This is a genomic window from Burkholderia cepacia, from assembly GCF_001039005.1.
Lineage (GTDB): Bacteria > Pseudomonadota > Gammaproteobacteria > Burkholderiales > Burkholderiaceae > Burkholderia > Burkholderia theae.
The window spans coordinates 227150-281142 of sequence record NZ_LDWR01000055.1 but is presented as its reverse complement, the minus strand read 5'-3'; the positions used below and the strand labels follow the sequence as shown (position 1 = coordinate 281142).

The following is a 53993-nucleotide window of genomic DNA, read 5'->3' as shown; positions in this document are numbered from 1 at the left end:
CAGCAGCGCCGCGCGCGCGGCGTCGCGGCCGATGTCGACATCGAACGCCTGACGACGCAGGTCGAGACCACGCGCGCGTCGCTGATCCCGCTCGACGCGCAGGTGACGGAATCGCTCGACCGGCTCGCGATCCTGACGGGCCGCGCGCCGGGTGCGCTCGACGCCGCGCTGTCGGCATCGGACGCCCCGCTGCCGACGTTGCCCGGCAGTGTCGCGATCGGCGATCCGGCCGCGCTGCTGAAGCAGCGCCCCGACATTCGCGCGGCCGAACGCCGGCTCGCGTCGAGCAATGCGCAGATCGGCGAGCATGTCGCCGACTATTTCCCGAAGGTGACGCTGCTCGGCGATCTCGGCTTCAGCGCGACGGACCCCGGCCATCTGTTCCGCAAGCAGAACTTCACCTGGGTCGGCGCGCCGTACCTGCAATGGAACATTCTCGACTTCGGCCGCACACGCGGCGCGGTACGCGCGGCCGAAGCGTCGCGCGATGAAGCGGAAGCGAACTATCAGAAGGCGGTGCTCGGTGCATTACAGGATGCCAACACGTCATTGCAGCGCTACGGGCACCAGCGCGAGCACGTCGTGGCACTCACCAAGGTGCAGACGTCGGCCGTGCATGCCCGGTCGCTGATGGACGAGCGCTATCGCGCGGGCGTCGCATCGATGATCGACCTGCTCGATACGCAACGCGAGGCGCTGTCCGCGCAGCAGAACGTGATCGCCGGGCAAGCCGAACTGATCAAGGACTACGTGTCGCTGCAGAAGAGCCTCGGGCTCGGGTGGCAGACGAACGCGGGTTGACGGTGCCGGCGCGATACATGCACGATTGCGGTGTCTCGCGCAGCGCAACAACTCATTGCGTGCGCAACAATCCTCGTTCGTTTCCTCCGCAACGAACGGGCCCGCGCCGCATCGACGCCGCGGCTATCGAAAACATATCGAATATCAATTAGCCAATCGTCTGACGATCTCTTTTAATTCAGTCGGCTTCCCCACCACCGACCGGATTCAAGGAGTTCCATCGTCATGTCCTCATCCTCCCATCGCGTGCCGAGACGCGCAGTCGCCGCGATCTGCGTTGCGCTCTCCGCTTCTTCGTACGCCGCCGAACTTACCCGCGACACCGGCGCGCCCGTCGGCGACAACCAGAATTCGCAGACGGCCGGCCCTGCCGGCCCCGTGCTGCTGCAGGACTCCGCGCTCATCGAGAAACTGCAGCGCTTCGATCGCGAGCGCATTCCGGAACGCGTCGTGCATGCGCGCGGCACCGGCGCATTCGGCGAGTTCGTGCCGAGCGCCGACATCTCCGACCTGACGAAAGCGAAGGTCTTCACACCGGGCACCCGCACGCCGGTGTTCGTGCGCTTCTCCACCGTGATGGGCTACCGCGGTTCGCCCGAGCAGGCACGCGATCCGCGCGGCTTCACGGTGAAGTTCTATACGCAGCAGGGCAACTGGGACATGGTCGGCATCAACTGGCCGGTGTTCTTCATTCGCGACGGCATCAAGTTCCCCGACTTCGTTCACGCGAACAAGCCGAGCGCCGTGACCGGCGTGCAGGATCCGAACCTCGCGTTCGACTTCTTCGCGAACACGCCCGAAGCGACCCACATGCTGACGATGCTTTACACGGATGCGGGCATGCCCGATTCGTATCGTCACATGGACGGCTTCGCGGTGCATGCGTTCAAGTTCGTCAATGCGCAAGGCGACGTGCACTACGTGAAGTTCCACTGGAAGAGCCAGCAAGGCGTGCACGGCCTGCGTCCGCAAGACATCGCCGCGTCGATCGGACGCGACTGGAACATGATGACGAACGACCTGTACGGCGCGCTGAAGCAAGGCGACTACCCGAAATGGGATCTGTACGTGCAAGTGCTCACGCCGAAGGACCTGAACCGCTTCGACTTCGATGCGCTCGACGACACGAAGGTCTGGACCGGCGTACCGGAACGCAAGATCGGCACGATGACGCTGAATCGCGTGCCCGACAACTACTTCCAGTCGACCGAGGAATCGGCGTTCGCGCCGTCGCGGCTGGTGCCGGGCATCGAACCGTCCGAAGACCGGATGTTGCAGGATCGCCTGTTCGCGTACGCCGACACGCAGATGTACCGGCTCGGTGCGAACTACATGGACCTGCCGATCAACCGCCCTGCCGTGCCGGTGGTCAACAACAACCAGGACGGCACGATGAATGCCGGCGACCGCAAGGGCGAGGTGAACTACGAGCCGTCGACGCTGCGCGAGCTCACGCAGGATCCGCAGTACAAGTCCGTGCGCATGGCGCTAGGCGGAACGACGCAGCAGGAAGCGATCCACAAGAAGCTGCTGTTCCGCCAGGCCGGCGAGTACTACCGTGGCCTGTCGCAGCAGGACAGGGACGACCTCGTCACCGCGCTGTCCGGCGATCTCGGCAAGGTGACGAACGCGCACAACCAGTACGCGATGCTGTCGTACTTCTATAAGGCCGACGCCGACTACGGCACGCGCCTCGCGCAGGCCGTCCACGCAAACGTTCAGCAGGTGCAGTCGCTCGCGGCGAAGCTGACCGAGAACTGATCCCGCGGTGCTGTCTCGGTCGACGTGCGCGGTTGCGCCGCGCACGTCGGCCTTATCTCTTCTTCAGGACCTCCCCATGCGATCAGAACGCTTCACGCACGCAATCCGCGCGACCGCAACGGCGCTCGCGCTGGCCGCGATCGCCGGCTGCGCGCACCTTCCCGATCGACCGGTGTACGGCAAGGCCGATCCGGCCGCGCTGCGCCGCTACGACGGCGACTGGTTCGACGCCGCGCGCGTCGGACGCGTCGACATCCTGCGCGCGTTGCGCGACGCCGGTTATCCGGTCGACGCCACCGACAGCCACGGTTATACGGCCGTGATACTCGCGTCCTACGACGGCCAGCCCGCCGCGCTCGACTACCTGCTGTCGGCCGGCGCCGACGCGTGCGGCGGCGATCGCCACGGCAACACGGCGCTGATGGGCGCCCTCTTCAAGAATGAACCCGACATCGCGCGGCGCCTGCTCGACACGCGTTGCCCGATCGATCAGACGAACGGCGCCGGCGAAACCGCGCTGGGGTTCGCGACGCTCTTCAATCGCTTTGAACTGATTCCGCTGCTCGTCGCGCATGGCGCGAATCCGAACCATGTCGATCGGCGCGGCCAGTCGCTGCTGCGGCTCGCGCTGACGCACGACAACGCGGAAGCCGCGGATGCGCTGCGGCACGCCGGCGCCGGGCAGTAACGCGGTTACGCGGTGCCGGCAGGCAGATCGGCCTGCCACTCGATGGCCTCGTTCCGGACCATGCAGCGCCAATCGGACCGGCCGCCTATTCGCGCCCGCGATCGACATCGCGGAGGCTCTTGTGTCCGGAAAAGCCCACGACTTGAAGCGCACATATCTCGTAAAATACGGACCGATGAAGCACGATGATCGCCCATGTCACAGTCGACATCGAGGCCAGCCCGCCGAAGCCAGTGTCGATTCATGGCGTAGTGTCGGCACGCCAATTCACCTCACCCTCACACAGGTTGCAACTTGAAGTCGCATCACCCTTCGCTCCGCCTCCGCCTGTCGACGCTCGTCGCAGCCTTCGCATCGTGTATCGCCATGTCGACGGGTCATGCCGCCGTCAGCCCGTCGCCCAACGTCCGCGCCGCATCGTGGATCGTCGTCGACGGCGAGTCGGGCCAGACGCTCGTCGAACATGACGCCGACGCCGAACGCCAGCCCGCCTCGCTCACCAAGCTGATGACGGCCTATCTCGTGCTCGATGCGCTCAAGCACGGCACCGTGCGATGGGACGAGAAGCTGACCGTCGAGGCGGCCGACATCGGTTCGGTCGGTAACGACGAGGCCAGGATGTATCTCGTGCCCGGCCAGCATGTCCCGGTGAAGGAACTCATCCTGGGTCTCATCGCGGCGTCCGCGAACGACGCGGCACTGGTACTCGCGAAGCGCATCGGCGGCTCGCCCGAAGGGTTCGAGCAGAAGATGAACGCGATGGCGCACCAGCTCGGGATGAACCACACGCACTACACGACGCCATCCGGCATCACGACGCAGGGGAACACCACGACGGCGCGCGACCTGTCGGTGCTGGCGTTGCGCCTGACGAACGATTTTCCGGAGTACTACACTTTCTCGTCCGAGCAGAATTTCTCGTATGGCGCATTCCGCAAGCGCAACAAGAACTGGCTGCTCGGGAAGGATCCTTCCGTCGACGGGATGAAGACCGGTCACACGCAAGCGGCCGGCTACTGCATCGTGGCCACCGCGAAGCGCCGGCAAGCATCGCCGCCGATGACGCGACGCGTATTCGCGGTCGTGCTCGGGGCGCCCACGGCGAACGACCGGATCGCCGGCGCCGGCAGCCTGCTGAACTACGGATTCTCGGCGTACAACGACCAGCCTGCCGCCGGCAGTTCCGGGGCGCACGTGGTTACGCAAAGGGTGCAATAAAGCGTTCGCGCGCCGCCCGTGAATATCTGCGCACTCAGAAAAACTCGTCGAGCAGCCGATAGAACGCGATCCGGTCGGGATCGGGGTGTTCGATCCCGTACCGCGTGAAGAAACGCGTGACCCATTCGCTGCCCAGATCCGCTTCGATATCGCGCGCCGCCAGCGCCAGATCCTGATAACGATCGGCCACCCCCAGGCGTCCGCAGTCGATGAAGCCGGAGAAGCGGCCGTTGTCGGCCATGAGGTTGGGCAGGCACGCGTCGCCGTGTGTGACGACCCTGTCCTCGGTCGACGGCCGGTGCGCGAGAAGCCTCGCGAACAGTGCGTCGAGCGGCACGCCCGTATTCGTGCCGTCGAGGTTGTCCTCGTCGACGAGCCCCGCATGCATCCGCGCGCGGGCCCGCTCGATGCGATGCGCGGCGCCGTGATCGAACGGGCACGTGGCCGGATCGAGCCGATGCAGCGCACGCAGCGCGTCGGCCATGATCGCCACCTTCTCGGCCGGCGCGAGCTGCGCCATGTCGAGGTTTTCACCGCGCACGGCACTCAGCAGCATCCACTCGCGCCCCGCCGCCGACACCACGTCGAGCACCTGCGCGCCCGGCAGGCCTGAGGTATCCAGCCAGCGCAGCCGCGCCGCCTCGTCGTTCAATTCACCCAGCGGCCCGGCCGGCTCGGTCTTGACGAACCGCCGCGATCCGTCGCGCGCATCGAGCCGGAACACCGCGGCATCCGATTGGCCATCCGTCTGCCGCGTCCATCGGCAGCCTGCCAGCATGGGCTTCCAGGCCGCCGGCACGTCGTTCCAGAACTTATCGTCGTCGCTCACGTCGGGCTCGATTCTCGTTGACCGGGTCGCATGCGGGAGGTCGGCGACACCGCGCGAATGTTACAGCGCCGCACCCGGCGACGCCCGCTGACACCGTCTTTTCGACACCTTTCGCCCCCTCCATCGAATCTCCATCTTTCCGCATCAAAGACGCCAACTATTCGACGCACACTCCGACCCGTCAAAGCAGGCAGTGGGCTGCCTGCGATTCCTGGAGTCGCTATGAAGAATCAGAAACGATGCTGCTACGGCGCCGTGTGCGCGCTGGTGGCGGCCATGCTGGCGGGTTGCGGGCCCGCCGAACAGCAGGCTGCCGCACCGGCCACCCCGGTTGCGGCGATGACGCTGGCAGCCGTGCGCCTCGACGTGAGCGAAGACCTGCCGGGCCGCGTCGCGGCCGTGCGGGTCGCCGAGATCCGGCCGCAGGTCAGCGGCATCGTGCAGCGCCGGCTGTTCGAGCAAGGCACCGAAGTGCGCGCGGGCCAGCCGCTGTTCCAGATCAATCCGGCACCGTTCAAGGCCGACATGGATACGGCCGCCGCGTCGCTGCAGCGCGCGCAGGCCGCACTCGAACGCGCGAAAGTGCAGACGGCGCGCTTCAAGCCGCTCGTCGAAGCCGATGCGATCAGCCGCCAGGTGTACGACGACGCCGTGTCGCAACGCGACCAGGCCGCCGCCGACGTCGCGCAGGCCCGCGCGACGCTCGCGCGCCGCCAGCTCGACCTGAAATTCGCGACCGTGGAAGCGCCGATCGCCGGCCGTATCGACCAGGCGCTCGTGACCGAAGGTGCGCTGGTGTCGAGCACCGACAGCCAGCCGATGGCGCGCATCCAGCAGATCGACCAGGTCTACGTGGACGTGCGTCAGCCGGCCGGCGCGCTCGAATCGCTGCGCGGCGCGCTCGCGTCGCAGCCGGACGCCTCGGGCAACGGCCTGCCGGTCGACGTATTGCGCGGCGACGACACGCGTTACGACGTGAAGGGCCGCATGCTGTTCTCGGGCGTCAACGTCGACCCGGGCACCGGCGACGTGCTGGTGCGCGTGCTGGTCGACAACCCGAAGCGCCAGCTGCTGCCGGGCATGTACGTGCGAGCCCGCATTCCGCGCGCGCACTACGCGAACGCGCTGACAGTGCCGCAGCAGGCCGTCGTGCGCGCTGGCGGCAAACCGCAGGTCTGGGTGCTCGACGCGAAGGGCACCGCGCATCTGAAGGCTGTCGAAATCGGCGAACTGACGAACCGCAGCTATCGCATCAAGTCCGGCCTGCTGGCCGGGCAGAAGATCGTCGTCGAAGGCATGGAACGCCTGACCGACGGCGCACCGACCGCCGCGACCGACTGGAAATCGCCTGACGCGGCCACAACCGCGGCAGCGCGCTGAATCAGGGAGCGCATTCCATCATGGCTCAATTCTTTATCCGCCGCCCGGTGTTCGCGTGGGTGATCGCCCTCTTCATCATCCTGATGGGGCTGATCGCGATCCCGCAACTGCCGATCGCACGCTATCCGTCGGTCGCGCCGCCGAGCGTCACGATTACCGCAAACTACCCCGGTTCCACGCCGCAGACGATGAACGACGGTGTGCTGAGCCTCATCGAACGCGAACTGTCCGGCGTCAAGAACCTGCTTTACTTCGAATCGTCGGCCGACACGTCCGGCAGCGCGCAGATCACCGTGACCTTCAAGCCCGGCACCGATCCGGCGATGGCGCAGGTCGACGTGCAGAACAAGCTCAAGACAATCGAGCCGCGTCTGCCGTCGGTCGTGCGGCAGAACGGCGTGATCGTGGAATCCGCGTCGTCCGGCTTCCTGATGCTCGTCGGCCTGCGTTCCGACAACGGCCGCTTCGACGAAGGCGCGCTCAGCGATTACATGGCGCGCAGCGTGGCCGAGGAACTGCGCCGGATCGACGGCGTGGGCCGCGTGCAGCTGTTCGGCTCCGAACGCGCGATGCGCGTCTGGGTGAATCCGCAGAAGCTGATCAACTACGGCCTGTCGATGAGCGACCTGACGACCGCGATCGGCCAGCAGAACGTACAGATCGCCCCGGGCAGCCTCGGCGCGTCGCCCGCGCTGCCGGGCCAGCGCGTGAGCGTGCCGCTCACCGTCCAGGGCCAGCTCACGACACCGGAAGAATTCGCGGCAGTCGTACTGCGTGCGAACGCGGACGGCTCCAGGGTCGTGCTCGGCGACGTCGCCCGGATCGAGCTCGGCTCACAGGGTTACGGCTTCGTGAACCGCGAGAACGGCAAGCCGGCCACCCTCGCCGGCGTGCTGCTCTCGCCGGGCGCGAATGCGGTGAAGACCGCCGATGCCGTGCGTACGCGGATGGCCGAGCTGAGCAAGGCGATGCCGTCGGGCATGACCTACTCGATTCCGTTCGATACGTCGCCGTTCGTGAAGATCTCGATCGAGAAAGTGCTGAACACGCTGATCGAGGCGATGGTGCTCGTGTTCCTCGTGATGTACTTGTTCCTGCAGAACGTACGCTACACGCTTATTCCGGCCATCGTCGCACCCGTCGCGATGCTCGGTACGTTCACGATCATGGCGATGACAGGCTTCTCGATCAACGTGCTGACGATGTTCGGCATGGTGCTCGCCATCGGCATCATCGTCGACGACGCGATCGTCGTCGTAGAGAACGTCGAGCGCCTGATGGCGGAGGAAGGATTGTCGCCGAAGGAAGCGACGTCGAAGGCGATGAAGGAAATCACGGGCGCCATCGTCGGCATCACGCTCGTCCTGACCGCCGTGTTCATCCCGATGGCCATGTCGAGCGGCTCGGTCGGCGTGATCTACAAGCAGTTCACGCTGTCGATGGCCGTGTCGATCCTGTTCTCGGCGCTGCTCGCGCTGACGCTCACGCCGGCCCTGTGCGCGACGATGCTCAAGCCGGTCGAACGGGGCCATCACGAGAAGCGCGGCTTCTTCGGCTGGTTCAACCGCCGCTTCGACCGCCTGACGAAATGGTACGAGACGCGCGTCGGCCGTCTGCTCGGCCGCACGGGTCGCGTGATGCTGCTGTTCGTCGCGATCGCGGGCGCGCTGGTGTTCGGCTTCAAGAACCTGCCGTCGTCGTTCCTGCCCGACGAGGACCAGGGCTACTTCATGACCAGCTTCCTGCTGCCTGCGGACGCAACCACCGAGCGTACGCATGACGTAGTCAAGAAGCTGGAGAGGCATCTTGCTTCGCGCGCGGCGATCCAGTCGAACATCTCCGTGATGGGCTACGGCTTCTCCGGCCAGGGCTCGAACGCCGCGCTGAGCTGGGCGGTGCTCAAGGACTGGAAGAACCGCGGCGGCTCGTCGACGCTCGAGGAAAGCATGCTCGCCCAGCGGGCGATGGCCGGTGTGACCGAAGGCGCGGTGATGAGCCTGCTGCCGCCGGCGATCGACGAAATGGGCAACAGCTCGGGCTTCACGATGCGCCTCGAAGACCGCGCCAACCAGGGCGAGGCCGCGCTCAAGGCGGCTGAAGCGAAGCTGCTCGGACTGGCCGCGCAAAGCAGGATCGTGACGGGCGTGTATCCGGACAGCCTGCCGGCCGGCACGAGCGTGCGCCTGGAGATCGACCGTGCGAAGGCGCAAGCGCTCGGCGTGTCGTTCACGACGCTCAGCGACACGCTATCGACCGCGATGGGCTCAACCTACGTGAATGACTTTCCGAACGCGGGCCGCATGCAGCAGGTGATCATCCAGGCCGATGCGCCGGCGCGCATGCAAATCGACAACGTAATGAAGCTCTACGTGCGCAACGCGGCCGGCGGCATGGTCCCGCTGTCCGAAATGGTTCGCCCGGTCTGGACCGAGACGCCGCTGCAGATGGTGCGCTTCCAGGGCTACCCGTCCGCGCGTATTTCGGGCGGCGCCGCACCCGGCCAGTCGAGCGGCGCGGCCATGGCCGAGATGGAGCGTCTCGCCGCGCAATTGCCGCCCGGTTTCGCGGTCGAATGGACCGGGCAGTCACTGCAGGAACGCCAGTCGGCGTCGGAGGCGCCGATGCTGATGGTGCTGTCGATGATCGTCGTGTTCCTGGTGCTGGCCGCACTGTACGAGAGCTGGTCGATTCCGCTGTCGGTGATGCTGGTGGTGCCGCTCGGCCTGATCGGTGCGGTCGGCGCGGTGCTGCTGCGCGGCTTGCCGAACGACGTGTTCTTCAAGGTCGGGATGATCACCGTGATCGGCCTGTCCGCAAAGAACGCGATCCTGATCGTCGAATTCGCGAAGCAGTTGCGCGAGGAAGGCAAGGGGTTGATCGAAGCCGCCGTGCAAGCGTCGAAGCTGCGCCTGCGCCCGATCCTGATGACCTCGCTCGCGTTCGGCCTCGGCGTCGTACCGCTGATGATCGCGACCGGCGCGAGCGCCGAGACGCAGCACGCGATCGGTACCGGCGTGTTCGGCGGCATGGTGACCGCCACCGTGCTGGCCGTTTTCTTCGTCCCTGTTTTCTTTGTGTTCGTGATGAGTATCCAGGAGCGTATCTCCGCATGGCGGGCATCCCGCAAGCAGCCCGCTACCCCGAATCGCGAACAAGAAGGTTGATGCCATGCGATTGCTTATTCTTCCCCTCATCCTGGCCCTGTCGGCCTGCTCGCTCGCGCCAACGCTGGTCAAGCCGGCCATGCCGGTGCCGACGGCCTACACGGCCGCCGCGGCGGCCGACCTCAAAGCCAACGCAGCCGATCTCGGCTGGCGCACGATGTTCGGCGACCGCCGCCTCCAGCGCCTGATCGAGATCGCGCTTGACCACAATCGCGACCTGCGCGTGGCGGCGCTGAATGTCGAGGCCGCCGAAGCGCAGTACGGCATCCAGCGCGCGGCGCGCCTGCCGTCCATCGGCGCCGGCGCGAACTTCACGCGCCAGCGCACGGCGGCCGACCCGCAGTCGAACCCGCCGCTGTTCGAAACGACGCAGAACCAGTACGGCGTGAACGTCGGCATCAGCGCGTTCGAGATCGACCTGTTCGGCCGCGTGAAGTCGCAGTCGGATGCGGCGTTCGCGCGCTATCTCGCGACCGATCACGGCCGCCGCGCGGTGCAGATCTCGCTCGTCGGCGCGGTGGCTGACGCGTATTTCGCCGAGCGCCTCGCGCAGGAGCAGCGCCAGTTGTCCGAGCGCACGCTCGGCGACTGGCAGCAATCGCTCGATCTCGCGCGGCGCCTGAAGGAAGCGCATCAGGCGAGCGGCGTCGACATCGCGCAGGCCGAAGGCCAGGTCGCGAGCGCCACCGCCGATCTGGAAGCGCGCACGCGCGCCGTCGAGCAAGCGCGCAACGCGCTGCGCCTGCTGCTCGGCACCGAGCCGTCGAAGGATCTGCCTGAAGCGCTGCCGCTCCAGCAGCAACCGGTGATGACGCAACTGCCGGCCGGCCTGCCGTCCGAGCTGCTGTTCCGTCGGCCGGATATCCAGCAGGCCGAACAGAATCTCGTGGCCGCCAACGCGGATATCGGTGCCGCGCGCGCCGCATTCTTTCCGCGCCTGTCGCTGACGTCGTCGATCGGTTTCCTCAGCCCGGCGATGGGCAGCCTGTTCGCGGGCGGCCAGAACGTGTGGAGCTTCGCGCCGCAGGTCACGGTGCCGATCTTCCAGGGCGGCCGGCTGCGTGCCGAGCTGCGTCTCGCCGAAGTGCGCAAGTCCAGCGCGGTGGCCGAATACGAGCGCTCGATCCAGGCCGCGTTCCGCGAAGTGGCCGACGGCCTGGCCGGGCGCGAAACCTTCGGCCGCCAGATCGAAGCGCAGACGCGCGTGGTCGGCTCGGCCGAGCGCCGCACCGACCTGTCGAACCTGCGCTATCGCGCGGGCATCGAGGGGCGTCTGGAGTTGCTGGATTCGCAGCGGCAGCTCTATGCGGCCCGGCAGGCGTTGCTCGACCTGCGTCGCAGCGAACTCGGCAATGCCGTCGCGCTGTACAAGGCGCTCGGCGGCGGCCTGACGGAAAAGGACGTCGCGCCGTCGACGAGCGTGGTGCGGAACTGAACGACCGGCGCTGTGCCCTCCCTCGCGGCACCGGGCAGGCACAGCGCGATTCAACCCGGCAACGGGCTGCTCCGATGGTTCGACATCGCACGGCAAACCCCATGACGAATTCCCTGATACTGATTGCAGAAGACGAGCCCGACATTTCGGACATCCTCGACGCGTATCTGACGCACGACGGTTTTCGCACCTACCGCGTAGCCGACGGGCAAGCGGTGCTCGACGTGCAGCCGCACCTGAAGCCCGACCTGATCCTGCTCGACGTGAAGATGCCGCACAAGAGCGGCTGGGACGTGCTCGCCGAGCTTCGGCGGCGCTGCAATACGCCCGTCGTCGTGATCACCGCATTCGACCGCGACCTCGACCGGCTGCAGGCACTGCATGCCGGCGCGGACGACTACATCGTCAAGCCGTTCAACCCGGCCGAGGTCGTCGCGCGGCTGCGCGCGATCCTGCGCCGGTCGGCCACGCCGCCGACCGCGCGCATGCTTCGTGTCGGCACTCTGGAAATCGACACCGAAAGTTATCTGACGCGCGTTCGAACGGAGTCCACCGAGGTACCGATCGCGCTGACGCTGACGGAATTCCGGCTGCTCGCGCATATGGCGCGAGCGCCGAGCCGCGTCTTCACGCGCGGCGAACTGCTCGATGCGTGCATGGCCGACGTGAGTGCGCTGGAGCGCACGGTCGACAGCCACATCAGCCGGCTGCGCAGGAAACTTGAACAAGCCGGCGCGCCGGGCATGCCCGAAGTGATGCGCGGCGTCGGCTACCGGCTGCGGGGCACGCAGTGACTCCGCCGGCGAGGCCGGGCCGGCAAATCGGACAGGCGATCGGCCTGAGCACGATCGTCGTGCTGCTGATCGGCTGCACCGTTGCATGCTGCATTGGCGCATTGCGCGAGCCGGACACGTTGCCGCACGACGCAACGGCCGACGCGATGCTCGGTAATGCGTCGACCTACCTGGCGCTCGCGACGGTGTTGTTCGTCGGCCTGCTGGCGACCGCATTCGATCTGTTCAGGCTGATGCGCCGCACGCTCGGGTCGCTCGACTCGGTTGCGGAAAGCGCCGGCCGCATCGTCGCCGGCGATTCATCGGCGCGCGCGATTTCCCGCGACGGCTGCTCGACCGGCATGTCGCGATTCATCGAGGACTTCAACACAATGGCCGTTCAACTGAAACACACGACTTCGTTCAATGCGACCGCCGCTTCCGCCGTCGACGACAGCGAAAAACACGCCCCGCTCGCGGCACTCGAAACCCGGCTGGAAGAGATCAAGGATCTCGCCGCCGATGCCGATGCCGATGCCGATGCCGCGTCGCGCGAAGCGCTGCTTCACCGTATCGACGGGCTGTTCCGGTTCGTCGACGACCTTCGGCTTGCCGAACAACCGGACACGCCGGCCATTCGAACACTTCCTCGATAACGATCGGCCGATTACGGAACGAATCGGAAGTGATCGGTGAATCACCTCCGGCATTACCTTCTTTACCGGTTTCGAAAATTACAAAACGCCATCAATATTTTCAAAAATATTTCGCTTTATTCGATTTAATTTTGTTTCATATAATCAAAAAAAGTTTGACACTCTGCTTTCGTTCTTGATACCGTCAGATGCAAGCAATCTAACGAATTGCCAACCACGCAAACGATTCCGCTCCACGTTTTTTTCGCTTCCGCCGCACCGAAGTGCTCGCCGCCGGCTGTGTCGTTCTCGCGCCGGCGCATGCAATATCCCGATGCATCTCACTGGACGGCTGCCATCCGGCAGCGGGCCGAAGGATCGAATCAAATGAGCAGGACAACGAAGCTGTTGCTCTAGCAATCCCGTCCGCGCCTCGTCCGGCGCGGCTGCCCCGCAGCGCGGCGCAGCGCTCCCGTTACCGCGATTTCCGTATTTCGCCCCCGGAGAAAAACCATCTTTCCGGATCGGGCGAAAGGCCCTGTCGCGTCCGTGCCATCCGCACGCGTGCGACAGAAAGCGGCGGTGCATGACCCGCACCGCTGTCGACCGTTGTTGTTGTGCCGTTCGATGTTCAACCGGAGGGGTAATTCAAATGAATCAGGTTGCAGACAAGAAACAAAAGCACATTCGCATCGTCAAGCTCGCATGCGCCGCCGCGGCCGCCTCGTTCGGCATGGCGGCCGCCCACGCCGCACCGGCGGCCGGCTGGACGGAAACGCGCACCAAGGGATTCCTGCCGCTCGTGCAGCAGAGCGAAAGCGGTGCGGCCGGCGCGCCTGCCGCGAGCACCGCTGCCGCTGCCGCCGCGGCCATCGAAATGGCGCCCGGCGAATCGGTGGACATCGTGCTCGGGCTGAACCTGCGCAACGAAGCGCAACTCGACCAGTACCTGCACGACCTGCATACGCCCGGCTCGCCGCACTACCGGCAGTTCCTCACGCCGGCGCAGTTCGCGGCGCAATATGCGCCGACCGACGCGCAGGTCGCGTCCGTCGTCGCGCACCTGCGCAAGCAAGGCTTCGTGAATATCGTGGTCGCGCCGAACCGCCTGCTGGTCTCCGCATCCGGCACCGCGGCGACCATCAAGTCGGCGTTCCGCACGACGCTCAAGCGCTTCACGCGCAACGGCCGCAGCGTCTATGCGAATACCGATGCCGCGCAAGTGCCGAACGCGATCGGCGGCATCGTGGGCGCGGTGCTCGGCCTGCAGAACGTCGAGCTGATGCATACCGGCGCGGCCGGCACGCCGCAGGGCAACACCAGCAACCTGACGATCCCGGCCGGCGCGTCGGCGGTGCCGCACAACCCGACCGAATTCTCGTCGATCTACGGCGGCGACGGCACGCCGAACGCGTCGCAAACCACCGTCGGCATCATCTCCGAAGGCGACCTCTCGCAGACCGTGAGCGACCTCAACACGTTCGCCGCGAACAACAGCCTCGGCACGATCAGCAGCACCATCGTGCAGACCGGCCCGGCGGGCAGTTCGTACACCGACACGTCCGGCACCGTCGAATGGAATCTCGACAGCCAGTCGATCGTCGGCGCGGCCGGCGGCAGCGTGAAGCAGGTCGTGTTCTACGCCGCGCCGTCGATGACGCTCACGGCGATCACGGCCGCATACAACAAGGCCGTGACCGACAACGTCGCGAAGGTGATCAACGTGTCGCTCGGCGTGTGCGAATCGTCCGCGAACAGCACCGGCTCGCAGGCCACCGACGACACCATCTTCAAGCAGGCGGTCGCGCAGGGGCAGACCTTCTCCGTCTCCGCCGGCGACCACGGCGCATACGAATGCGCGAGCGGCACGCCGTCGCGCTCGACCTACACGGTGAGCGAACCGGCCACGTCGCCGTACGTGATCGCGGTGGGCGGCACGACGCTGTTCACCAATACGTCGACCAACGCGTACAACAGCGAGATCGTCTGGAACGATCCGAGCTGGCAACCGGGCACCGTGTGGTCGACGGGCGGCGGGTACAGCAAGTACGAGGCCGCGCCGTCGTGGCAATCGTCGAGCCTCACCGGGTCGACCAAGCGCGCGCTGCCGGACGTCGGCTTCGACGCCGACCTGCGCACCGGCGCGATCCTGGTGGTGAACGGCCAGACGTCCGATACGCTGTGGGGTTCGGGCTACCTGAACAACGAAGGCGGCACGAGCCTCGCCGCGCCGATCTTCACGGGCATCTGGGCACGGCTGCAGTCGGCGAACAACAATGCGCTCGGGTTCCCGGCATCGAGCATCTACAAGTACTTCCCGGCCAACGCGGCGCTGCTGCACGACGTCACGTCCGGCAACAACGGCAGCGGCACCTACGGCTACAAGGCGAAGGCCGGCTGGGACGCGACGACGGGCTTCGGCAGCGTGAACATCTCGAAGCTGAACGCCTTCATCCAGAGCACGTCGGATTTCGCGCGCTGATGGACCGCTGACCGCTCCGGTTCCGGGCGTGCGCCGTTTCGCGCGCCCGGAACCGCATACCACCGCGTAACAAGAACCCGCGACGGCTGCAAAGCCGTCGCGGGTTTTCTGCATTCCACGCAATCTCGCGGAGCATCATCCGGCGGGACGATACGCTCGCCGACCTTGCAATCGTTGCGCAAGCAACTTTCATATCGCTTACCCGGCCGGCGCCCACCCGCTTACGGACTGCAAGGTACACACACTGTTACACAACCCGCTGACAACTTCCGTGCGTGTCGCGCGTTTAACTGAATATATCGATTCGTCGCGGGACAGCCGCCATGCGGACACGGTCGCGGCACAGTGCTGATGCCGATCGCGCGGCCCGCGTGCCCGACAACGCCGCACCACACCGAACCAACACCATGAAAACCGCACGTGCACACTACCGCCCCGTCAGAACGCTGATCGCGTCGTCGATCATCGTGTCGCTGCTCGGCCTGTCGGCCTGCAACAAGAACAGCGACAGCAACGCCGCCGTACCGGCCAGCGACGCGAGCGCGGCCTCCGCGGCGCTGCCCGCGTCGACGCCGGTCGCGTACACGTCGCCGACGGCCGATCAGCTCTATCAGATGGTCGCGCCGATCGCGCTGTTCCCCGACAAGCTCGTCGCACTGATGCTGGCGGGTGCAACGTATCCGGACCAGGTGACGGCCGCCAATACCTGGGTGACGCAGAATCCGTCGTTGAAGGGGCCGGCGCTCGCGACCGCCGCCGATACGCAGCCGTGGGACCCGTCCGTCAAGGCGTTGACCGCGTTCCCCGCGGTGCTCGCGCAGATGGCGTCGAACCCGGCCTGGACCACGTCGCTCGGCCAGGCGTACTACAACGATCCGACCGACGTGATGAACGCGATACAGGTGATGCGCCAGCGCGCGCAGACGTCCGGGCATCTCCGCTCCGGCGGCCAGATGCGGGTCACGCAAGTCGCGCAGGCCGCGCCGGCCGGTTATACGCCGGCCACCGACGCGCCCGTGGTCTACGCCGGGCCGGCAATCGTGCCGCCGCCCGAGCAGGCGATCGAGATCGAGTCCGCGCAGCCCGACGTCGTCTACGTTCCGTCGTACAACCCGACCGTCGTCTACGGCGAGCCGGTTTCGGCCTACCCCGGTTATGCGTATCGGCCGCCCGCATACAGCACCGGCGAAATCGTCGCGGCCGGCGTGATCACCTTCGGCGTCGGCATCGCCGTCGGCGCCGCGATCTTCGGGCACCACGACTGGGGCTGGCATGCATGGGGCATGAACTGGGGCGCGCCGCATCCGGACGGCCCGCGCTGGAACGGCGGCTGGCAGCGCCCGGCCGTGGTGTACAACCACACCACGTACGTGACGAAGTCGACCACCGTGATCAACAACATCACCAACATCCGCAATACGCGCATCACGAACAACTACGGCGGCAACGTCACCAACAACACGACGATCGAACGCAATACGATGCAGCCGGGTGCGGAGCCGATGCGCGGGCAGGCGATGGAGCAACGCCCGGGTCCCGCACCGATGACGATGCCGCACTTCGCCGCGAACGATGCGCGCCCCGGCGCCCGGCCGGCACCGGAAGACTTTGCGCAGCATCGCGCGAACGAGCCGCATGCCAACGCACCGGCGCAGCACCCGCCCGGCGCGATGCACGACGAGCGACAGCAGGCGATGCAGCAGGAACGCGCCGCTCAGGAAAATCGCGCGGCCGTGCAGCAGCAGCAACTTCAGCAACAGCAGCGCAATGAAGCACAGCAGCAACGCGAAGAGACGCAACAGCACGACGCGGCACGGCAGGAGCAGCAGCAACGAGAGGAAATGCAGCAACGCAACGCGGCGCAGCAACAACAGCGCGAAGCAATGCAGCAACGTAACGAGGCCGAGCAGCAACAGCACAAGGAGGCGCAGCCACGCAACGAAGCGCAACCGCAGGAACACGCGGCCGCGCAGCCGCGGCAACCGGCGCCCGAGCACGCGCCCGCTCCGCATCCGCACCCTGCGGAATCGCATCCGCCACAGCACGAGTCACGCGAACACCGCCCGGAGTGACAACGCCACACCACGGCAGCGCGACACGGATCACGCCGCCGTGCGAAGACGGCGCGGCCTATCGCGATGCGCGCCTTTTGTAACGCGCGCGAAGCGCGCCGCCTGCTTCGTCAACGCTTCCCCGGCCTTGCCGCGCCATTCAATCTGCCCAGTTGCGGACGTAGTCCGGCACGGGCACGTTGGCGTCGGCATGAATCGGCGTGCCGCGCGTCGTCTTCAGCGGCAGGATCCCCGCCCAGACAGCGAGCGCCAGATCTTCTTCCTTGTCGGACGGCATCGAGTCGCTGACTTTCACGGCCGCTTCCGCAAGAGAAATCCGCAGCACGCTGGTCGAGTTGATCTCCTTCGCATTGCCCGGCCGCGCTTCATGCCTGCGGCCCGCGGCGATCTTGTCCATGAAGGCATCCAGCGCCGCGAGCTTCTCAGCACTGCCCTCCACCACGTCGAACTGCCCGTAGATCACCGCGGATCGATAATTCATCGAATGACTGAAGGCCGACTTGGCCAACACCAGCCCGTCCAGCAACGTGATCGCGACGGAGGCCTGTGCACCCGCCGACAGCGCCTTGATCATCCTGCTGCCGTTGGACCCGTGGATATAGAGGTCGTCGCCCCGTCTCCAGTGCGCGGTCGGGATGCAATGCGTGTCCTCGCCGGCGTTGAACGCGATGTGGCAGACGTACGCGTCGTCCACGATGCGGTAGAGCATCGCGCGATCGCGATTCGCCAGTTCGGGCAGGCGGCGAATGGTGGTACGGGATGTGGGGGAGAGGACGGTCTGGTCGTTCATGTTTCGTTTTCCTGTTTGCGCGCCCTTGCGCGCATCGATCTGCCCGCATTCCGGCAAGTCGCGGGTATCCGCTCGAACATATCTTTGCACTGCGAATTGAATGAATCCGGAATCGAATCGGATTCGTGCGGTATTCACGCCTGATCGACCACTCGATCGACCCATCGACAGCCGCTCGCCAAATCGATCAAAATACGCGCGTGCCGCAAGCCGAAACAATCGTCGGAAATACCCGCGTACCGGCCTGCATCGCGAGAACGTGAACAATACGATGTGCGTCGAATCTTCAAAAGAACCAGCTCAAGGATAATTTTTAGAACCAGCCCATGGATTTCGCGCTGCTCATCTCATCGCTTTCCCGACAGGACGGCACGACAACGCACAGCCAGCAGGAAGCCCTCTACCGGAGCCTGCGCAACATGCTGCTGGACGGGCACATTCCGCCCGGCACGCGGCTCGTGTCGACGCGCGTGCTCGCGGCGGAGCTGGGCATCGCGCGCAATTCCGCGGTCTATGCATACGAGCGCCTTGCCGAGGAAGGCTTCGTGGCGGCCACACGCAACGGCACGATCACGCTATGGGACGGTTGCGGCCGTCCGAGCGCCGCGCACGAAAACGGCCCGGCCCCGGTTCGCCTGTCCGAGCGTGTGCACGGGCTCGAAAACGCCCACCCCGAACCCGAACGCATGCTGCCGTTCGTCCCCGGCCTCCCTTCGCTCGACGAATTCCCCGTTGCGCAGTGGCGCCGTTGCATCGAGCGCGCGTGGAAAGTCATCAAGCCTGCCCAGCTCGCGTATGGCCCGGTCGAAGGGCTGCCCGAATTGCGGCGCGCCGTGGCCGCGTACATCCGGGTCTCGCGCGGTGTGCGCTGCGAAACCGGGCAAGTTTTCATCACCGACGGCACGCAAAGCAGCCTCGAATTGTGCGCGCGCATGCTGGCGAATCCCGGCGAATTCGGCTGGCTCGAGAACCCCTGCTATAACGGCGCCCGGACCGCATTCCAGTCGACCGGCCTGAATATCGTGCCGATCGACGTCGATCACGAAGGGATGGCGCCGACCGACGAACAGTGGCGCACGCAACCGCCCCGGCTGATCTATACGACGCCCTCGCATCAATACCCGCTCGGCGCGCTGATGAGCCCCCGGCGACGAGCGGCGCTCGTCGAGCACGCGCGTGCGTGCGGCGCGTGGATCATCGAGGACGATTACGACAGCGAGTTCCGCCACGGCGGGCAGCCGCTGCCCGCGATCCAGGGCCTGCATGCCGACGCGCCGGTCTGCTATCTCGGCACGTTCAGCAAGACGATGTTTCCCGCCCTTCGGCTCGGCTTCATGGTGGTGCCGCCGGTCCTGGTCGACCGCTTCACGAGCACGCTGCGCGAACTCGTCCATCGCGGCCATTCGGCCGATCAACTCGCGATGGCCGAATTCATCGATACCGGCCTCTTTGCGCGGCACCTGCGCAAGATGAGGGCGCTCTACGCGGAACGGCGGAGCAGCCTCGAAGCGGCACTCGCCCGCCACCTCGGCACCACACTGAGCGTTCGGGACAGCCCGGGCGGCATGCATCTTTCGGCGGATCTCGCGCTTGCGCTGCACGATACCGAAATCGCCCGCGCCGCGTCCGCGCAGGGTTTGCAGCTTCAGCCGCTGAGCAGCTATCGCGTCGGCGACGGCCGCCGCTACAACGGCTTCGTGCTCGGGTATTCCGGGCTGAACGATACAACGATCGAAACGGCGACGATGCAGTTCGCGGCCGTCATCGAGCAGCTCGCACGCAAGCGGCGCTGAGCGTCGCGCGACACGTCGTCGCTCACAATTGCGATTCGATCGGAAACAGCCCGAGAAACCACACCTCCATCCGGCGCGCCGTCGACACTTCCGGTTCGTGGTCAAGCTCGGTGACCTTCCCGTCCGAATCGGTCTGAATCCACTTAAGCCGCCCTTGCCCAGCCGGATCGGTGCGCGGCTCGACACGCCAAGCGATCCGGTCGAGTCGCGATTCCAGATCGTTCGCCACCTGCGACGCAATCGCCGGGCTCTCGCAGAAAACGCCGATCTCGGTATTGAGGTTCAGCGAGCGCGGGTCGAAATTCATCGACCCGATGAAAATGCGCTTGTGGTCGAACACGTAGGTCTTCGCATGCAGCGACGCACGCGACGACCCGATGATGACGTCCTTCGAAATGCTCTTGTCGCCCGATGGCCGCCGCTCGTAAAGCCGCACGCCGGCCGCCACGAGATCGCTTCGATAGCGCCGGTAGCCGGCATGCACGGCCGCCACGTCGGTCGACGCGAGTGAATTGGTGAGTACCGTCACGCGCACGCCGCGCGCCGAATACGCGCGCAGCCGCTCGACGAAGTCCTTGCCCGGCACGAAATACGGCGACACGATCAGCAGGTCATGTTCGGGCTGCAATACGATGGCGCGCAACTGCGGCAACAGGTGCCCGTCGCTGTCCTTCGGCGAATGCGCGATCTTCGACGGATCGTCGTACAGCACCGTCGCGTGCCCCCACGACAGCTCCGTGCCCTGCCCGTGAACGATCCGGTCGAGCCGTTGCCTGGCCTCGAGCACGTACGGGTTGTCCTCCATCGCCCTCAGGTAGTCGCGCAACCGTTCGCGTTCGCGATCCAGCCCGCCCGGCGCCGCTTCGTGCCCGACCAGTGCGTCGATCGGATACGCGTACGGGGAATTCCAGAACGTGTCGAATTCCGTCGAGATGACGCTCACGGCCGGACCGTGGACGACGACATCGATGTCACCGAACTCCAGCATCGACGATGCGCCGAAGTATTCGTCGCCGATATTGCGGCCGCCGACGATCGCCGCCTGGTTGTCCGCGATCATCGCCTTGTTGTGCATGCGCCGGTTGACGCGCGAGAACTCGAACACCGTGCCGATCCTCTTGAACCGGCGTGTGGCAACCGGATTGAACAGCCGGATCTCGATGTTCGGGTGCGAACTGATCTCGAGCAGCTTGCGGTCGTCCGCGTTCGTGCCGAGATCGTCGAGCAGCACGCGCACGCGAACGCCGCGATCGGCCGCGCGAATGATCGCGTCGGCCAGTTCATGCCCGGTCAGGTCGTCGTGCCAGATGTAGTACTGAAGGTCCAGCGACCGGTCCGCACGGTCGGCAAGCAGCACGCGCGCATCCAGCGCGTCGACCGGATCGGCCAGCACATGAAACGCGTCCTGCCCCGGATGCATGCTGGCCTGCTGCTGGAACGCGGCGCCCAGCCGCGTGTTTTCCGTGTCGGTGAACGCATGCGTCGGTACGCGATCGGCCTGCGGCGGAAGGCTGGCGCACGCAACGAGCACCAGCGACGAAAGAATCGCACCCCACGAACGCAGCATGGTCATGTTTGACGCCCCCCACTCCCGGGCGAAGGTTGTTTGTTCTGGCCGCCGGATGAATCACGGGGCCGGCCGGTTATCCGCCGCGCTCGGCTGATGTCCGGTAGTCGCGCGTATCGGTCGCGCTACAGCATACTTCGATTGCCGACGGCGCGGCACCCCCTCCGTGTTTTCCCGATCCGGACGTGCGTTCAAGCAAAGAAAAACCCGCGACGCATGAAACCGTCGCGGGTTTTCGGCATGCCGCGACACGACACGGCATAGCTTCCGTTTCTCGCACGAAAGTCGCGCACATTCATTGCCACGCGTGCAGCAGCCGACTACCCGGCAGCGGCGAAACCTCGGACGACTTCACGAAGCAGTCCAGCCGTGCCCAAGCCTCGAGATAGCGATACGCCGGCACACCACCGACCAAGGTGTCCAACCGAAGCAGCAGCCGTTCGATGAAGGTCAGGTACTCGTCCGACACGAACCAGCTTTGCCCTTGCGCCGCGGCCTCGATGCTTTTCTGCAGGATTGCCTCGACATCCAGCAGGAACGCAAGATCGTCGGCCTGGACGGGGCTTCCAGCATGAAATACGTCATGTAGAGCGCACGCATCAACGCGACCATCGTGTCATGCGTGCCGTTTCCCGATCGCATCGCGGCGAGTGCCAGATGGTATTCGATCGATATGTTGCGAGCGAGCGCCGCCGGCAACGGAAGCAGTGCCGCTTTCGTGCGCGGCGCACGGCCTTTACGTTTCTGTTTCATGGCTAACCAATCAACGACACGATTCGACATTTACCACAAGAATCCCATTCAATAATGAACAATCGTCAAATCCACCCCTGACACAAAAATCCACACACTGTCCAATTTTGATTCATCATCATCAAAACATCATGTGATAGCTTGAAAAGCAACAACCACCGCAACAGGAGAATAACTTGTCCAGATATCGCGATTTAATCGAGCAACGCGCCGAACTGGAAAGGCAGATAAATGCCGTGAAATCGAGCGAACGGGCTGCCGTACTCGACGAAGTGAGGCGCCTCGTGATCGAATTCGAGCTCAACGCGCGTGAGGTCTTTGGCATAAATAAGGCAAAAAAGGGTATTAAATTAACCCCGAAGTTCCGCGACCCGGAAACAGGTAAAACCTGGTGCGGGCGCGGAAGGACGCCCTTGTGGCTCAAAGACAAGGATCCCAATAACTATTTAATTGCCCGATAGACTATCGATGCGATATCCGAGCGATGTCGCATTTCGATATCCGGCAAGCGTATTAAGTCGTTGAAGCCCTGTCCCGCAGCGTTGCCTCCCGGTCAGTCCGCTCGCCCGCCCTGGTCGACAGCCGGAACGGCGCGGGCCGGAGTCTTCCGCCCGTCTCGCGATTCGTGTGCATGTAGTCGAATGCGCATCACGTAACGCCAACCATCCAGGTCGGGGCCATCAGTAACGCACATCGACGATCACGCTGTCGGTGTAGCTACCGACCGGCGGTGTCGACTGATCGGAGTAAATTCGGGCGACATACGGAAATGTCTGCACCGACGTGCCGTCCGCTGCCCCGCCGCTGCCAACCCGATTCGTTGCCTGCCCCCAGACCGTGCCGCCATTGGCCGCATAGATGTCGTACTGCAAGACGTTCGTGCCGCTCGTCATCTGCCTGCGTCCGTTCGCGGCGGCATGGCTGCCCGGGCTCAGGCCGACGGTATAGGTCATGCCTTTCGTGCAGGTCAACGACAGACTCCCGTTGACCTGCGCGAAACTCGCCACGGTCGGCGCGGATCCGAAGTTCACGTCGGGGGCGGCGATCGTGCAATCGTTCGTCACCGTCAGCGTGATCGGAAACGTCGCCGTATTCTGTCCGTCGTTCCATCCAAGACAGAAAGATCCGAAACCGGCGCCACTGCAGACATGCCACTTCCACGCAATCGTCAAGGTATCGGTGTAGGTTCCGGCGGCAACATTGCTTCCCAGTGCGGTTCGGAAAAACAACGGAAGCGCGACGCTCGAATCGCCGCCCAAACCGAGAAAGCTCACGAACTGGGTGTCGGCCCAGTTATAGAGCTGCCCGAAGTTCAACGGCTGCGAGTAATTCTTGTCGGCGAACATCGTATAGCCGATCGCATCGCCGGCGGCACCACTCAGCTTGCCGCCGTTGGCCGACGTGATCGTTCCGTTGATCGCATTTCCGGTCACGAGAAAGGCGAAAAGCGCGCCACCGCACGACAGCCCGGCACTCGGCGACGACGTGGATTGCTGTCGGCTTGACAGGTTCAGCGACGTGACCGAGCCGAACGCCGCCGGCGAAGGATTGGCCGTCGTGCAGTCCGCGTAGGCCGGCATCGGGGCAATCGTCGCGATGAGCGCCACGAATGCCGCACGCCGAATGAATCCGAAAAGCGATCTCATGGGATTGACCTCACAGTGACTCGTTGCATGACAGCGGCCCGATACGGCTCGTCTCGGCGGCGTTCACGTCAAGCGGAAACGCCGCGCTGCAATGCTTGCCGTCCGGCAACGCCACGCTCAGATGATTGGTGCTCGAGAGTCCTTCGAAATAGGTTTCCCCGTTCCAGCCGACGAGCGACGTTTGCCCGCTCTCGCGGTGCGTCACCGTTGAGCCGACCTTGACCGGTTTGCCATGCGCGTCGACCAGCAGGATGGTGGCCGACACCACGCGTTCGATCGGAAACGTCACGAGCGCGCCGGCACGGTGCCTCACGGCGACGCGCCGTTCGACCATCGACACCCGCATGTTGTCCGGCAGGCCAAGCGGGTCGATCTCGTACTTTGCCCCGTAGTAGGACGGCGCCCACGGCACCAGCAGATGGCCGCCGCTGTCCGTCGTGCCGATGCGCTGGTTCTCGTAGCGCACCGGAATGCCTTTCTGCCCTTGCGTGTCGACCAGCACGAACGAATCGTCGACGCGATTGGCCGGCAGCACCGCACCGTCCATGACGACCAGCGATCCCTGCATGTCGCCCCAGCGCGTATACCCCTCGCGCGAACCGTATCCGTAGACGCCGCCCTGCACCTGGAAGTAGCGATTGCGCCACGTCATGTCGCCCTGCTGATACCGGGAACCACCGCCTGCATACGCGAGATTCCAGCCGAAGCCGCCATCGCTCGGCACGCTGCGGCTGTATTGCACGATCCGGTTGTCGTTGCCGTCTCGCGACGCACTGACGCTCACCGTGCCCCGGCCACCGAGCGGCACGATCAGCTGAACCTGTGCATCGACGCCGCGGTTGCCGATCGTTCGGTTCAGCGATGCGTAAAGCGTCGCCCGGTCAAAGAGCGGCCGCGTATACGAGACGTTCGCGATCCGCATGCGCGAGCCGTCGCTGCCGCGTACGTCGAAATAACCCGCGCCGATCGCACCGCCAATCGCACCAAGATTCAGCGCGCCCGTGGCCTGCGTGCTGCTACGCACTTGTCGGTAAACGAGGCCGGCCGACAGATCGTATGCCGACAGATCCCTGAATCCGCCGGTTCGCTGGATCCGTTGCAACGAGACGCTGAAGCGTTGCGACGAATAGCCGTAACCGACCACGTATTGCTGCCCCGACGTGCCGCCCAGCGTGCTCTGGCTCGCGGCAACACTGGCGACGCCCAGCTGGCCGACGCCAAGTCCGAACCCCAGGCCGCCGAGCGCGAAACGTTCGCCGCCTTCCACGTGCCCTTCGATTGTCAGCGCGTTCGTCAGGCCATGACGCACGGTTCCCGACACCGCAAACTTGCCGTACGAAAGCGAGCTGATCCCGTAGTCGCGCCGCATGGCGCCCGCCGACAACGAGAAATCCGACAACCCTTTCCTCAGCAGCGTATTGGCGACGTAGAACGGAATGGTCGTCGCGACCTGACGTCCGAGCGCATCGGTCGTCACGACGGTGGCCTCGCCCGCACCGTTGATGAACGGCACGTTGTTCAGCGTGAAAGGGCCCGGGTTGACCCGGCCGGTCGTCGCCTTGCTGCCGTTGATGAACAGATCGACCGCAGTCGGCACGGCCGCCTGCCCCGAAAACTGCGGCAGCGGATACGTCACGATGTCCGGACGCACGCTGAAGTCGCGCGCCACGGATATGCCGCCGAGACGCACGGCGCTGGTCCACGAAAGAGCTCCGGTGACGAGGTCGCCCGCCGTATACGTCAGCATCCGGTTCTGATCGGAGTAGCTCCAGGTCGTGTCGTAACGCAGGTAGCGATTGTCGCCGCGCATGCCCGCGCCGCCACCGTACGATCGCCGGTAGACGCCGGTATTGGTCAGGATGCCCCAGCGATCGAACAGGCGCTGCTCGGTCCAGGCCGACGTATAGCCCGTGCCGCGCGTCGGCGAACTGGTGTAGACGTCGTAGTTGAACAGCAGGCCGCGACTCACCGCGGCAGGTGTCCTGTCGTACATCCTCGCCGATCCGACGGTCTGCTCCGGCAGCCAGTCGGATGGCACGGTCAGGTTCAACCGCTGTGCCGCGCCGTCGTATTCGACCTCGACGCCGTCGAGCTTGGCGAGATCGACCATTTCGTCGGCAGACGCTTCCGTGCGGACGGAAACCTTCGCAAGGTCTCCGGCCCGGACCGAGTAGGTCCCGTCAAGATAGCGCACCGGCACGACCTGTCCGGTTGCCAGATGATTGACCACCAGTTCGAGAAACAGCGTGCCGCTACGAACTAACCGAGTGGGCGGCGGCAGTTCCGTGGCGTAGCTTTCCGCGAGCGTCGCATCGCCTGCATGCACCGCGCTCGCCGCCGCCGCGAATGCAAGCCCGGTAACCCATACCATGCCGCGCATGCGCGGCATCCGCTCATTTCCTGCTCGACTATCTCGCACCGGCCCCCCGTCGAGTATCGTGACTGTCCGTTCCGAGCGACCTGTGAAACTACGGATGCATGTCAGCGTCATCCGGACGCATGTCGACGCCTGTCTTGCCGTTGACTGTCGCAACCAGGTTCGACTGCGTAGCGAGCTTCAGGCCCTGCGGCAACGGCCAGCGCATCCGGGCACCGGGCAACACGTAGCCCAGCAGCCCCCGCTCGATCTCGGTGCGCTGTTCCCCCGACTCGAACGCAATCTGCGTGATGCGCGCATGCACGACGCCGCGATTCGCCACCACGAGCCAGCGCTTGCCGTCCTCATGAGCGATATGCCAGCCGAGCACCGGCGTCGAAGCCGTGGCCGGATCGCGGCGCTGGTCCGGGTCTTCCTTGGTCCATACGCCGTTCCCGTCGACGAACAGCGGTATCGAGTAATGCATCTGGAACCGCACGCCGAGCGACGTATCGCCGCCCTTCCCCCCGGAATCCTCGGCCTGGGGAATCTCGTCGATGAGCACCCGATACGCGTCCTCGGTTCCAGGCGCGACATCGACCAGCTTCGTCAATCGGATCAACTGCCGCTTGCCGGGCAGCACCGTCGCCATCGGCGGGCTGCTCACGACGCGGCGCTGATTCTCCGCATGCAGTTCCTTCCAGTCGGCCTCGCGCCACGCAAGCACGCGTATCTGCAACGTGACCGGCTTGACGTCCTGATTCTCGAGCCACAACGCGCTCGCGCGCTGGTCGCTCTCGATCACCGGATCGATCGGCCAGATCATCACTGACGTGGCCGCATGAGCGGCACCCGCGCATGCGATCGTCATCGACACCGCCATTGCGGTCGCGGTCGCGCGCCGCATCGTGCGTCCCGGCTGACCGGTCGCCATCGGATCGTTCATAGCAGATTCCATCCTGACTCAGTAACTCACCGTGACCTGGGCGGTATCTGTATAAGTGCCGGCCGGTGCGGACCCGCCCGGCAGACCGAGCGAGCCGTAGATCGGCACACTCGCAACACCCGACACCGGCGTCGATACCGGCTGCCCGATATTGAGCGTTTGCGTGTGGGCGGCATCCGCATAGAGCTGATAACCGATCAGCGTTTGGCCCGGCCCCTGCAGGTTCCGCTGCGTATTGCCCGCGGACGGATTGAGTCCGCCGTCGACGGCAATCTTCAGCGTCGTGCCGGACGAACACTGGATCTGCAGCGCACTACCGGTCGTCACTGTATTGACCTGCCCGGTCGACACCGCGGGATGAGCGCCGAAATCAAGCAGCCCGAAATTGAGGCTGGTTCCGCCGCCCGACACGCCACACCCCGACACGATTTGCGCGCTGACCGCGAAGGCCTTCGTGGTCGGTATCGGCGTATCCGCCATGCCGGTAGCCGGAAACATGAAAGCACTCAACAGAAGAGCCCAAGCATTGCGGAGCCACATAGCGATCCCGTCGGGAGATAAGCGTCTTGCGGCACCGTCGGCCGCCGCAAGACCGGAGAGGGTTGGCGAGCGCGCTTACCAGCCGACCGTGACGTTCAGCACGTCGGAATACGTACCGGCCGCGAGAGCGGACGTGATGGTCTTGTTCACGACACCGTAGATCGGCAGCGCGAGCGCCGTGCCCGCCGTCAACGGGACGGTTTGCGCGGTACTCGCCACATACTGATTTTTGAACGCGTTATCCGAATAGACTTCGTACGGAACGTAAGACGTGCCGTTCGCCAGTGCGCGCGTGCCCGTTCCGACACCGGCCCCCTTCCCCGCGTTCTTGCCGCCGTCGACCGTGACTTTCACCGAGGTCACGTCGGGCGAACAAGTTATCTGAGTCGTGCTCGTTCCGGTCCCGGTCGTTTGCGCATTCAACGACCCGGTAAAGCCGCTCGGCTGCGTGCCGAAGTTGAGCGAACCGAAATTGCTGGTCGTGCTGACCGACCCGCTACCGGCATTGATTGCGCAACCGCTGGTCAGCACGAGCTGCGCATTGACGGTACCGTTGATCGGATTCGATTGCGCGTGCGCGAGCCCGCCGGCCACGGCGAACGAGACAACAAGCAGAGCTTTCGAGTGAGTCTTCATGTTTTTCCCCGGTTAAGTTGATCACTGCATGGTTGACAACTGGAAGCACGACGTTCGCCGGCGCCACCGCCAACCAACCAGGCGACGGGGCCGATTCCGACAATCCCCAAACACAACCCCGAACCATTCGAGTGCCGTCGGCACCGGAACTTTGAAAAGCATGCCGACTTCATCAATTTGATTCGCAATACGAATTAATTGACGGAAATCGTTAAACACGACGCCTGCTTGAATGCTTCCTCACCGATTTCAGGCTTGTTCCGCTCAATCGGTTCAGACTCGATTAAATCATCCAGACCGATTGCAGGAAAGAGCACGAACGGACACGCGCGACGTAGTTCCGGACACCGGTATCTCATCGATATCCGGCAGGCTGTTCGGAAAATGCCGGATGCTCCGCCTCACGGCGAAGCATCCTCTGCGCGATCAGCGCGCCTTCGGTGTCGCGTACCGGATCGGCAAATTGACCCTCGCCTGCGGCAGCAACTTGATCAGCTTCGCCCGAGCCTCGACCGCATCCTCGAACGACGCGAAGCGCAACGTGCTGATGCGCACCGGCGCGTAGTAGGCCGTCGCCACGGGTGATTTGCCGAGCTGACCTGCCACCTCGCGCACACGATCCGGATCGACTTGCGAAACGACCAGTTCATTGCGGGTCTCGCCCACCACGCCGCGCTCGTTGACAAGCAGCGTCGGTCGATCGCCTGTCGGACCGGCACGCATGGATCTGGCGGCTTCGCCCGCATCCAGGTGCTTGAAGGTCTGACCATCCAGCCGCACCGACGGCGCATGCGCATACTGCGACAGTTCCTGCGGCGACAATTGCTTGCCGGCGATCGATTCGGCCGCGTTCACATGCAGCGTGACGAGCACTGACAGCATCGCGCCTGAAATCCAGTGCCTGGAAAAAGATTGATGGTTCATGATCCGGGTCTCTCAACGGGCCGCGATGATGCGGTATTCGACGGACAACGGTTTGCTCAGGCGCGTGAGGTTACCGTCGTAGCTGTTGCATCCGGGCTGCGGCACTGCGTTGACCGCGTAGACTTCCCAGGTTCCTGCGGATTGCTCACCGTAGAACGCGTAGCTGCCGAGGCCGTAGTGGCTGACTTGCGAAACATTGTTCTTGTAGTAGCTGTTATACGGCAATGCAAGCGTCGAAATCGTACCGGACGGCGATTTGACGTACACACCCACGCTGCCGATACACACGCTACCGGTCAGGCGAAGCTGTAACTGATCGACGCTGTCGTTGCCGGATACGCTGAATTGGCCCAGCTTCTGAACTTGCCCGTATCGCATCTGCATGACGTCGGGAAAGGCCCGAATGAAACCAGGAATCGTCAACCCGGCATCGGCGTGCGACGTGTAGGATCTCGCTTTCCGGACCGCCGCCGCAGCGTCGATCAGGCCGAAGCCGTACCATGTCGAATATGCGTTGCCGGCGCCATTCGTCTGCCAGCCATAGTCGAGGCGCGCGGTGGTCGCTCCGTCGAAAAGGTCTGAACTGGTTTCGTCCGAGGCCCTACCGTCGCCGAGGTCGATCCGCGCATCACGTCCGTCACGCGAACCATAATCGGCGTCGATCTTTCGCGCGGTGGTGCGCAGAATATCCCTGACGTCGCGCCATGTCAGCTTCGGGTTGACCGACAGCATCAACGCCACAATGCCCGACACCATCGGAGTGGCCGCCGATGTGCCGTTCATGCTCGAGTACTTGCAGTCGGGATTCTCGCGAAAGTTGACAGGCGTGCCAGCCGTGTCGAAGTCGTTCGTCGCTTCGTCCTTCAAGTCGGCTGAAGAACGGTAGCGACTGTAACCGCGGTGACAGCCTGTCAAATCCGTCGAGAAAATCTTCGGACCGGAACCTGTCTCGCCGTACGCGCCACTGTCCCCGTCTTCGCCTCCCAAAGCGGTAATCCAGTTGATCGGGCCGGCATTCGAGTAACTTGCCTTTCTCCCCATCGCATTGGCGGCGCCTACCATGATCACGCCCGGTTCGAGACCTTCCGGATCATTGGCCGGATTCTCGCACGAGATCATGCCGCTCTTGCGTCCGACCGTCGGGCAGTCGCGCGTGGTATTGGTCGCCGCACTATAAATTCCGGCGTATTCGTTTCCCGTCGCCTTGAGCATGACGAGCCCCTTGCCGTTACGGCGCACCGGAAAAGTCCGGACGGCCTCCGTGCTCGACGTGTCGGTATCGTATTCAATCGGGCTCCGCGGATTGATCCCATACGATGCATTGATGATGTCAGCGTTCGCCGACCACGACACGCCGCCATAAGCGGCGACCTGATTCGAAACGAAATCGTCGAAGCCGAGATAGCGCGCACCGCCCAGATTCACATTCGGCGCAACGCCCACGACGCCTTTGCCATTCATTGCCGCTGCGGCTATTCCCGCGACGTGGGTGCCGTGAGCCGATTCGATATCGTCTGGCGTGGGGTCGTTCGTATCGTTGAAGAAGTTATGCATCATCGAGCGTTTGACGTTCGGCGCCAGATCTTCGTGTGCGATGTCGATACCGTCATCCAGCACCAGCAAATTGACGCCCTGCCCAAAAACGCCATCACGAAATACGCTCTCGAGGTCGAGGTCCGTCTTGCCGTCGGCCACGTTCGGGAAGCCCGCGAAGTAGCTCCCCGGCTGCTTCAGTGCCCATTGATATTTGAAAAGCGGCTCGCACTCGAAAGCGAGTGCGCCGTGGAACGGGCAAGCCAATTTCGCCGTACTGCCGCTTCCGTTGGCAGGACTGCCCGCGGCGGCACCGGTGCCTGGCGCATCGTCGCCGCCGCAGGCAGACAACGCCAGACTCGCGATCAGCGTCAAGCCGAATGTCTTTCGAGAACGATAGAGCATGGAATTTTCAAATCGATGTTGATGGGTATGCGCTGGTCCGCTGCCAGGATCGCGCTGCGATGCCGGCGTCGGGATCTTCGCCTCGCGCCCGCACAACGGCGCAACGCACCTTTTCCTGCCATTGACCTCCTCAAGAAATGTTCAGGACGCACTCCAATCCATTTCAACCTCGTCGCATTTACCCGATAACCGATCTCGACCAGGAATCAATTCAAGTCGATACCCATACCCCCTCACCGCGGTGAGCAGGTAACCATTCTCCGGCGTCAGGTCGAGCTTCCTCTTCAGATTCGACACGTGTGTCCGTATCTTCCCGCGAGCTTCCCCGGTCGAAACGCCCCAAGTCATTTCCTCGAGATAGTTCAACGAAAGTGACTCGCCCAGATTCCGGAAAAGCGAAAGAGAAATATGGAATTCCATCACGTTGACCGGAATGTTCGTTCTCTGCCGCCGGACCTTCTTGCTGAGCAGGTCGAATTCGTACGCTCCGTGAATTTCCCTGCTGGGACGCCCCTTTCTCGCCCTCGCGCGCCTCACGAGCGCATCGACATACGACAGAAAAACGGGACGTGACGCGGTGGTCGCGATATATGCGTCAGCGCCCGCGTCCAGCATCGACACGATTTTCCATTTCTCCACGCCCGACGTTACGAAAAGAATCGGCGTTTTCTCGAACGCGCCATTTTTCCGGCGAAGCAAGACCCTCCCCGACACGGAATCCAGATCCTCGAATCTCGTTACAAGGATGCTTAAATCGTCTAGATTCGTATAACTTAATATATCGTTAAAACTTCTGAAAAATATGCAATCGTAATCGGACTCTTCCAGATTCTTCACAATCCACGATTCTATTTTCGAATCCCTTGATAAAATTGCCGCCCGCTTCTTCGGCATCGTCAAAATCACGCGGCCACCTCTTTTCGTCCTCGACGCTTCAATTCGACACGCACGGCAGATCGACCGACTATCGCTCGGTTCTGCGCCCCCCTCATCCGAATCACGACCCTGACGATCCGCGCAGATACGGAATCACACCCCGCTCCACGGCGATCGATCGATCGCAAAACCCGTCGGGCAAGTACATCGCCGTGCGATCCCGGCGCCACGACCGGCCGATACGCGGGTACCGCGGACTTCGACTCGCCGAACGCTATACGACGCCGGCATCTCGCCGAAAATCACTCGGACTACATCCGGTCCACCGGCGGAACGCATTTCTGAAGCTCGACGTATCCGCGTAACCGAGCTTTTCGGCAATGTCGTCCATGCGCAAACGCTTATCCAGCAGCAGGCGCTTGGCCCTTTTTTGTCGCACCATATCCAGGACCTCGCGATAGCTGCAGCCTTCGTCGGTCAATCGCCGGCGCAGCGTTCGCTCGTTGATGCCAAGATGCCGGGCGACATCACTGCTGTCCGGATACTGGTCGGGAAGGGAATCAAGCAACGAGAGAATGCGCTCCCGATATCCGCGCACTTCCCGCGAGAGCATCGTATCGAGCGCTTCTCCGCTCATCGCGACGGCTGCCTGAAAGACTGCCCGATTTGCACTCGGTATCTCCTGATCGAAGCAACCGCCCGGCAACGTGAAAACAATGCTCCGGCCGCCGAACCGGACCGGAACGCCAAAGTGCGCCTCATACGGGCCCGGCTCGTCGATCGCTTCAGGAAGCCGCAAGCGAATCAACCCGACCTTGTCGCGCAGCAAATTCCTGGTGATCGCATATGACGCCGCGGCAACTACATTGGCATTGAAAAGCCTCAGCTCCGGGGGCAAATCCGGGCTGTCGCGCAAATCGATGCTGACATCGACGGTACCGGCATCGGATGCGTCGACACGCACTCCACGAATATTCTGGTTAAGCGGCAGCATGTACGTCCTGACGACTTGAAACGCCTCTCCAAAGTTGGCGGCAGTCTTCAGAGCCAATCCGACAACGCCATAATCCGACAGCCGATAGTGCTCGCCGATACGAAGCGCTTCCCGTGGCGACATACTGTTCTGGGCAATCCAGTCGTAAAGCATTCCGCTAGGCAAGCGGCCCGCCGACCGGGAATCGCCCCACAGATCGGGAATCGCGACGCCCTTCTCCTTCAGATAATTGATGAGGGGCCGCCATTCGATGTCGAATCCGATGGTGTCGACGTGATCCATCCGCCCTCTCTTTCCGTTCCCGTGCTCTATGCAATGACGCCGCGCACCCGACATTTCGTCTTTCATTCACTCGTCGTCCATCATGTATCTGTCATACGCCGAGTTCATCGCGCCCCTCGGGGACGCGGATCAACACATGCTTCTCCAACGAAATCGATGCCCGACGCCAGCTTCGGGACATCGCAAACCACAACGCTGTCGCAATGCAACCGTTCACGATCGGTGCATCCTTTGTTTCCTGTTCATTCGGCATCCGAATTTTTTCATCGGCATTAGAACCCCGAACAACGCGATCGCCTCTCTCAGTCAAGAATAAAGGCTGACATGCAACGGCTCGAGAACTTCCATGAACCGCATCCGACCTCCGCGCTATCGATCACGCGCGTATCGAGCGACGACTGTCTGCTCAATGTAAAAATTAGAACATTCGGCCCCAAACCGGGGAAGCGTAACTGCGGACAATGAGCAGTTTTTTTCGGACAGCGCAATGCCGCTGTCATCGTGTCGAGAAACATGGCCTGTATCGCTGATGCCACGCTGGCGAGCTGGTCAGGGTCCGGGCGCTCTCCGGAGCGGGCTGCCCCTGAACCGCTTTCGAACCGAAAGTATTTTCCCATGGCACGCGCGGCACTCGATACTCTGCAAATGCAGACGCGCATTCCCGGGCAGTTGCCCATCGTGCGGAAAACCGGAACGATCGGGGAAATGGTCCGATCAGGTATGACGCAGGACCTGCGAAGATCCGATCCTTGCCGGAGACGCCAGCGGCATTTGCCAATCGCGGACTCGCGTACACGAGTGTCGGTTGGGGAATGGGTAATGACCGACGATCATCCCGGCGTAAGGCGACGCGCCGCGGCAGGATTCAGCGGCTTCGGACGCGTCGGCAGGTCACATGCGGGCGGGGGCACGACGGTCAGAATGGCTGGGCGGCCTCACCCTGGCCATCTGCCGAATCCGGGGCGAGCACCCTGCCCAATTGCACCTTGTTGCTCACCCCGAGGTGCGCATAGATACGCTGCAAATAAGTTCTGACGGTTGCGGGCGACAGGCCGATCACGCGTGAAATTTCCTTGTACGAGCGACCGGCTGCAAACAAACGTGCAATCGACCTCTCCTTGGGTGACAGGACGAACCCGTGCCCGTCCGGTGCAAGGGAAACATGCAGATAGGATCCGAAATAGCCGATCTCGACCGTCCTTCCCCCCAGACGCATACGGCAAGGCGCGTCGCTGAAGAGCTGAGCGAGTTCTTGCGGCAGCGTTCCGCCACGCCACGTTGGCCAGTTCGCGGAGATGAACTCGCACAACCCTCCGCCTATGCCGACAATTCTTCCGTCCTTGTCCGCAATCCCGCTCGAGTGCACGTTGTCCGCGGCCGGAACGGAAAGCATGCGTTGAAGATTCTTCCGCCATATCTGGAGCGTGTACTTCATGAACTGCCCGAAATATGCCATCTCGATTTCATCGAACGGCCGCGCCCCCTGCCCTCGGTACAGCGTGCAAAAGAAATGATTCCTCGTGAACGGCTCGCCCAGCAATATCGATACGCCATGGGCCAGATCGTATTCCCGACAAAATGCCCGAACCGCCTCTGTCTTACCGGGAGCGCCATAGTTCTGGTCCGTAGAAAAAGCGTGAACCTCCCCGATTCGGCTTTCAACTTCTTTCGCGAATGCGTCCTGGGCCGAGATGGGAAGCCACCTTTCCTCAAAGTCTGCCGGTAGTCCTATCAATTCCTTCTTGTAGACCGTCGGTGTGACTTCATTGGCGCCACGACCAACCAGCCCCCACCACGCGGAACGACAGGATATTGATTGACTGACCAGTGAAACCGCGGAGCCAATGAAGGAAGGGGCGGGAAGTTCGCACGAAAGCGCGTGGACCCGCAAAAAAACGTCTCCGAGGAAATTGATCGAATCAATCGATTCGCGCCGACTCGCCTTCATCACATATTTCCTAACAAGAAGAATTCGATCGGAATGAATGCAATCGTCGCGTCGACATACGGAAAGCCGGCATGGAGAGTTGAGTTGTTGCTGGAGGAACGAACGGCTTGTGGCCAGCGCATCGGCTTGATGAAGCCGGTGTCCGGTTGGGCGGAGCCAGTTTGGTCGAGTTCGTGAGATTACCGACAGTCGTCGATCTTAAACGATCGGGCCGGACGGCGTGATGCCGTCTCGACATGGCCCGATGCCTGAGAGGCATACCGGCTGCCTACGAAACCACCCGGACACCCCGAGAAACAAAAAACCCGTGAAGCCTTGCGGCATCACGGGTTTCGAATTTTCCTCGGCTAACCTCGGAACGGAATGTGGTGGGCCCGGCGGGGTTCGAACCCGCGACCAATCGATTATGAGTCGACTGCTCTAACCGCTGAGCTACAAGCCCTGATGAGAAGCGAAGCGTGCTACACGCAGCCCCGGCAAAGAAGCCGGGCCGGCATTGTAACAACAAAGACAGCAAAAGAGACAAACGCCACCGGCATCACACGGATACCGGCGGCGTTCGCAGGAGAGACGCTGGAAATCAGTTCCCTTCGAGGAACGACTTCAGCTTGTCGGAACGGCTCGGGTGACGCAGCTTGCGCAGCGCCTTGGCCTCGATCTGACGGATCCGCTCACGCGTGACGTCGAACTGCTTGCCGACTTCCTCGAGCGTGTGATCGGTGCTCATCTCGATACCGAAGCGCATCCGCAGCACCTTCGCCTCGCGCGGCGTCAGCGAATCGAGCACGTCCTTCACGACGTCGCGCATGCTCGCATGCAGCGCGGCATCCGCCGGCGCGACCGTGTTGTTGTCCTCGATAAAGTCGCCGAGATGGGAATCGTCGTCGTCACCGATCGGCGTTTCCATCGAGATCGGCTCCTTCGCGATCTTCATGATCTTGCGGATCTTGTCTTCCGGCATCTCCATCTTCTCGGCGAGCGTTGCCGGATCCGGCTCGAGACCGGTTTCCTGCAGGATCTGCCGCGAGATGCGGTTCATCTTGTTGATCGTCTCGATCATGTGAACCGGAATACGGATCGTGCGCGCCTGGTCAGCGATCGAGCGCGTGATGGCCTGACGGATCCACCACGTCGCATAGGTCGAGAACTTGTAGCCGCGACGGTATTCGAACTTGTCCACCGCCTTCATCAGGCCGATGTTGCCTTCCTGGATCAGGTCGAGGAACTGCAGGCCGCGGTTCGTGTACTTCTTCGCGATCGAGATCACGAGACGCAAGTTCGCCTCGGTCATTTCGCGCTTCGCCTGGCGTGCCTTCAGTTCGCCGGCCGCCATCTGGCGGTTGGTTTCCTTCAGGTCCTTCAGCGGCAGCACGACGCGCGCCTGCAGGTCGAGCAGGCGCTGCTGCTGCTCGCGGATCGCCGGGATGTTGCGCGACAGGACCGCGCTGTACGAATGGCCTTCGGCCGTGATCTTCTCGGACCAGTCGAGATCCGTCTCGCTGCCCGGGAAGCGCGCGATGAATTCCGAACGCGGCATGCCGCACTTGTCGACGACCGTGTGCAGGATCTGGCGCTCGACCTGACGCACTTCATCCACTTGCGCACGCAACGTGTCGCACAGGCGCTCGACGGTACGCGCGGTGAAGCGGATCGTCATCAGCTCGGTCTGGATCGTTTCCTGCGCCTTCAGGTAGGACTTCGACTTGTAGCCTTCCTTCTCGAACGCGCGGCGCATCTTGTCGAACCACTCGCTGATCTGCGAGAACTTGTCGAGCGATGCGCGCTTGAGGGCTTCGAGCTGGGCGGCGTTGGCCGATGCCTGCGCGGCACCGTCGTCCTCCTCCTCTTCCTCTTCTTCCTCTTCCTCTTCGGCTTCCTCGTCCTCGTTCTCGATGGCTTCCGCTTCCTTCGCGGAGAAGCCGTCGGTATCGGCGGTGTCCGAAGCGTTCGGATCGAGCAGGCCGTCGACGAGTTCGTCGACGCGGATCTCTTCGTTCGCGACGCGTTCGGCCATCGCGAGGATGTCGGCGATCGTCGTCGGACACGCGGAAATCGCCATCACCATGTGACGCAGGCCGTCCTCGATCCGCTTCGCGATCTCGATTTCGCCTTCGCGCGTGAGGAGTTCGACCGTGCCCATCTCACGCATGTACATCCGGACCGGATCGGTCGTACGGCCGAATTCCGAATCGACAGTGGACAGCGCGACTTCCGCTTCCTCTTCGACTTCATCGTCCGACGACGCGGCCGGCGCGTTGTCGTTCAAGAGCAGCGTTTCCGCGTCCGGCGCCTGCTCGTAGACCGCCACGCCCATGTCGTTGAACGTGCCGATGATGCCTTCGAGGGCTTCGGTCTCGGTGAAGTTGTCCGGCAGGTGGTCGTTGATTTCGGCGTACGTGAGGAAGCCGCGCTCCTTGCCGAGCTTGATCAGCGCGCGCAGCTTCACGCGGCGCTCTTCGAGCTCCTCGGCCGTGCCGGGCGTGCTCGTCGCGAACGCTTCCTTCAGCAGCGCCTTTTCCTTGGCGCGACGATCGCGCACCTTGGATTTGCCCGGGGCAGCCGCGGCTGCGGGCTGCTCGTCGCTCTGATTTGCGTCGTCAACGACGGATACTTCGTTCAGCTTTTTGGTCATGGAGTTCGCCGTACCGGCTATATCGACTCGCGGCTGCTGGACGACAGCCGGTTGAACCGTGGGTGCATGAGTAGTACGTACTGCCGTTTCGTCCGCGGCGGCAGTCGTGTCCCTTGCGCTTTTCGCACTTGCCCGCTTCGCCGCCGGCTTGGCCGGCCCGGAGTCGGGTCTGGCGGCAGCCCGTGTTCTGGCTGCCGGCGCCGGCGCAGCCTGAGCAGTGCCGGCCGCGGTTTTCTTTCCCGTAGAGGCTGACGTGGCTGAAGACGTTGTCCTGGTGGAAGAAGCAGACTTGGCCGCTGTGACCTTCTTGGTCGGCTCCGTCGAGCCCTTGCCTGCTGCTTTCTTTCCGCCTGTCGTCTTTGCCATCGCGATTCTCGCCTCTGCTTAGAAAACAAACCGCTGGAAACCTTATATTATAGCACGCTGGGGCGCCCTCTCTAAGCGCCCCGGCCGCCTACAGCCCGAGTCGACGCTTCATGTCGGTTCGCTGCTGGTTCAATTCCGTCAGTTCGGCCAATTCCTCGGGTGTGAAGGTGGATTGCCGCGCCAGCCGGTCAAGCCGGTCGCAGCAGGCGTCATAGCGCATCTTGAGCACCGCAGCCTGCAACTCCTCCCCCGCGATCCGTTCCTGTTCACGCTGCCGCTCGGGCACCGTCTCGTCTTCCGGATTCTGTAACAGCAAATCGCGGACGTTTTCATCATAGTCCAGAATTTCGCGGAAGATTTCCTCGTAAGTCGCCCCATTCGAGGAGGTCCGCAGGACATCCGACAGCAGCCGGAACTCCGCGCCGTCGCCCAGCGCGCGCGCATGGTCGACGACTTCGGCGAACAGTTCGCCGATGCGCGGCAACGCGCGCAGGGTCGCAATCTGTTCGTCGTCGAGCTGCGACGCGATACGCGGATGCATCACCAGCGTGCGCAGCGCACGCTTTTCGCTGTCCGTCACGCGACGCCGTTCGCTGCGCGCAGGCGCCTGGCGCGGCGGCGCCGCGATCCGCGTATCGACGTCGGACAGCCCCGCGACTTCTTCGAACGGGATATCGAGACGATCGGCGAACATGTGCATGATCTGCGCGCGCAACGCGTTCGCGGGCAGCGCCTGCAGCAGCGGCTTCGCGTCGAACAGCGCCTTCGCGCGGCCTTCCGGCTGATCGAGCGCCTTGCCGGCAATTGCTTCGTTCAGCAGAAATTGCGACAGCGGCATCGCGCGCTCGACCTGCTCGGAGAACGCCTCCGCGCCGAACTCGCGGACATAGCTGTCCGGGTCGTGCTCGGTCGGCAGAAAAAGGAACCGGATCGTACGGTTGTCCGCCGCGTGCGGCAGGCACGCCTCGAGCGCACGCCGGGCCGCACGCCGCCCGGCCGAATCGCCGTCGAAACTGAAAATAACTGTGTCGGTCTGGCGCAGCAGCTTCTGCACGTGAATCGGCGTGCACGCGGTGCCGAGCGTCGCGACCGCGTTCGGGAAACCGAGCTGCGCAAGCGCGACGACGTCCATGTAACCCTCGACGACCAGCACGTACTTGCGCTCGCGAATCGCGAGCCGCGCCTCGAACAAGCCGTACAGCTCGCTGCCTTTATTGAACAGCGGCGTTTCGGGCGAGTTCAGGTACTTCGGCTCGCCGCTGCCGAGCACGCGCCCGCCGAAGCCGATCACCTGCCCCTTCACGTTGCGGATCGGGAACATGATCCGTTCGCGGAACCGGTCGTAGCGGCGCGCGGTGCCCTGCGCATCGGTTTTCTCGCTGACGATCACGAGCCCCGACTCGACCAGCGACTCGTCGCGATAGTCCGGGAACGCGGTTTCGAGGTTCTGCCAGCCGTCCGGCGCATAACCGAGCCCGAAGCGCGCGGCGATCTCGCCGGTCAGGCCCCGGTTCTTCAGATACTGGATCGCGACGGTCGCGCCGCGCAGCTGCTTGCGGTAGTAGTCGCACGCGGTGGACATCGCGTCGGACAATGCGGTCGCAACCGATTTCGACACGGGCGCCGGATAGTCGCCGCCACCGCCTCCGCCCCCACCGCCGCGCATCGACGGCTCGTGGGGCACGGTCAGCCCGACGGATTGCGCGAGTTCCTGCACTGCCTCCGGGAACGTGAGCCCCGCGTGTTCCATCAGGAAGCCGATCGCCGTGCCGTGCGCGCCGCAACCGAAGCAGTGATAGAACTGCTTGGTCGGGCTGACGGTAAACGACGGGCTCTTCTCGTTATGGAACGGGCACAGCCCCATGAAATTGGCGCCGCCCTTCTTGAGCTGCACGTACCGACCCACCACGTCGACGATATCGACGCGGTTCAGCAAATCCTGCAGGAACGAATGCGGAATCACCGTGGGATCGAGCGAAAAAAGACAATACGATGCCCGGCGCACGCATCGCTGAGCGCGCCGGGAGCGGGTTTTACTTGGTGAGCGCGGCCTTGACCTGCGCGGAAACGGCCGTCATGTCGGCACGGCCCGCGAGCTTGCCCTTCAGCACGCCCATCACCTTGCCCATGTCCTGCGGGCCGGCTGCGCCGGTTTGCGCGACCGCCGCCTGGACTTCGGCCGCCACTTCGGCGTCCGACAGTTGCGCGGGCATGTAGGCGCCCAGCACGACCAGTTCGGCCTGCTCCTTCGCGACGAGGTCGTCACGGCTGGCGGCCTGGAACTGGCTGATCGAATCCTTGCGCTGCTTGATCATCTTGTCGATCACGGCCGTGATGCCCGCGTCGTCGAGCGTGACCCGATCATCGACCTCGCGCTGCTTGATCGCGGCCATCAGCAGTCGAATCGTCGACAGGCGCTCGCTGTCCTTCGCGCGCATCGCGGTCTTCATGTCTTCGCTGATCTGCTCTTTCAAACTCATCTTTCACCCGGGATGGAAACGTGAATCCGACGCCCGCGAACAGGCGTCAACACAAAAACCCGCTTGGGACAGTGTCTCAAGCGGGTTGCTCGAATCCGGCATCGGCGGCTCGCTGCCTGATCGGTCAACTGAGCGGTTTCCCGACCGGCTGCACGATTGCGCTTGATCGTCCGTGATCGCGCCCGATCGCACGAAGTCGCCGGTGCGCCGCTTGGCGAATCGCGCGGCGCCCAATTGTTCAGTACAACTTCTTCGGCAACGTCTGGCTGCGGATACGCTTGTAATGACGCTTCACCGCAGCAGCCTTCTTGCGCTTGCGCTCCGCGGTCGGCTTCTCGAAAAACTCGCGCGCACGAAGTTCGGTCAACAAACCGTTCTTCTCGATCGTGCGCTTGAAGCGACGCATTGCAACTTCGAACGGCTCGTTCTCTTTAACGCGAATGATCGTCATGATCCGACACGAATAAAGGTTTGCAGGGAAAGACTACCGAGTATAGCAGAGCGATTGCTCAAAGGCACGGGGCCTGGTCCCGCTAAAACCAGGCTTGCCGGGCATGTCACGCGCCCCGCGAATACTCCGCCGCGGCCTGCCCGGCCGCCGTGCCGGACGCCCACGCCCACTGGAAGTTGTAGCCGCCGAGCCAGCCCGTCACGTCCACCGCCTCGCCGATGAAGTACAGCCCCGGCACCCGCGCGCTCATCATCGTCGCCGACGACAGTTCCCGCGTATCGACGCCGCCCTTCGTCACCTCGGCCTTCTTGTAGCCCTCGGTGCCGTTCGGTGTCAGCGTCCAGCCGGACAGCGCGTCGCCGATCTGGCGCAACGTCTTGTCGGGTAGGTCTGCAAGCCGCGCGTCGGCCGCGACGCGATGCGTGTCGAGCCATGCATGCGCGAGGCGCGACGGCACCCAGTCCGCGAGCAGCGAACCGATCTGGCGTTTCGACGTGCGCTTCGCGTCGAGCAGGTCGGCCACCGTGTCGCGCTGCGGCAGCAGGTCGACGCGGATCGGGTCGCCAGGCTGCCAGTAGCTCGAGATCTGCAGAATGCCGGGCCCGGACAGGCCGCGGTGGGTCAGCAGCAGGTCCTCGACGAATTCGCCGCCGCGCTTCTTGTCGCCGGTCGACACGCGCACTTCGAGCGATACGCCGGACAACGCCGCGAACGGCTCCCAGTCCTGCTGCGCGAACGTGAGCGGCACGAGCGCGGGCCGCGTATCGATGAGCTTGTGGCCGAACTGCTTTGCGAGCCGGTAGCCGAAGTCGGTCGCGCCGATCTTCGGGATCGACAGGCCGCCGGTCGCGATGATCAGTGCGCGCGCACCGATCGGCCCCGCCTGCTGCGTGTCGAGCGTAAAGCCGTCGGACGGTGCGTGACGCACCGCGTCGACGACGACCGGCCGGCGCCACGCGACGCCGCCCGCATCGCACTCGTGCTTCAGCACATCGATGACCGCGTCGCTGCCGTGGTCGCAAAAGAGCTGGCCCTTGTGCTTTTCGTGCCAGGTCACGTGATGGCGTTTGAGCAGCCCGAGGAAGTCGCGCGGCGTATAGCGCGCCAGCGCCGAGCGCGCGAAATGCGGATTCGACGACAGGTAGTTGTCGGGGCCTGCGTACAGGTTCGTGAAGTTGCAGCGGCCGCCACCCGAGATGCGGATTTTCTCGGCGAGCCGCGGCGCGTGATCGATCAGCACGACGCGGCGGCCGAGCTGCCCGGCGACCGCGGCGCTCATCATCCCGGCGGCGCCCGCGCCGATCACGGCGATGTCATAAGTTTCCATGGCGCGGATTGTACCTGCCCGGCATCGGGCCCGGGCCGCAGCCAGCGGCGGCCGGCCCTCGCCTGCTATAATTTCCGGTTACGTTGACCTTCCTGCGGCGCGCTCGATACGGCGCGCCCCGCCCGCACCCATGCTCGTTCTCGGCATCGAAAGCTCCTGTGACGAAACCGGCCTCGCGCTCTACGACACGCAGCGCGGCCTGCTCGCACACGCGCTCCACTCGCAGATCGCGATGCACCGCGACTACGGCGGCGTCGTGCCCGAACTCGCATCGCGCGACCACATCCGCCGCGCGCTGCCGCTGCTCGAGGAAGTGATGGCGCAAAGCGGCACGCGCCGCGACGACATCGACGCGATCGCGTTCACGCAAGGCCCCGGCCTCGCCGGCGCGCTGCTGGTCGGCGCGAGCATCGCGAATGCGCTCGCGCTCGCCTGGAACAAGCCGACCGTCGGCATCCATCACCTCGAAGGCCACCTGCTGTCGCCGCTGCTCGTCGCGGAGCCGCCGCCGTTCCCGTTCGTCGCGCTGCTGGTTTCCGGCGGCCACACGCAACTGATGCGCGTGACCGACGTCGGCGTGTACGAGACGCTCGGCGAAACGCTCGACGACGCGGCCGGCGAAGCATTCGACAAGACGGCGAAGCTGATCGGCCTCGGCTATCCGGGCGGCCCGGAAGTGTCGAAGCTCGCTGAAACGGGCACGCCGGGCGCGGTCGTGCTGCCCCGCCCGATGCTGCACTCGGGCGATCTCGACTTCAGCTTCAGCGGCCTGAAGACGGCCGTGCTCACGCAGATGAAGAAGTTCGAAGCGGCGCAGCTGACCGGTGAAGCGCTCGAACGCGCGAAGGCCGACCTCGCGCGCGGCTTCGTCGACGCGGCCGTCGACGTGCTCGTCGCGAAGTCGCTCGCGGCGCTGAAGAAAACGAAGCTCAAGCGCCTCGTGGTCGCGGGCGGCGTCGGCGCAAACCGTCAGTTGCGCGACGCGCTGTCGGCCGCCGCCGCGAAACGCGGCTTCAACGTGCATTACCCCGATCTCGCGCTGTGCACCGACAACGGCGCGATGATCGCGCTCGCCGGCGCATTGCGGCTCGCGCGCTGGCCCGAGCAGGCGAATGCCGACTACGCATTCACGGTAAAGCCGCGCTGGGATCTCGCATCGCTCGCACGCTGAGCCGCACAACGCGACGCCCAGGCAGAACAACAAAAAGGCCGCTCAAACGAGCGGCCTTTTTCATCGGCGCGACAAAACGCCGCGGCGTTATGCCGCTAGCCGCTTGTCGCGTTCGATCAGCGCATACGCGCTGTGATTGTGGATCGATTCGAAGTTCTCGGCTTCGAGCACGTACGCAACGACGCGCTCGTCCGCATCGAGACGCTGCGCGACATCGCGCACGAGATCCTCGACGAACTTCGGGTTCTCGTATGCACGCTCGGTGACGAACTTCTCGTCCGGGCGCTTCAGCAGGCCCCACAGCTCGCACGACGCCTCTTCTTCGGCGATGCGGATCAGCGCCTCGACCGGCAGGTCGCCCGCGAGTTCGGCATCGATCGTCACGTGCGAGCGCTGGTTGTGCGCGCCGTACTGCGAGATCTTCTTCGAGCACGGGCACAGGCTCGTCACGGGCACGAGCACCTTCAGGAACAGGCGCGTGTCGCCGTTGCGGCTTTCGCCCGCAAGCGTCACTTCATAATCGAGCAGGCTCTGCACGCCGGACACCGGCGCCGTCTTGTTCACGAAATACGGAAACGTCACCTCGATACGGCCGGCCTCGGCTTCGAGTTTCTCGAGCATCGACGCGAGCATCGTGCGGAAACGCTCGACCGTCAGCGGCGCGCGGTTCTCTTCGAGCAGCGCGACGAAGCGCGACATGTGCGTGCCCTTCTGGTCGGCCGGCAGACGCACATCGAGATTCCAGACACCGACGGTCGGCTGCACGTCGCCGCTTTCGGTACACACCGTCAACGGATGCCGGACCGCCTTCACGCCCACGCGCTGAATCGGAATCTGGCGGGTATCCACCGTGCTCTGCACGTCGGGCATCACGAAGGCGGGATTCATCTGGTTCATCTTGTTCAATCCTTGTAAGCCGCGCGTTCGACAACGCGCACGCCGCGTCATGCGGCAGCCGGAAAAGCAACATGGGCCCGCAGGCCCATGTTTTCCGCATCAATGAAGACCGGTTGCGCCAGTCGCACCAACACCGCCCGCGGGCGGTGCCAGCTTACGCGACGCGCTTCGCCTGACCGGCGACATCGGCCGCCGGGTTCAGGAAGCGTTCGCGAATCGATTTCGCGATGCCCGCGCCGTCGAGGCCGCATTGCGACAACAGCTTTGCGTGGTCGCCGTGATCGACGAACTGGTCAGGGAGGCCCAATTGTAGTACGGGTCGGATAACCCCACTCTCCATCAGGGCTTCCACGCACGCCGAGCCCGCGCCGCCCATCACGCAGCCTTCCTCGATCGTCACGAGGTAGTCGTGCGTCTCGGCGAGTTCGCGCACGAGCGCGGCATCGACCGGCTTCACGAAGCGCATGTTCGCGACGGTTGCGTCGAGTTCCTCGGCCGCGGCGAGCGACGGTGCGACCATCGTGCCGAACGCGAGGATCGCGACGCGCTTGCCTTCCGGCTGTGCCGTGTGGCGACGCACTTCACCCTTGCCGAGCGGGATTTCGGTGAGTTCCTTCACCGTCGGCACGCCCGTGCCCGCGCCGCGCGGATAGCGCACCGCGGTCGGGTTCGGCTGCTGCAGCGCCGTGTGCAGCATCTGGCGGCATTCGTTTTCGTCGGATGCCGTCATGACCGTCATGTTCGGGATGCAGCGCATGAACGCGAGATCGTACGCACCCGCGTGCGTCGCGCCATCCGCGCCGACGAGGCCCGCGCGGTCGATCGCGAACACGACCGGCAGGTTCTGCAGCGCGACGTCGTGGATCAGCTGGTCGTAACCACGCTGCAGGAACGTCGAGTAGATCGCGACGACCGGTTTGAGCCCTTCGGTCGCGAGGCCACCCGCGAACGTCACCGCGTGCTGCTCGGCGATGCCGACGTCGTAGTAGCGATCCTTGAAGCGCTTCTCGAACTCGACCATGCCCGAGCCTTCGCGCATCGCGGGCGTGATGCCGACGACGCGCGAATCGCGCTCGGCTTCGTCGCACAGCCACTCGCCGAACACCTGCGTGTACGTCTTCTTCGCGGGCGTGGGCGACGGCTTGATGCCTTCGGCCGGATTGAACTTGCCGGGGCCGTGATAAAGCACGGGATCGGCTTCGGCAAGCTTGTAGCCCTGGCCTTTCTTCGTCACCACGTGCAGGAACTGCGGGCCGCGCAGTTCGCGGATGTTCTGCAGCGTCGGGATCAGCGAATCGAGATCGTGACCGTCGATCGGGCCGATGTAGTTGAAGCCGAATTCCTCGAACAGCGTGGCCGGCACGACCATGCCCTTCGCATGCTCCTCGAGCTTGCGTGCGAGTTCGAGCACCGGCGGCGCCACGCTCAGCACGCGCTCGACGCCCGCGCGCGCGGCCGCATAGAAGCGGCCCGACATCAGGCGTGCGAGATGGCGATTCAGCGCGCCGACCGGCGGCGAGATCGACATGTCGTTGTCGTTCAGGATCACGAGCAGCTTCGCGTCTTCCGACACGCCCGCGTTGTTCATCGCCTCGAACGCCATGCCGGCCGTCATCGCGCCGTCGCCGATCACGGCGATCGAGAAGCGGTCGTCGCCATTCAGCTGGCTGCCGATCGCCATACCGAGCGCGGCCGAAATCGACGTGCTCGAATGCGCGGTGCCGAATGTGTCGTATTCGGATTCGCTGCGGCGCGGGAAGCCCGAGATCCCGTCGTACTGACGCAGCGAATGCATCTGGTCGCGGCGGCCCGTCAGGATCTTGTGCGGATAGGTCTGGTGGCCCACATCCCAGACGATGCGATCGTTCGGCGTGTTGAACACGTAGTGCAACGCGATCGTCAGCTCGACCGTCCCGAGGTTGGACGACAAATGGCCGCCCGTCTTCGACACGCTGTCGAGCACGAACGCGCGCAGTTCATCCGCGAGCGGTTGCAGTTGGCGACGATCGAGGCGGCGCAAATCCGCCGGGTCGTCGATGGTTTTCAGCAAGTCGTACATCGTCGTTCCATTGTAGGAAATCAAACGCGCCCGCATTCTTTTGCACGCACCGTAGCGTGTGCGCGGCGGCGGGCTTTCGCGTCAGCTGACCCGGTTCACTACCAGGTCGGCAAGTTCGGCGAGACGCTGTGCGCGTGCGCCGAACGGTTTCAACGCATCATGCGCTTCGGCGCGCAGTTGCGCTGCGAGCTCGCGCGACGCCTCGAGGCCGAGGATCGAAACGTAGGTCGGCTTGTCGTTCGCGGCATCCTTGCCGGCCGTCTTGCCGAGCGTCGCCGAATCGGTCGTGACGTCGAGAATATCGTCGACGACCTGGAAGGCCAGACCCACGGCCCCCGCATAGACGTCGAGCGCAGCCATCGTTTCCGCCGTCGGCGTTTCGCCGGCCAGTGCGCCCATCCGCACGGCCGCGCGCAGCAACGCGCCCGTCTTCATCCGGTGCATCGTCTCGAGCTGCTCGCGCGTCAGCTTCAGGCCGACGCTCGCCAGGTCGATCGCCTGCCCGCCGGCCATGCCGATCGAGCCGCTCGCGAGCGCAAGCTCGCGCACGAGCGCCGCCTGCTGCACCGGCGACAGCGCATCGGCGTCGGTCAGCGCAACGAACGCCTGCGATTGCAGCGCGTCGCCGACGAGCAGTGCCGTCGGCTCGTCGTACTGCACGTGCACGGTCGGCTTGCCGCGCCGCAGCGCGTCGTCGTCCATGCACGGCATGTCGTCGTGCACGAGCGAGTAGACGTGGATCATCTCCAGCGCCGCCGCCGCCGCGTTGCGCGCCGCTTCCGTCGCGCCGGTCAACTCGCCTGCTGCATGGCACAGCAGCGGGCGAACGCGTTTGCCGCCGCCGAGGACCGCGTAGCGCATCGCCTCGTGGAGTTGCGCGGGCATCGCGGTTTCAGCGGGCAAATAATGGCCGAGTGCGTCTTCGACACGGTCAAGCACGGACCGCATCCATTGTTCGAATGTCATAGATCGTCGTCTTCGCCGTCCGTGGCGGCCGTTCCGGACGAAAGCGGCTTCAGCGTCGCGCCGTCGAGCACGCGAACCTGCTGTTCCACTTTCTCAAGCTGCTGTTGGCAAAACGCAACGAGGGCCGCACCGCGGCGGTATGCCGTCAGTGAATCCTCGAGGCTCAACGCGCCGCCTTCCATCCGGGCAACCAGCGTCTCGAGTTCCGCGAGCGCCATCTCATAATTGTCCGGCAACGGTTCGGTGCCATTACCGGGCGGCGTGGCGCCTGGGGATGCGGTTTTCGCCATGGACGAGGGTGTCAAATTTCAAAACAAGTCGGACATTCTACGGCAAAAGAGAATTCTCCGATCTGCCGACGTGGGCGGCCTCGCGCATATTCTGGCCCCACCTCCAATGCACAGTGTGCGCCTCCTGATTGTCGCCGGACAAAAAATTGACACAAATCAGGCACTTAATTCTAGCCTTGCGAGGCGAACCGGGTATAATTCTCCGTTTCCCTAAATCGATTTTTCGATGGTTGGGTTGTTCACTGCTTTCACGCTAACACCGGGAGTGGGAATGTCCAATCTGAGCGATGCGCTTCAGTTGAAGTCGGCTCACAGCCAGCTTCCAGTCACTGCATACTTCGATGAGGCGCTACTCGAGCGCGAGATCGAAACCCTCTTCAAGAAAGGACCTCGTTACGTCGGGCACGAGTTGATGGTGCCCGAGGCGGGGAATTATTTTGCGCTGCCGTCCGAGAAGGAAGGCCGCGTGCTGGTCCGCAACCAGGCGAACCAGATCGAACTGCTGTCGAACGTCTGCCGCCACCGGCAGGCCATCATGCTCAACGGGCGCGGCCACACGCAGAACATCGTGTGCCCGCTGCACCGCTGGACGTACGATCTGGAAGGCGAACTGCTCGGCGCGCCGCACTTCCCCGAGAAGCCGTGCCTGAACCTCGGCAAGAGCCCGCTGCAGAACTGGCAGGGGTTGCTGTTCGAGGCCGAAGGCCGGAATGTCGCGCGCGACCTCGCCCACCTCGGCACCAAACATCACTTCGACTTCTCCGAGTACCTCTTCGATCACGTCGAAGTGCACGAGTGCGATTACAACTGGAAGACGTTCATCGAGGTCTACCTCGAGGATTACCACGTCGTCCCGTTCCACCCGGGCCTCGGCAGCTTCGTGTCGTGCGACGACCTCAAGTGGGAGTTCGGCGACTGGTACAGCGTGCAGACGGTCGGCGTGCACAACGCGCTCGCGAAACCGGGCAGCGCGACTTACCAGAAATGGCACGAGCAGGTGCTGAAGTTCCGCAACGGCGTGCCGCCGGAGTTCGGCGCGATCTGGATGGTCTACTACCCGGGCCTGATGATCGAGTGGTATCCGCACGTCCTCGTCGTGTCGTGGCTGATCCCGCGCGGCCCGCAGAAGACGACCAACATCGTCGAGTTCTATTACCCCGAGGAAATCGCGCTGTTCGAACGCGAATTCGTCGAGGCCGAACGCGCCGCCTATATGGAAACGGCCGTCGAGGACGACGAGATCGCGATACGGATGGACGCAGGCCGCCGTGCGCTGATGGCACGCGGCGAGTCGCAGGTCGGCCCGTACCAGAGCCCGATGGAAGACGGCATGCAGCACTTCCACGAGTTCCTGCGCCGCCACCTCGGCGACATCTGACGGCCGGTGCGGCGCTTTGTCGCCGCGCCCCATCCGGCAGACGAAAAGACGGGCTTCGGCCCGTCTTTTTTTGTTTAGACTTGGAGTGTCAGGTCATTCGCACTCCAGGGAGCCGTCATGCCACACACCCATTACACCACGCTCATCTCCGCCGCCAATCTCGCCGAGCGCCTGGCCGCGGCGCCCGGCAGCGTCGTTCTGTTCGATTGCCGCTTCGATCTCGCCGATCCGGGCGCGGGCGAAGCCGCCTATGCGGCCGGCCATATCCCCGGCGCGCAGTACCTTCATCTCGACCGCGACCTGTCGGGCCGCAAGACGGGCACCAACGGCCGCCATCCGTTGCCGACCCGCGACGCACTCGCCACACTGCTCGCCAGCCGCGGCCTCAAGCAGGGCCAGCAGGTCGTCGCGTACGACGCGCAAGGCAGCGCCTATGCGGCGCGCCTGTGGTGGCTGCTGCGCTGGCTCGGCCACGATTCGGTCGCCGTACTCGACGGCGGCCTGCAGGCCTGGGAAGCAGCCGGCCAGCCGCTGGCGACCGACGTGCCGCAGCCGGCCGCCGGCGACTTCCGCGCGGGCGCGCCGCTCGAATCGACGGTCGACGCGGCAGCCGTGCTCGCGAACATCAAGTCGCCCACGCGCGTCGTGATCGATGCTCGCGCACCGGACCGCTACCGCGGCGAAAACGAAACGATCGATCGTGTCGGCGGCCACATCCCCGGCGCGCGCAACCGGTTCTTCAAGGACAACCTGACCGCCGACGGCCGCTTCAAGACCGGCCATGAACTGCGCGAGACCTTCTCCGCGCTGCTGGCGGGCATCGAACCGAACAGCGTGATCCTGCAATGCGGCTCCGGCGTCACCGCCTGCCACAACGCGCTTGCGCTGGAGATTGCAGGGCTGCACGGCGCGTCGCTGTATCCGGGTTCGTGGAGCGAATGGAGCGCCGATCCGTCGCGGCCGATCGCCACCGGCCCGACGCCGTAAGCGAGGGCGAAGCGCGGCAGCGAAGCGGCGGCATGTGCCGCCGCTTGCCGTTTACAGCACGCCGTACTTGCGGAGCCACTCGATCGCGCGCTTCCAGCCGTCCTCGGCATCGGCCTTGACGTAGCTCGGCCGGTAATCGGCGAAGAACGCGTGGCCGGCATCCGGATACACGACGATCTCCGATGCGCGCGCGAGCTTCGAATCGCTGGTCTGGATCGCCTTGCGCATGTCGGCCAGCGACGCCTGCGTGATGTTCGTATCCTTCTCGCCGTACAGCCCGAGCACGGGCACCTTCAGCTGCGATGCGTGGTCGACCGGATTGAACGGCGTCATCTCGTCGGTCTTGCCCTCGACGAACCCGTACCACGCAACGGCCGCCCGCACGTGCGGGTTGTGTTCCGCATACAGCCACGCCTGGCGGCCGCCCCAGCAGAACCCCGTCATACCCAGACGCGTCAGGTCGCCGCCGTTCTTGCCGGCCCAGGCGACGGTCGCATCGAGATCCTCGGTCACTTGCCGGTCCGGCACCTTGCTGATGATGTTGTCGAACAGATCCTTCATCGTCGGATACTTCGACGCGTTGCCCTGCCGCGCGAACAGGTCGGGCGCGATCGCGAGGTAGCCGAGCTTCGCGAAGCGGCGGCAGACGTCGGCGATATGCGCATGCACGCCGAAGATCTCGTGGATCACGATGATGACCGGCAGGTTCGTCTTGCCGGCCGGCTGCGCACGATAGGCCGGCACGCTCGCGTCGCCGGAGCGGATCTCGACGGTGTCGACGTCCAGCCCGGCGCTGTCGGTCGTGACCGTCTGCGCCGACACAGGCAGCACGGCCGCCGCGAAGGTGCCGCCCAGCGCGGCCTGCATGAACTTGCGGCGCGAGAACGGGACGTGGGGGACCAGGCTGTCGACTTCGGGTTTCAACATGAATGCACTCCTCGATTGAGCGCCACCGTCACGATCATGGATGCGGCATGACGGAGCATCGTGTCGGCGCGCGGCGCGAATATCGCGGCGGTTGGCACCCCGCCGCAAACGAAAACTCGGACAAGATGCCCAATAATCCGTTGTCGCGTCAACTGTCAGATGTGTAAGACTCAATTACGACGATTCGATCCGGCCGCTCCAATCGTAGCGCGGCCAGTGTATTTCGATCGTCGTTGCGCGACCGGATGCTTGCGAAATGAAACGGAAAACGCGCGGACGATGCCGCCCGGCAAGCGCACACACGACCGTCCGGCTGCCCGCAAAAACAACGGGCGGGGAACACGCATGCCGTGCGCACTCTCCGCCCGCCCCTCGCGCAAACGCGCGGTCAGTGCAGCTTGACGCGCGGCAGCGTCGTGCGCCGCAGCCAGTGCGCGACCGTGTCGAGCATCATCCGCGGATAGCCGTGCAGCGCCGCGATGTGCAGCCGGTACAGCGACATGTACATGAAGCGCGCGAACAGCCCTTCGATCAGCATGTTGCCGCCGATCAGCCCGCCCATCAGGTTGCCGACCGCGCTGAAGTGGCCAAGCGACACGAGCGAACCGAAATCGCGATACGTGAACTCCGGCAGCGGACGCCCTTCGAGCCGGCAGCTGATCGCCTTCAGCAGGAAGCTTGCCTGCTGGTGCGCGGCCTGCGCGCGCGGCGGCACGTTGCGTTCGTTGCCGGGCCACACGCATGCCGCGCAATCGCCGAGCGCGAACACGTTGTCGTCGGTGAAGGTCTGCAGCGTGCGGCGCACGTCGAGCTGGCCGAGCTTGTTGACCTGGAGGCCGTCGAGATGCGAGAGCACCGACGGCGCCTTGATGCCGGCCGCCCAGACCGTCAGGTCCGCACGCACCGTCTTGCCGCTCGCGGTATGCACGAGCCCCGGCGCGACCTCGGTCACGCGCTCGCTGAGCATCAGCCGCACGCCGAGCTTTTCGAGCAGTTCGGCAGTCGCCGCCGACACGCGCTCCTGCAGCGCCGGCAGAATCCGCGGCCCCGATTCGATCAGCACGATGCCGACGTCGTGACGCGGGTCGAGCTTGTGCAGCCCGTACACGGACAGCACCTGTGCCGTGTTGCGCAGCTCCGCGGACAGCTCGACGCCCGTCGCGCCGCCGCCGACGATCACGACCTGGATGCGCGGCTCGGCCGTGTCGCCCGGCGCGGTCGGCGCCGGTGCCTGGTGCTCGGCGCGCATGCACGCGGCGATCAGCCGCTTGCGGAAGCGCTCGGCCTCCCCGACCGTATCGAGCGCGATCGCGTTTTCCGGCGCGCCCTGCACGCCGAAGAAGTGGGTCGTACTGCCGATCGCGATCACGAGCGTGTCATATTCCAGCTCGCGCGCCGGCAGCAGTTCCTCGCCGTCGCTGTCGTTGATCGGCGAAAGCGTGACGCGCTTGGCCGCGCGGTCGAGCCCGGTCAGCTCGCCCTGCTGGAACTCGAAGCCGTGCCAGCGCGCCTGCGCCGCATATTCGAGCTCCTGCGTGAACGGGTCCATGCTGCCGGCCGCCACCTCGTGCAGCAGCGGTTTCCAGATGTGGGTCGGATTGCGGTCGACGAGCGTGACAAGCGCACGCGCGGGACGATTGCCGCGTGCGCCGTAACGGTCGCCGAGCCGCGTCGCCAGTTCCAGGCCGCCCGCGCCTCCGCCTACGATGATGATCCGATGCATCTGATTCCCCCTTTGCGATTCGAAACTGCTGCCGCCGGACGCCGCGAACGCGATGCATTCGTGCCGCCCGGTGGATTAACCGGTTCGGACATCATCGATGTGCAGTTCGAAGCACTTCGATGCGTCCGATCCCGGAACGCGGGGCGCGCCGCCCCCGCTTCAATGACATGACCGACATGCATTGTCCGGGAGCTTGCGCGTTGACCACAAGCAAACCATCTCGATATTCAGCATCCCTGCAACAATATGCCGCGGGAAACGGGAACCGCCCGGGGGTGCGTCAGTGTGCCTCTTCCCAGTTCGCGCCGGCACCCACCTCGGCGACGAGCGGCACCTTCAGCTTCGCGACGCCGCACATCATTTCCGGCAGCTTCTCGCGCACGAGCGACAGTTCGTCGTCGGGCACCTCGAGCACCAGTTCATCGTGCACCTGCATGATCATCCGCGACGCAAGCCGGTCGCGCGTGAGCCAGTCGTCCACCGCGATCATCGACAGCTTGATCAGGTCGGCCGCCGTGCCCTGCATCGGCGCATTGATTGCCGCGCGCTCGGCCGCCTGGCGGCGCGGGCCGTTGCCGCCGTTGATCTCCGGCAGCCACAGGCGGCGACCGAAAACGGTTTCGACGTAGCCCTTCTCCTTCGCGATCGCGCGCGTGTCTTCCATGTACTGCGCGACGCCCGGATAGCGGGCGAAATAACGGTCGATATAGAGCTTCGCCGCGTCGCGCGTGATGCCGAGGTTCGACGCGAGCCCGAACGCGCTCATCCCGTAGATGAGCCCGAAGTTGATCACCTTCGCGATCCGGCGCTGGTCGGAATGGACCTCCAGCGGCGTCACGCCGAACACCTCGGCGGCCGTCGCGCGGTGGATGTCCTCGCCCTGCGAGAACGCGCGCAGCAGCGACGCGTCGCCCGAGATGTGCGCCATGATCCGCAGTTCGATCTGCGAATAATCGGCTGACACGATGTGGTGGCCCGGCGATGCGATGAACGCCTCGCGGATCCGTCGGCCTTCGGCCGTGCGCACCGGAATGTTCTGAAGATTCGGATCGTTCGATGCGAGGCGGCCCGTCACCGCGACGGCCTGCGCATAGTTCGTGTGCACGCGGCCC

Annotated in this window: 43 protein-coding genes and 1 tRNA gene (1 of these 44 cut by a window edge); 17 read left to right on the top strand and 27 right to left on the bottom strand. The window is 64.3% G+C overall.

Annotated elements, in window-relative coordinates; genetic code table 11:
• The 4 genes from VL15_RS29810 to VL15_RS29795 all read left to right on the top strand — a co-directional run.
• On the top strand, positions 1-801 hold an 801-nt coding region (locus tag VL15_RS29810), incomplete at its 5' end, for a TolC family protein (RefSeq protein ID WP_048250268.1).
• Positions 802-1026: 225 nt separating this feature from the next.
• On the top strand, positions 1027-2562 hold the full coding sequence (locus VL15_RS29805; RefSeq protein ID WP_048250267.1) for a catalase: 1536 nt from the start codon (positions 1027-1029) through the stop codon (positions 2560-2562).
• Positions 2563-2638: 76 nt separating this feature from the next.
• Positions 2639-3250, top strand: coding sequence for an ankyrin repeat domain-containing protein (locus VL15_RS29800; RefSeq protein ID WP_048250266.1), 612 nt, complete (start codon positions 2639-2641; stop codon positions 3248-3250).
• A 366-nt stretch (positions 3251-3616) separates the two neighbouring features.
• Positions 3617-4468, top strand: coding sequence for a D-alanyl-D-alanine carboxypeptidase family protein (locus tag VL15_RS29795; protein WP_080970999.1), 852 nt, complete (start codon positions 3617-3619; stop codon positions 4466-4468).
• A 34-nt stretch (positions 4469-4502) separates the two neighbouring features.
• Here VL15_RS29795 and VL15_RS29790 read toward each other — a convergent pair whose 3' ends face one another.
• Positions 4503-5297, bottom strand: a complete 795-nt coding sequence (locus VL15_RS29790) for an APH(3')-II family aminoglycoside O-phosphotransferase (protein WP_080970997.1) — start codon at positions 5295-5297, stop codon at positions 4503-4505.
• A gap of 222 nt (positions 5298-5519) precedes the next feature.
• On the opposite strand from VL15_RS29790, the gene VL15_RS29785 reads away from it, so the two are divergent.
• From VL15_RS29785 to VL15_RS29755, 7 genes are all read left to right on the top strand, one after another.
• Positions 5520-6677: an efflux RND transporter periplasmic adaptor subunit gene (locus tag VL15_RS29785; RefSeq protein ID WP_048250264.1), complete on the top strand. Its 1158-nt coding sequence runs from the start codon at positions 5520-5522 to the stop codon at positions 6675-6677.
• A gap of 20 nt (positions 6678-6697) precedes the next feature.
• A complete protein-coding gene (locus VL15_RS29780; protein ID WP_048250263.1) occupies positions 6698-9841 on the top strand; it encodes a multidrug efflux RND transporter permease subunit in 3144 nt (1047 codons plus the stop codon).
• Positions 9842-9845: 4 nt separating this feature from the next.
• Positions 9846-11276, top strand: a complete 1431-nt coding sequence (locus VL15_RS29775) for an efflux transporter outer membrane subunit (RefSeq protein WP_048250262.1) — start codon at positions 9846-9848, stop codon at positions 11274-11276.
• A gap of 101 nt (positions 11277-11377) precedes the next feature.
• Complete coding sequence (locus VL15_RS29770; RefSeq protein WP_048250261.1) at positions 11378-12070, top strand: response regulator; 693 nt, start codon at positions 11378-11380, stop codon at positions 12068-12070.
• Positions 12067-12705, top strand: a complete 639-nt coding sequence (locus VL15_RS29765; protein WP_048250260.1) for a hypothetical protein — start codon at positions 12067-12069, stop codon at positions 12703-12705. The genes VL15_RS29770 and VL15_RS29765 overlap by 4 nt, the downstream gene beginning before the upstream one ends.
• Before the next feature lie 631 nt (positions 12706-13336).
• Positions 13337-15166, top strand: a complete 1830-nt coding sequence (locus tag VL15_RS29760; RefSeq protein WP_048250259.1) for a S53 family peptidase — start codon at positions 13337-13339, stop codon at positions 15164-15166.
• A gap of 407 nt (positions 15167-15573) precedes the next feature.
• Positions 15574-17238: a DUF3300 domain-containing protein gene (locus VL15_RS29755; protein WP_048250258.1), complete on the top strand. Its 1665-nt coding sequence runs from the start codon at positions 15574-15576 to the stop codon at positions 17236-17238.
• Positions 17239-17377: 139 nt separating this feature from the next.
• Here VL15_RS29755 and VL15_RS29750 read toward each other — a convergent pair whose 3' ends face one another.
• Entirely contained in the window at positions 17378-18028 is a 651-nt protein-coding gene (locus VL15_RS29750) for a pyridoxamine 5'-phosphate oxidase family protein (RefSeq protein ID WP_048250257.1), read from the bottom strand.
• Positions 18029-18354: 326 nt separating this feature from the next.
• Here VL15_RS29750 and VL15_RS29745 point away from each other — a divergent pair, with 326 nt between their 5' ends.
• A complete protein-coding gene (locus VL15_RS29745; RefSeq protein ID WP_048250256.1) occupies positions 18355-19821 on the top strand; it encodes a PLP-dependent aminotransferase family protein in 1467 nt (488 codons plus the stop codon).
• A 22-nt stretch (positions 19822-19843) separates the two neighbouring features.
• Here VL15_RS29745 and VL15_RS29740 read toward each other — a convergent pair whose 3' ends face one another.
• Positions 19844-21394 carry a phospholipase D family protein gene (locus VL15_RS29740; RefSeq protein ID WP_048250255.1) on the bottom strand — a complete coding sequence of 517 codons (1551 nt, stop codon included), beginning with the start codon at positions 21392-21394 and terminating at the stop codon, positions 19844-19846.
• Between the two features lie 289 nt (positions 21395-21683).
• On the bottom strand, positions 21684-21857 hold the full coding sequence (locus VL15_RS43330) for a hypothetical protein (RefSeq protein ID WP_230684559.1): 174 nt from the start codon (positions 21855-21857) through the stop codon (positions 21684-21686).
• Positions 21858-22317: 460 nt separating this feature from the next.
• Here VL15_RS43330 and VL15_RS40825 point away from each other — a divergent pair, with 460 nt between their 5' ends.
• On the top strand, positions 22318-22602 hold the full coding sequence (locus tag VL15_RS40825) for an H-NS histone family protein (RefSeq protein ID WP_080970996.1): 285 nt from the start codon (positions 22318-22320) through the stop codon (positions 22600-22602).
• Positions 22603-22821: 219 nt separating this feature from the next.
• Here VL15_RS40825 and VL15_RS29730 read toward each other — a convergent pair whose 3' ends face one another.
• The 14 genes from VL15_RS29730 to VL15_RS29660 all read right to left on the bottom strand — a co-directional run bounded on the left by VL15_RS29730 (position 22822) and on the right by VL15_RS29660 (position 40705).
• A complete protein-coding gene (locus VL15_RS29730; RefSeq protein ID WP_048250254.1) occupies positions 22822-23787 on the bottom strand; it encodes a spore coat U domain-containing protein in 966 nt (321 codons plus the stop codon).
• A 10-nt stretch (positions 23788-23797) separates the two neighbouring features.
• On the bottom strand, positions 23798-26176 hold the full coding sequence (locus tag VL15_RS29725) for a fimbria/pilus outer membrane usher protein (protein ID WP_048250253.1): 2379 nt from the start codon (positions 26174-26176) through the stop codon (positions 23798-23800).
• 79 nt (positions 26177-26255) lie between these two features.
• The gene (locus VL15_RS29720) at positions 26256-27101 is read right to left on the bottom strand and encodes a fimbria/pilus periplasmic chaperone (RefSeq protein ID WP_053077736.1); all 846 of its coding nucleotides are present in this window, start codon (positions 27099-27101) and stop codon (positions 26256-26258) included.
• 6 nt (positions 27102-27107) lie between these two features.
• Positions 27108-27629: a spore coat U domain-containing protein gene (locus tag VL15_RS29715; RefSeq protein WP_053077735.1), complete on the bottom strand. Its 522-nt coding sequence runs from the start codon at positions 27627-27629 to the stop codon at positions 27108-27110.
• Between the two features lie 75 nt (positions 27630-27704).
• Positions 27705-28265, bottom strand: a complete 561-nt coding sequence (locus VL15_RS29710) for a spore coat protein U domain-containing protein (protein ID WP_048250251.1) — start codon at positions 28263-28265, stop codon at positions 27705-27707.
• Between the two features lie 426 nt (positions 28266-28691).
• Positions 28692-29138: a hypothetical protein gene (locus VL15_RS29705; RefSeq protein ID WP_155420319.1), complete on the bottom strand. Its 447-nt coding sequence runs from the start codon at positions 29136-29138 to the stop codon at positions 28692-28694.
• A gap of 63 nt (positions 29139-29201) precedes the next feature.
• Positions 29202-31127 (bottom strand): S8 family peptidase, encoded by a 1926-nt coding sequence (locus VL15_RS29700; RefSeq protein ID WP_048250249.1) that lies wholly within the window; start codon positions 31125-31127, stop codon positions 29202-29204.
• Positions 31128-31268: 141 nt separating this feature from the next.
• A complete protein-coding gene (locus tag VL15_RS39150) occupies positions 31269-32033 on the bottom strand; it encodes a response regulator transcription factor (protein WP_053077733.1) in 765 nt (254 codons plus the stop codon).
• A gap of 244 nt (positions 32034-32277) precedes the next feature.
• The gene (locus VL15_RS29690) at positions 32278-33279 is read right to left on the bottom strand and encodes an AraC family transcriptional regulator (RefSeq protein ID WP_048250248.1); all 1002 of its coding nucleotides are present in this window, start codon (positions 33277-33279) and stop codon (positions 32278-32280) included.
• 916 nt (positions 33280-34195) lie between these two features.
• Positions 34196-35227 carry a response regulator transcription factor gene (locus VL15_RS29685; RefSeq protein ID WP_053077732.1) on the bottom strand — a complete coding sequence of 344 codons (1032 nt, stop codon included), beginning with the start codon at positions 35225-35227 and terminating at the stop codon, positions 34196-34198.
• Between the two features lie 366 nt (positions 35228-35593).
• Positions 35594-35669, bottom strand: a tRNA-Ile gene (locus tag VL15_RS29680).
• A 138-nt stretch (positions 35670-35807) separates the two neighbouring features.
• A complete protein-coding gene (rpoD, locus tag VL15_RS29675) occupies positions 35808-38225 on the bottom strand; it encodes an RNA polymerase sigma factor RpoD (protein ID WP_080970994.1) in 2418 nt (805 codons plus the stop codon).
• Positions 38226-38313: 88 nt separating this feature from the next.
• A complete protein-coding gene (gene dnaG, locus VL15_RS29665; RefSeq protein ID WP_048250246.1) occupies positions 38314-40188 on the bottom strand; it encodes a DNA primase in 1875 nt (624 codons plus the stop codon).
• 70 nt (positions 40189-40258) lie between these two features.
• Positions 40259-40705 (bottom strand): GatB/YqeY domain-containing protein, encoded by a 447-nt coding sequence (locus tag VL15_RS29660; RefSeq protein WP_048250245.1) that lies wholly within the window; start codon positions 40703-40705, stop codon positions 40259-40261.
• Between VL15_RS29660 and VL15_RS42860 the strand changes: the two genes are divergently transcribed.
• Entirely contained in the window at positions 40674-40871 is a 198-nt protein-coding gene (locus VL15_RS42860) for a hypothetical protein (protein WP_196319639.1), read from the top strand. The genes VL15_RS29660 and VL15_RS42860 overlap by 32 nt on opposite strands.
• A gap of 72 nt (positions 40872-40943) precedes the next feature.
• Here the strand turns inward: VL15_RS42860 and rpsU are convergent, their stop codons facing one another.
• Positions 40944-41156 carry a 30S ribosomal protein S21 gene (gene rpsU, locus VL15_RS29655; RefSeq protein ID WP_006751743.1) on the bottom strand — a complete coding sequence of 71 codons (213 nt, stop codon included), beginning with the start codon at positions 41154-41156 and terminating at the stop codon, positions 40944-40946.
• Between the two features lie 106 nt (positions 41157-41262).
• Positions 41263-42492: an NAD(P)/FAD-dependent oxidoreductase gene (locus tag VL15_RS29650; RefSeq protein ID WP_268991238.1), complete on the bottom strand. Its 1230-nt coding sequence runs from the start codon at positions 42490-42492 to the stop codon at positions 41263-41265.
• 121 nt (positions 42493-42613) lie between these two features.
• Between VL15_RS29650 and tsaD the strand changes: the two genes are divergently transcribed.
• Positions 42614-43654, top strand: a complete 1041-nt coding sequence (gene tsaD, locus VL15_RS29645) for a tRNA (adenosine(37)-N6)-threonylcarbamoyltransferase complex transferase subunit TsaD (RefSeq protein ID WP_048250243.1) — start codon at positions 42614-42616, stop codon at positions 43652-43654.
• An 87-nt stretch (positions 43655-43741) separates the two neighbouring features.
• Here the strand turns inward: tsaD and folE2 are convergent, their stop codons facing one another.
• The 4 genes from folE2 to VL15_RS29625 form a co-directional block, all read right to left on the bottom strand.
• Positions 43742-44551, bottom strand: a complete 810-nt coding sequence (gene folE2, locus VL15_RS29640; RefSeq protein ID WP_048250242.1) for a GTP cyclohydrolase FolE2 — start codon at positions 44549-44551, stop codon at positions 43742-43744.
• A gap of 154 nt (positions 44552-44705) precedes the next feature.
• The gene (gene dxs / locus VL15_RS29635) at positions 44706-46610 is read right to left on the bottom strand and encodes a 1-deoxy-D-xylulose-5-phosphate synthase (RefSeq protein WP_048250241.1); all 1905 of its coding nucleotides are present in this window, start codon (positions 46608-46610) and stop codon (positions 44706-44708) included.
• A gap of 81 nt (positions 46611-46691) precedes the next feature.
• Positions 46692-47576, bottom strand: a complete 885-nt coding sequence (locus VL15_RS29630) for a polyprenyl synthetase family protein (RefSeq protein WP_048250240.1) — start codon at positions 47574-47576, stop codon at positions 46692-46694.
• Positions 47573-47866, bottom strand: coding sequence for an exodeoxyribonuclease VII small subunit (locus tag VL15_RS29625; RefSeq protein ID WP_034185738.1), 294 nt, complete (start codon positions 47864-47866; stop codon positions 47573-47575). Before VL15_RS29625 ends, VL15_RS29630 begins: the two co-directional genes overlap by 4 nt.
• Positions 47867-48137: 271 nt before the next feature.
• On the opposite strand from VL15_RS29625, the gene VL15_RS29620 reads away from it, so the two are divergent.
• Positions 48138-49244, top strand: a complete 1107-nt coding sequence (locus VL15_RS29620) for an aromatic ring-hydroxylating oxygenase subunit alpha (RefSeq protein WP_048250239.1) — start codon at positions 48138-48140, stop codon at positions 49242-49244.
• 117 nt (positions 49245-49361) lie between these two features.
• On the top strand, positions 49362-50231 hold the full coding sequence (locus VL15_RS29615; RefSeq protein WP_048250238.1) for a sulfurtransferase: 870 nt from the start codon (positions 49362-49364) through the stop codon (positions 50229-50231).
• Between the two features lie 51 nt (positions 50232-50282).
• Here the strand turns inward: VL15_RS29615 and VL15_RS29610 are convergent, their stop codons facing one another.
• The 3 genes from VL15_RS29610 to polA form a co-directional block, all read right to left on the bottom strand.
• Positions 50283-51158, bottom strand: a complete 876-nt coding sequence (locus VL15_RS29610; protein WP_048250237.1) for a dienelactone hydrolase family protein — start codon at positions 51156-51158, stop codon at positions 50283-50285.
• Between the two features lie 388 nt (positions 51159-51546).
• Positions 51547-52881, bottom strand: a complete 1335-nt coding sequence (locus VL15_RS29605) for an NAD(P)/FAD-dependent oxidoreductase (protein ID WP_048250236.1) — start codon at positions 52879-52881, stop codon at positions 51547-51549.
• A gap of 280 nt (positions 52882-53161) precedes the next feature.
• A protein-coding gene (polA, locus tag VL15_RS29600; RefSeq protein WP_048250235.1) for a DNA polymerase I crosses the window boundary here: on the bottom strand, positions 53162-53993 show its 3' end. 1922 nt of this gene lie beyond the right edge of the window; the window shows 832 of its 2754 coding nt (coding positions 1923-2754); its start codon lies beyond the right edge, outside the window; the stop codon is at positions 53162-53164.

Coding starts and splice junctions, on each gene's coding strand:
- VL15_RS29805 (WP_048250267.1), top strand. CDS start 1,027: ATGTCCTCATCCTCCCATCGCGTGCCGAGACGCGCAGTCGCCGCGATC.
- VL15_RS29800 (WP_048250266.1), top strand. CDS start 2,639: ATGCGATCAGAACGCTTCACGCACGCAATCCGCGCGACCGCAACGGCG.
- VL15_RS29795 (WP_080970999.1), top strand. CDS start 3,617: ATGTCGACGGGTCATGCCGCCGTCAGCCCGTCGCCCAACGTCCGCGCC.
- VL15_RS29785 (WP_048250264.1), top strand. CDS start 5,520: ATGAAGAATCAGAAACGATGCTGCTACGGCGCCGTGTGCGCGCTGGTG.
- VL15_RS29780 (WP_048250263.1), top strand. CDS start 6,698: ATGGCTCAATTCTTTATCCGCCGCCCGGTGTTCGCGTGGGTGATCGCC.
- VL15_RS29775 (WP_048250262.1), top strand. CDS start 9,846: ATGCGATTGCTTATTCTTCCCCTCATCCTGGCCCTGTCGGCCTGCTCG.
- VL15_RS29770 (WP_048250261.1), top strand. CDS start 11,378: ATGACGAATTCCCTGATACTGATTGCAGAAGACGAGCCCGACATTTCG.
- VL15_RS29760 (WP_048250259.1), top strand. CDS start 13,337: ATGAATCAGGTTGCAGACAAGAAACAAAAGCACATTCGCATCGTCAAG.
- VL15_RS29755 (WP_048250258.1), top strand. CDS start 15,574: ATGAAAACCGCACGTGCACACTACCGCCCCGTCAGAACGCTGATCGCG.
- VL15_RS29750 (WP_048250257.1), bottom strand. CDS start 18,028: ATGAACGACCAGACCGTCCTCTCCCCCACATCCCGTACCACCATTCGC.
- VL15_RS29745 (WP_048250256.1), top strand. CDS start 18,355: ATGGATTTCGCGCTGCTCATCTCATCGCTTTCCCGACAGGACGGCACG.
- VL15_RS29740 (WP_048250255.1), bottom strand. CDS start 21,394: ATGACCATGCTGCGTTCGTGGGGTGCGATTCTTTCGTCGCTGGTGCTC.
- VL15_RS29730 (WP_048250254.1), bottom strand. CDS start 23,787: ATGAGATCGCTTTTCGGATTCATTCGGCGTGCGGCATTCGTGGCGCTC.
- VL15_RS29725 (WP_048250253.1), bottom strand. CDS start 26,176: ATGCCGCGCATGCGCGGCATGGTATGGGTTACCGGGCTTGCATTCGCG.
- VL15_RS29720 (WP_053077736.1), bottom strand. CDS start 27,101: ATGGAATCTGCTATGAACGATCCGATGGCGACCGGTCAGCCGGGACGC.
- VL15_RS29715 (WP_053077735.1), bottom strand. CDS start 27,629: ATGTGGCTCCGCAATGCTTGGGCTCTTCTGTTGAGTGCTTTCATGTTT.
- VL15_RS29710 (WP_048250251.1), bottom strand. CDS start 28,265: ATGAAGACTCACTCGAAAGCTCTGCTTGTTGTCTCGTTCGCCGTGGCC.
- VL15_RS29700 (WP_048250249.1), bottom strand. CDS start 31,127: ATGCTCTATCGTTCTCGAAAGACATTCGGCTTGACGCTGATCGCGAGT.
- VL15_RS29690 (WP_048250248.1), bottom strand. CDS start 33,279: ATGGATCACGTCGACACCATCGGATTCGACATCGAATGGCGGCCCCTC.
- VL15_RS29685 (WP_053077732.1), bottom strand. CDS start 35,227: ATGAAGGCGAGTCGGCGCGAATCGATTGATTCGATCAATTTCCTCGGA.
- rpoD (WP_080970994.1), bottom strand. CDS start 38,225: ATGGCAAAGACGACAGGCGGAAAGAAAGCAGCAGGCAAGGGCTCGACG.
- VL15_RS42860 (WP_196319639.1), top strand. CDS start 40,674: ATGTCTTCGCTGATCTGCTCTTTCAAACTCATCTTTCACCCGGGATGG.
- VL15_RS29660 (WP_048250245.1), bottom strand. CDS start 40,705: ATGAGTTTGAAAGAGCAGATCAGCGAAGACATGAAGACCGCGATGCGC.
- rpsU (WP_006751743.1), bottom strand. CDS start 41,156: ATGACGATCATTCGCGTTAAAGAGAACGAGCCGTTCGAAGTTGCAATG.
- tsaD (WP_048250243.1), top strand. CDS start 42,614: ATGCTCGTTCTCGGCATCGAAAGCTCCTGTGACGAAACCGGCCTCGCG.
- folE2 (WP_048250242.1), bottom strand. CDS start 44,551: ATGAACCAGATGAATCCCGCCTTCGTGATGCCCGACGTGCAGAGCACG.
- dxs (WP_048250241.1), bottom strand. CDS start 46,610: ATGTACGACTTGCTGAAAACCATCGACGACCCGGCGGATTTGCGCCGC.
- VL15_RS29630 (WP_048250240.1), bottom strand. CDS start 47,576: ATGACATTCGAACAATGGATGCGGTCCGTGCTTGACCGTGTCGAAGAC.
- VL15_RS29625 (WP_034185738.1), bottom strand. CDS start 47,866: ATGGCGAAAACCGCATCCCCAGGCGCCACGCCGCCCGGTAATGGCACC.
- VL15_RS29620 (WP_048250239.1), top strand. CDS start 48,138: ATGTCCAATCTGAGCGATGCGCTTCAGTTGAAGTCGGCTCACAGCCAG.
- VL15_RS29615 (WP_048250238.1), top strand. CDS start 49,362: ATGCCACACACCCATTACACCACGCTCATCTCCGCCGCCAATCTCGCC.
- VL15_RS29610 (WP_048250237.1), bottom strand. CDS start 51,158: ATGTTGAAACCCGAAGTCGACAGCCTGGTCCCCCACGTCCCGTTCTCG.
- VL15_RS29605 (WP_048250236.1), bottom strand. CDS start 52,881: ATGCATCGGATCATCATCGTAGGCGGAGGCGCGGGCGGCCTGGAACTG.